This is a genomic window from Chelatococcus reniformis, from assembly GCF_014640075.1.
Taxonomy (GTDB): Bacteria; Pseudomonadota; Alphaproteobacteria; order Rhizobiales; family Beijerinckiaceae; genus Camelimonas; species Camelimonas reniformis.
In genome coordinates this window covers 399264-455725 of sequence record NZ_BMGG01000001.1, presented here as the reverse complement: position 1 = coordinate 455725, position 56462 = coordinate 399264, and the positions used below count along the sequence as shown (strand labels likewise).

Below are 56462 nucleotides of genomic sequence, written 5' to 3'. Positions count from 1 at the left end.
AGCGAGCCGGGCTTCTGGCCGCTTTGCAGCAGGAAGTTGATGGTCTGCATGATGTCGTGGCCCTGCTGCTTGGCGTTGTAGTTGACGAATTTGTCGAACAGGCCCTGCTGGATCATGTCGCAGTCGGAGCGGCTACCTTCGCCCGAGGCGTAGATCTTCACCTTGCCGAGCTTGCCGGCGGCCTTGATGGCCTGGGCGGCGCCGGCCTGCATGATGCCCCAGAAGCCGACGCTGGCGCACAGGTCCGGGTGCTGCTGGATGACCGAGGAGGTGATGTCGAGCGCCTTGTTCGCGTCCCAGCCCGCCGCCTGGTCGGACACCACCTTGATGGTGTCGTCCTTGTTGAGGGCCGCCATCAGGCCGGCCATCTGGTCGAGGCTCGCCGTGGCGGTGAGTTCGCCCTGCACGATCTGCACCTTGCCCGAGGTGCCCGAGCCCTTGCCGCAGGCCTTGATGACCTCCTCGCCGAGCATCTGGCCGATGCGGATGAAGTTGGCGCCGACGAAGGCGTCGGCCCGGTGGTTGGAGGCCATGTTGACCTGCACCACGAAGGCGCCGTTCTCGTTGGCGCGCTTCAGCTCCTTGGCCAGCAGCTGGACGTTGGGGTTCTGCACGACGACGACGTCGACCTTGTCGCCGATCAGCGCGGAGACCGCCTGGAGTTGAGCGGTGGCGTTCCAGCCGGGATCGCGCACCACGAGCTTCATGCCGGCGGCCTCGGCCTCCTGCTTCATCACGGCGGTCCATTCGTCGGCGAGCGGGAAGCCCAGGGTCACCGGCACCCAGGCGATGGTCTTGCCGCGCAGCGCCTCGGCCTTCTGCTGCAGCTCGACGCCCCCCTTGCTCGGCTGCGGCGTCTCGGCCGCGCCGGCGGCGCCCGCCGCGGCGAAGGCGGCGGCGCCGAGGACCACCGCAAGTCTTTGGCTGATCCTGATCGACATTGTTTCCTCCACTGGCATTGTACTGTTGTTTGGCGTCGTTCGACGCTTGTCGTCGCCCCAAGCTGGCCGTTGGCAGGCGGCCTCAGGCTCAGTCGCCCTGCCGGGCCGTCTCCTCGTCGCGCGGGTGCAGCCGGTTGTCGAGGATGATGGCGCCGAGCAGCACCAGCCCGCGGATGATATCCTGGACCTGGCCGTTGACGTTCATGATGGTGAGGCCGTTGAGCAGCACGCCGATGAGCAGCGTGCCCACCAGCACGCTGAGCACGCTGCCGCGCCCGCCCACCAGGCTGACGCCGCCGAGCACCACCACCAGCACGACGTCGAAGATCAGCGTCGAGTTGATGATCTGCATGTTCATGCTGGCGGTGGAGGCGCTCGAGACGATGCCGGCGAGGAAGCCGATGGCGGCGGCCAGCATGTAGGAGACGATGATGTCGCGCCTGACGTCGACGCCGGTGAGCCGGGCCGCCTCGGTGTTGTCGCCGCGGGCATAGATGAAGCGGCCGGCGCGCGTGCGCGACAGGAACAGGTGCACCAGCACGGCGACGGCGGCGAACATGATGATCGGCATGGGGATGCCGAGCGGCCGGCCCTGGCCCAGGTAGAGGAAGGCGGTGGCGGTCGGCGGCGGATAGACGATGACCGTCTTCAGCACGAAGCGGGTGAGCCCGAAGATCAGGAAGGCGGTGGCGAGCGTGGTGAACAGCGCCGGCACCTCGACGAAGGCGATCACCCAGCCGTTGACGAAGCCGATGGCGAGCACCACGGCGAGGCCGATGAGCAAGGCCACCGGCACCGGCAGCCCGGCGTTCAGCGCCTGGATCACCGCGGCGGAGCCGGCGGCCATGGCCGCGATGAGCGAGAGGTCGAGGCCGCGCCCGATCACCACCAGCGCCATGGCGAGGCCGAGGATGCCGAGCACCGAGACGCTGCGGGCGAGGGTGAGCAGATTGCCGACGGTGGCGAAGCCGGGCAGCGTCAGCGCAAAGACCAGCGCGAGCACGATCGCCACGATCAGGATCACGGCTTCCTGCGAGACGAGCAGGCGCGGAAACCGCGCAGGCCGATGCTGACCGACCGAGACCGTTGATCCCACCATCGCTGTTCCTACCCAGACCGGTTCTTCTTGTTGTCGGGCGCGGCCAGCCGCGCCCGTCGCGGGCCGCTGCATCGGCGGCCCGTCGTGCCGGAGTAGGGCATGGGTGCCGGAAAATGTAAAATAGGAGGGTTGGATTGCGTCGATAGGCGACGGTTATCGATCGGCGGGTGGATCCGCGGCGGTTGCAACCACCGCGAACCAGCTCAGGCGGCCTGCACGCCTGGCTCCTCCAGGAAGGCGTGGATGGCGTCGAAGGCCTGCCAGCGGTTCTTCTCCAGGAGCACCATGTGCGTGCCTTCCCCGATCTCCACCCAGCGCCGATAGGGCGCGCCGGCGAGCGTTCCGAAGAAGGCGCGGGCGACGTCGAGCGGCACGTCGGCGTCCCATTCCGCATGTACCAGAAGCACCGGAACGGTGATCGCCTCGGGCCGGTAGAGCGCGCGGCCCACCGACCAGGCCTCGCGGATGTCCTGGAGCGGGCCGTTGACGGCGCGCATGGTGGGCGGCGCCTCCTCGCGGCCCTGCGGATCGCTGGCGAGCGCGGCTGAGGCGAAGGCCTCGAAGCCGCCGGGCGGGATCAGCCCGCCGCGCTTGTCGTCCGGGGCGGCGCCGAGCCAGCGCTGGCGGAAGCCATCGACGGCAACCTTGCGGTAGGCGCCGAGCTGGCCGCCCGGATCGACCGCCATGGGATGCGGATTGACCCAGAGCGGGGCGACGAGGGCGAGCTTGCCGACCCTGTCGCTGTTCTGGCTGGCGAAGGCGCCGGCGACCGAGCCGCCCCACGACATGCCGACCAGATTGAGCCGGGCGAGGCCCTGCCGGTCGAGGATGAAGGCGACGGCGCTGGCGAGGTCGCGCACGCCGGTCTCGGTGCGGACCAGGGGCGGGTGGTCGACCGGCGGTGCCGCCATCTGCGGCGGCCGCGTCGAGCCGCCGTAGCCGCGCACGTCGACGGCATAGACGTCGTAGCCGGCGGCGGCGAGGTGATCCATGAACGAGGTGCCGCCGAGCGGCACGTCGAACAGGCTCTCGGAGGCATAGGTGGCACCGTGCATCAGGAGCACGGTGCGTTCGGCGGGGAAGGCAGACACCGCGGCCAGATGCTTGCGGCGCAGGTGCAGTGCGATGCCGGCGGTGTCGCTGGGGATCATCAGGTCTTCGGCGACGATCGCCGGGGCCGTTACCGTGCGGGCGGGATGGTTGGTCATAACGGACTCCGATGGGGGGGCTCAGAGGAATTGCCAAGCGAAGCGCTCGCCGGCGCGGCGCACGCGCCCGGCCGAGCTTTCAGCGAAGTGGGTGCTGAACACTGTCACGTCCCGGTCCGCCGCGTAGGCGAGGGCCCAGGCGCGCGAGCGCAGCGCGGCCTCGGGGAATTCGCAGAAGCAGGAGTTGAGCTCGGGGGCCGCCACCTGGAGCGGGTGGTGCATGACGTCGCCGGCGAACAGCGCCTCGGCGCCGGCCGAGACCAGGCGGATCGAGGCGTGGTCGATACTGTGGCCGGGGCTCGGCAGGAAGGAGAGGCCGTCCAGCACCTCGCTGCCGTCCACCGGCACGAAGCGGGCGATGCCGCGGTCGATGACCGGCCGCACGCTGTCGTCGTAGACGCCGGCGCTGGGCTCGCGCGCTGCCGGCCCGAGCGCCGGATCGGGGCGGGCTCGACCTTCGGGGGTCCGCCCGTCGGCCAGGCTCTCGTTGTAGGCGCGCTCGCCGGCGGACATGAGGTAGGTGGCGTTGGGGAAGGTCGGCACCCAGCGGCCGCCTTCGTCGAGCCGCGTGTTCCAGCCCACGTGGTCGGCGTGCAGGTGGGTGAGCAGCACGTGGTCGACCTCCTCCGGCTGAACGCCTGCCGCCGCCAGGCGGGCGAGATACGGCTCGTTCAAGTGGTCGAGCGGCGGCGCCTGCGGGCGCGGCTTGTCGTTGCCGGTGGCGGTGTCGATCAGGATCACGTGGTGGGGCGTGCGCACCAGCCAGGTGTGGATGCTCTGCACGAACAGCCCGTTCGCGGCGTCGTAGGAGCCGGGGCCCAGCTCGGCGCCGTGGCGCGCCACGGTGTCGGGGTCGCCCTCCGGAAACAGCGCCTCGAAGGGAAAGGCCTTGAGCGTCAGCTCGTCGATGCGGGTGATCGTGGCGTCGCCCACCCGCCAGGTCCCGGCGGCGCGGGTCATCGGCGCGCCCTCCCGCGGCGGGCGGCGTGCGAAAGGCGGTGGACGGGCATGGCAGCCTCCAGGCTCGTGGATCTGCTCTCGATCTACGAAGCCCGCCCCGCCGCCGGCAGGCCGGCGCCGTCGATGCCACCTATCCACCCCGTCGATGGCGCGTCGGTTGACCGCGGGACCATGACGGGTTGTTTGAGAGGAGACACATCGGCCGGCGCGACAGGGCGTTGACGGCGGCAGCTGGCGCCCCTCTCCCCGCGCGCGGGGAGAGGGTAGGGTGAGGGGCGGTTGGCACGAGCCGCCTCCCGCCCGAGCGCACCGAAGCCCCTCACCCGGCTCCCGCTTCGCGCGATCCGACCTCTCCCCGCAAGCGGGGCGAGGTTCGCGGCTGGACCGGGAGGGGCCAACCGTCGCGACATGGGCGAAATCTGTTGCGGCGAGCGGGAAGGCGGGTGGACACGACATGACGGACGCGAGCCCAACTCAGCGCGGACGGGCGATGGCGCAACTCGATCTCGGCGAGATCGACCTCGGCCTTCTGCTGGCACTCGAGGCGTTGCTCGGCGAGCGCAACGTCACCCATGCCGCCGCGCGCCTCGGCCTCAGCCAGCCGGCGCTGTCGGCGCGGCTCGCCCGGCTGCGCCAGGTGTTTGCCGATCCCTTGTTCGTGCCCGCCTCCAACGGCCGCGGCGTGGTGGCGACCACGCGGGCGACGGAGCTTGCGGGCGAACTCGCCGAGGTGCTCGATACGCTGCGGCACATGGTGGAGGGCCCGGCCGCCTTCGATCCGGCGCGCACGCGGCGCACCTTCACCATCGCCGTGCAGGAGAACCCGGCGGCTATCCTGGCACCGGGTCTGGTGCCGCGCGTGCTGGCGGCAGCGCCGGAGGCGCGGCTGGCCTTCATCCACCCCTCGCCCGACATCGGCGAGCGGCTGGAGCGGGGCGAGGTCGACGTGCTGATCGCCGGCCCCGAGCGGGCGAGCGGCGACCTGATGAGCCGGGCGCTGGCCGAGGACGGCTTCCTCACGGCCCAGCGCAAGGGCCATCCGCGCGGGCCGGGCCCGCTGGACCTCGACACCTTCTGCGCCCTCGACCATCTCCTGATCTCCACCGACGGCGGCGGCTTTTCCGGCCTCATCGACGCCGTGCTGGCGGCACGGGGACGAACCCGGCGGGTCAAGGTATCGATCCAGAACTATGCCCTGGCGCCGATCGTCCTGGCCGGCAGCGATTGCATCTGCACGCTGCCGCAGCGCTTCCTCGCCCGCTTCGCCCACGAGCTCGACCTGACGCCGCCGCCGTTGGACCTCGCCCGGCCCCAGCTCCTGGCGCTCTGGCACCCGCGCAACCGCCGCGACGAGGGGCATCTGTGGCTGCGCCAACGCCTCTACGAGGCGGCCGACGCGGTGTAGCGGGGCGTCTCGTCCATCGTCTCGGCCGGGGCCGCTTCCGCCTCCCGATAGGCGAGCAGGCGCGCCTCCATGCGGCGGGCGAAGGTCTCGTGATTGTCGCGGTCGCGGATGCGCTCTGCACCGGCGCGGCCCATGCGCTCGCGCAGCGCGTCGTCGCGCATCAGGGCGCGCAGGGCATCCGCCAGCGCCGCGACGTTCTCCGGCTCCACCAGCAGGCCCTCGACGCCGTCGGCGACCGTCTCCGGCATGCCGCCGGCGCGGCAGGCGATCACCGCTTTCCCGTATTGCATCGCCTCGTGGTAGGCGAGCCCGAAGGATTCGTAGAGGGCGGGGACGGCGAACAGGTCGCAGCGGCGGTAATGCTCGTGCAGCGCCTCATGCGAGCAATAGCCGTGGAAGGTGACGCGCTCGAGCCACGGCGCGGCGCGGTGCTCGCTGAGGAAGCGGGGCTTGATCGGCGGCTGGTCCTCGTAGGCGAGGGTGTCGTCGCCGACGATGTGGCAGTCCCAGTTCGGGAACTCCGGCAGAACGGCTGGCAGCGCAGCCAGGAGGGTCTGGATGCCCTTGCGCCGTTCCAGCCGACCGACGAACAGCAGCCGGCGCCGTCCCTGGCGCGGCAGCGGCGGCAGCAGTGTCCGCTCGATTCCCAGGGGCAGCACCGCGTGGCCGGACAACTCCCCCGGCGTGATGCCGAGCAGGCTCCGGTAGGCCTCCAGCACCCCGCCCGAGGGCGTGCAGACCATGGCGGCGTGGCGCGCCTGCCAGCGGTCCAGGCTGTTCCAGAGGAAGTTGTCGGCGTTGCGGGCGAACATGCCGAGCTCCATGTTCATCGCCAGCGGCGTCACCAGATAGAGCGCCACCGGCCAGCGGCCAGAGCGGATGACCGCCAGCGCCTCCAGATCCCAGTTGCAGGCGACGATGACGTCGAGTGGCCGGCCGGCCTGCTCCAGCAATTCGATGGCCTGGTGATAGTCGGCGGCGGTCGCCAGCCGCCGGCTCACGCCCGGCACGGCCGGGTCGTAGAAGGCGGGATCCTCCACGGCGAGCGGGCGCGCATGAACGGTGTAGCCGACGCCGCCCGCCTCCAGCGGCCGCTCCGGCCGTGCGAACAGGTGGATCTCGTGGCCGAGGCCGTAGAGGCCCTTGGCCAGGGCGTCGGTGTGCTGGCCCGGCCCGCCGTAGGGGCCGGCGCCGGGCAACGTGCGCGAGATGAGGCCGATGCGCAGCTTGCGGGCCGGGCGGGCGGCGCGGAAATGCAGGCGGGGCGCCGGGGCGGCGGGCGCCCTCCACAGCCGCCGCGGCCCCAGCAGGCCGCGCCCCAGGCCTTCGGCGAAGCCGGCGGCCGACCGGCCGAGGTCGCGCAGCTTGCGCGCCCAGCCGATTGGCGGGGTGCCGCGGCGGATGTCGAGCACGATGTGCTTCCAGCGCGCCGCCCGCGCCGTCATCGCCACCTTGCGGGCGAAGCCGTCGCGGCTGGTCTTGGCGCAGAAATAGGTGTCGGCGCGGAAGATGCTGCGCCACCGCGTGCGCCACGGGCTGGGGGCGGCGGCGTGGCGCACGGCGTTGCCGTCGAGGAAGCCGATGGCGTGGCCTTGCCGGGAGAGGCGGAAGCACAGGTCCGCCTCGTTGAGGTAATCGGCGAGGTTCTCGTCGAAACCGCCGACGGCGCGCACCGCCGCCGTGCGCATCGCGCAATTGCTGCCGGAGACGGCGGGCACCACGCGGCCCCCAGTCGGCGCCTTGAAGTCGCGGCCGTCACGGCCGTCCTGGGGCGACGGCTCGGCGTATTCCGAGCACGCGCCCCGGTAGAACTCGATCGCCCCGCTGGTGGCGTTGACGACGGGGCCGCCGACGGCGGCGCAGCCGCGGTTGGCCGGGTCGGCGAAGAAGCGGCGGTAGGCGGCGAGCCACGAGGCGGCGACCGGCAGCGCATCGTCGTCGATGAACACCAGGATGTCGCCGGTCGCCTGGGCGATGGCCAGGTTGCGGGCCTGGCTGAGGTTCGCGGCCGGGCATCCGACGATCTTCGCCGCCCCCGGCCAGCTTGCCAGGAACGCTGCCGTGCCGTCGCGCGAGGGCCCGTGGACGACGATCAGCTCGAAGTCGTCGTCCTCCAGGTGGCTCAGCGCGGCGAGCAGCATCTTGAGCCGCGGCAGGCGGTCGAGCGTCGTCACGATGAGGCTGACCGACGGCAGCGCCGCCCCGGCCGCGGCCCGGGACGTCGGAGGCGCGGCGGCGCCATCGGCGACGGCCGCCACCGGCGCCCGGCCGATCTTCGTATCGAGGAAGCTCAGGGTGTCGGCGAGGGTGGCGGCGGAGGCAAAGCGCGTGAGGGGGGCGGTGGCGGTCATCGGATCTCGGAGTGCGGGTCGCTTGCCATGCCGCCTTACAATATGTCGGGAGAAAGGCCATATCGGCGGTCGGCGCCCGCCGGAAGCGCCCGCCGCGCGGGATCCGGGGCGGCGATGGACGGGTCGCCCGGCTGTTCCCCGCAGGGCGCCGAATGGGCTATGGTGCGCCGATGCCGGATGCCGATGCGCTTTTCGATGCCTTGCACCGCTCGGCCGCGCCGGCCGCGGCGATCGCGGTCGCCGCGCTGGTGCGCAACGGCTCCGACGCGGCGCTGGCGCGTATCAATGCGCTCGGCTTCGCCGCCGAGCATGGGCTGGACGAGGAACAGGCCATCGCCGCGCTGCTGCACGCGGCGCGGCTGGGGCTGTTCGAGATGTCCTGGAACATCCTGTGCCCGAGCTGCTGCGGCGTCCTCGACGCCAACACGACGCTCAGGAGCGTGCGCCAGCAGGATTACCATTGCGCCTTCTGCGCGCTGACCAGCGAGCCCAACCTCGACGATACGGTGGAGGTCTCCTTCGCAGTGAGCCCGCGCGTGCGTCGCATATCCGGCCACGATCCGGACAGGCTCTCCTTCTGGGATTACCATCGGCAGGTCTTCTTCGGCTCCGGCGTCGTCTTTCCGGAAGGGGAGGCCTTCGACGAGCTGAGCCGCGAGGCGACCCTCGAAGCCCTTGAATTGCAGCCCGGCGAGAAGGCGATCCTCTCGCTTACGGTGCCGGCCTATCCGATCATCATCTTCGATGCTGTGAGCCACGAGGCGCATGTCATCGACATCGCCGGCGCGGCGGCGAACGCGCGCCAGGAGCAGGCGGTGGTCTTCAGCGGCGTGCGCGGCCAGGTCGGCCGCTCGAGCCTGGCCCCCGGACCGCTGCGCCTGTCGCTGGACAACCGCACGGAGCGGCGCATCCTGCCGGGCGTCTTCGTGGCGCGGCCGGAGCTGGAGGGGCTCATCGGGCACCGCCGGCCCTTCCTGACGGCGAAGCGGCTGCTCTCCAACCAGACCTTCCGCGACCTCTACCGCACCGAGACGCTCGACGTGGAGCAGCGGCTCAAGATCCTGAGCCTCACCTTCCTGTTCACCGATCTCAAGGGCTCCACCCAGCTCTATGGCCGGGTGGGCGATCTCGTCGCCTACGACCTGGTCCGCGCCCACTTCCAGATCCTGAGCGAGATCGTGGCGTCGGAGGCCGGCGCCGTGGTCAAGACCATCGGTGACGCCGTCATGGCGACGTTCCCGGCGCCACACCGGGCCGTTGCGGCGGCGCTGCGCATGCGCGCCGCCATGCGCCAGCTCAACCAGCGTCGCGGCGCCCAGGACCTGGTGCTGAAGATCGGCATCCACGAGGGGCCGTGCCTGGCGGTGAACCTCAACGACCGCCAGGACTATTTCGGCCAGACGGTCAACATCGCCTCGCGGGTGCAGGAGCTCGCCACGGGCGACAGCATCATCGCCACCGACACGGTGGTGAACCACGCCGACGCGGCGCGCGTGCTGACCGACCACGGCGTCGCCGCTACGCCGTGGGAGGTGAGCATCCGCGACGTGGAGGGTGTGCGGGTGTTCGCCATGGCCTGAGCGGGCGGCGGCGCTCGGTCTACGTCTTGTGCAGGTTTGGCTGCGGAGAAGGCTAGAGAGCGTTTCCGAGCGAAGCGGACGCCGGTTCGCGTGAAGAAAACGCGATAAATCAAACAGGTAGAGCATTTCGGCGATTCGAAGAAACGCGGAAATGCTCTAGTATTTACAATTTGATGGACGGCCGGTTCAGGTCCGGCCATCCCGTTGCGAGGGAAGGCGTCTACCTCCCCGCCGTCATGGCCGGGCCTGATCCGGCCATCCATCAACGCTCCGGCATCTACAGCTGCACGCCGCGCGTCAGCGCGCCGTCGACCACCAGGTTGGTGCCGGTGATGAAGCTGGCCGCGGGGCTCGCCAGGAACACCGCCGCGCGGGCCATCTCCTCCGGCTTGCCCATGCGGCCGGTGGGGTTGAGGCCGAGCGCGGTCTTGAAGAGGCTCGGGTTGCCGGTCTCGATCTGGTGCCAGACGCCGCCCTCGAAATAGGTGTTGCCGGGCGACACGGTGTTGGCGCGGATGTTCTTGGCGGCGAGCTGGTTGGCCAGCCCCTGCGCGTAGTGGATGAGCGCCGCCTTGAAGGCGCCGTAGGGGCCCGCGGCAAAATCGATCTCGCGGCCGGAGACGCTGGAGATGATGACGATGGCGCCGGCGTCCGACTTCTCCAGGAACGGCATGGCCGCCTCGACGGCGGCGACGGTGCCGAGGATGTCGGTGGCGAAGCCGCTCTTCCAGGCGGCGAGGTCGGCGCCGATGGCGAGGGCGCTGACGTTGGGCACGATGATGTCGAGGCCGCCGAGCTCGGCCGCGGCTTGCCCGATCCACCCCTGCAAGGCCGGCGTGTCGCTGACATCGACGGCCTTGCCGGTGGCGGCGACGCCCTTGGCCCTCAGCGCCGCCACCGCTTCGGCCACCTCGTCCGCCTTGCGGGCGCAGATGGCGACGGCGCAGCCTTCATCGGCCAGGAGCTCGGCGATGGCGCGGCCGATGCCCTTGGTGCCGCCGGTCACCAGGGCGCGCTTGCCGCTCAGACCCAGATCCATGGTTTTCCTCCCTCGCTGACGCATCGGACCGAAGCGGATGCCGGTTTCCGGTGCCAGGATATGCACGGATCGCCGCGCCCTCTCCACCATGCTGCGCATGGTCCCCCTCTGCCGCTGGGGGGGAGGATTTGCGGCGACACTTTCCGCTGCTCTTGATCCTCCCCCGCGCAGCGGGGAAGGGGGACCGCCGCAGGCGGTGGAGGGGGCGTCGGGCCGACATGGCGCGCTTATTCAGATCAGCAGGTGCTCGCGCACCCGGTGGGCGTCCACCTCGCCGCTGCCGAGGCTCGCGGTGATGCGGCCCTTGTCCATCACGTAGCAGCGCTCGGCGATCGCCAGGATGGTGTCGAGGTTCTGCTCGACGAAGACGATGGTGGTGCCGAGCTCGTCGCGGATCGACTTCAGGGCGTCGCAGATCATCTGGACGATAGAGGGTTGCACGCCCTCGGACGGCTCGTCGAGCAGCATCAGGGCGGGGTTGCCGATCAGCGCCCGGCCGATGGCCAGCTGCTGTTGCTCGCCGCCCGACATGGTGCCGGCCATCTGGTCGCGCCGCTCCGCCAGGCGCGGGAAATAGGTGTAGACGAGGTCGGAGAGCTTGCGGCCCTTGGGTCCGCCGATCAGCGTGCCGACGGTGAGATTCTCGGCCACGGTCATGCGCGGGAAGACGTCGCGCCCCTGGGGGATATAGCCGATGCCGAGGCGCGCCCGGCCATCGGCGGCCACCCTGGTGATGTCCTCGCCGAGGAAGCGGATCTCGCCACGCGCCGTCCGCAGCAGGCCGATGAGGCAGCGCATGGTGGTGGTCTTGCCGACGCCGTTGCGGCCGATGATGCCGACGATCTCGCCCTTGCCCACCGCCATGTCGACGCCCTGCAGGATCGGGGTGGCGCCGTAGTTGGCCCAGAGGCCGCAGACCTCGAGCACCGCCTCACGCGTCATGGTCAATGCTCCCGGCCGTGGCCTTTGCCCAGATAGATCTCGATGACGCCGGGATCGTTGACGATCTCGTCGATCGCCCCGCGGGCGAACACCTTGCCCAGGTGCAGCACCGTCACCCGCTGGGCGATCTGGCGGATGAAGGCCATGTCGTGCTCGACCACCAGCACGGTCATGCCCGTGGCGTTGAGGCCCTTGATCAGCTCGCCGGTCTTGAAGGTCTCCTCCGGCGACATGCCGGCCGTCGGCTCGTCGAGCAGCAGGAGCTCGGGGCCGAGCGCCAGGGCCATGCCGATCTCCAGCCATTGCTGCTGCCCGTGCGAGAGCAGGCCGGCCGCCTTGTCGGCATGGGCGGTAAGGTCGAGCAGCGCCAGCAGGCGCTCCTCCTCGTCCACCAGCGCCTGCCTGTGGAACTTCTGCTGGAGCGCGATGTGCAGGTTCTGCCGGGTCCGCAACTCCTTGAACACGCTCGGCGCCTGCATCTTGATGCTCATGCCGCGCTGGACGCGGGCGAAGGGCTTGGCCTGGGTGATGTCGCCGTCGCGGAAGCGGATCTCGCCGCCGCTCGGCGGGTAGGTACCGACGATCAGCTTGAACAGCGTGCTCTTGCCGGCGCCGTTGGGCCCGATGAGGCAGTGGATCTCGCCCGGCTCGATGCTGAGGTCGACGTCGGAGACGGCGGTGAGGCCGCCGAAGCGCTTGCTCACCTGTCTGGTTTCCAGGATCGGCATGTCAGGCCTCCCGCGCCGGCGCGTCGGGCAGCGCCCCGTCCGTCCGCCCCTTGGCCCGCAGGGCGCCGAGCTGCCGCCCGATCAGGCGCGCCAGGCCGATGACGAAGCCCTGCGGCGCCAGCATCACCGTGGCGAGCAGCAGCGCCCCCATCAGCACCAGCGCGAGCTGCTGGCTGTAGATGGTCAGCGTCTGGAAGCCGAACAGCAGCAGGAACGAGCCGACCAGCGTCGCCGTGAGGTCGCTGCGGCCGGAGAAGGCGACCCAGACGATGGGCATCGCCGCCGCCGGCAGGCCGACGCTGGACGGCGTGATGAACTGGCCCCAGGAGGTGTAGAGCACGCCGGAGAGCCCGGCGAGGCCGCTGCCGATGGCGAACGTGGCGAGCTGGTACTTGCGCACGTCGTAGCCGAGCAGCTCGGCCCGCTGCGGATCCTCGCGCACCGCGACCACGACATTGCCGAAGCGCGAGTTCACCAGGATGCGCAGACCGAGATAGACCAGCACGATGAGCGCCACCACCAGGTAGTAGAGCAGCGTGCCCTCGAAGAAGATGTCCTCGTCGCCCCAGGTCAAGGTCAGCGGGTCCATGCCCTTCATGCCGTTGAAGCCGTTGAGGCGGGCGGGGCCGATGCGCCACTCCGGCCCGGCGGTCTGGCCGAGGAAGAAGGCGAGCACCAGGGTCGCCGACAGGGTGACGATGCCGAAGAACACGCCGCCGACGCGGCCCCAGATCATGAAATAGCCGAGCACGATGGCTGCCACCATGGCGATGCCCACGGCCAGCACCAGCGCCAGCCACGTCAGGCTGCCGCCGCCGAAGTTGATGGCCAAGACGCCGTAACTGTAGCCGGCGATGCCGAAGAAGAAGGTCTGGCCGAACGACAGCATGCCGCCGTAGCCCCACATCAGGCTGAGACCCAGCGCCATAAATACCCAGATGAGGAAGTAGCAGAAGTTGCCCACGTCGTAGCTGTCGGCGAAGGCGGGATAGACGAGGGCGGCGGCGAGCACGGCGAGGAAGCAGAGCCAGAAGCCCTTGCCGTTCCCGGTCGTCTGCTGGCCGTTGACCAGTTTCAGCGTTCTCAGCATCGTTCACTCGTTGGGATCATGCTCTCGTAGCTCCGCGCAAGGATGTCTGACTCTCCGAGTGGGATGGATGACCGGGTCAATCCCGGCCATGACGTTGGAGGCAAAGGCATTTCCATCCCAACCGCGTCATGGTCGGGCTTGACCCGGCCATCCATCGACTGAAAAAAGGGCAGCCTCGACGGTGCGAATTCACCGTGCACACCTCCTAGCGGCCCCGGCGGACCAGCAGCCCGGAGATCCCCTCCGGCAGGACGCGGATGATGAGGATGACGGCGACCAGCATGCCGATCTGGCCGATGATCTGGCCGTAGTTGGCGTTGAGCAGCATGCGCACGGTGGCGAGCAGCACGCCGGCCGGCGCCGTGCCGAGCAGCACGTTGGCGCCGCCGACCACCACGGTGACGAAGCTCTCGACGACAAAGGTGGCGCCCATGGTGGGGATCAGGGTCATCGTCGGCGCGTAGAGCGCGCCGCAAAGGCCGGCGAGCGCTGCCCCGAGGCCGAAGCTCGCGGCATAGACGCCCCCGACCTTGACGCCCAGCGCCTGCGCCATGGCGGCGTTCTGCATGGTGGCGCGCGCCATCACGCCGAAACGGGTGCGCATGAAGATGACGTAGATCGCCGCCAGGACGCCGATCGCGCAGGCGAAGAGCACCAGGCGGTAGGTGGAGAAGGTGTAGGGCCCGACGGTGAAGCTGCCCTCCGGCGTGCCGATTCCGGGGATCGAGGACCCCAGCAGGATGAGCAGCCCCTGGGTGACGATCAGGCTGAGGCCCCAGGTGGCGAGCAGGGTGTCGAGGGGGCGCTTGTAGAGCTTGCGCACGATCAGGACCTCGACCACCACGCCGATCAGGCCGGCGGCGATGGTGGCGCAGGCCTGCGCCAGCGGCAGCGGCACGCCGGCGTGGACCAGGCCTACCGTGACGTAGGCGCCGCACATGATGAACTCGCCGTGGGCCATGTTGATGACGCCCATCATGCCGAAGACGATGGCGAGCCCGGCGGCGGACAGGATCAGGAACGCGAATACGTCGGCGAACTGGTAGAAAGTCGAGAACAGTTCAGCGAACACCTAGGGTCTCCACGAAGCGCCCCCTCCGTCATGGCCGGGCTTGACCCGGCCATCCATCGGTCCATCGATGTCAGCCCGGCAGGGCTGGCGGTTGGGTCGCATTCCTCAGTCGATGAATGGCCGGGTCACGCCCGGCCATGACGCGGGGGGTGCCGAGCTTGCATGCGTTGACGGGTGGCGGCACCGCCTGGTCCCGCAAGCAATGCTCGTGCCGCCCGGTGGCATGCGCCCATGCCGCCTTACTTCTTGGGCAGGCTGGTCGGCGTATACTGCTCCTTGTCGTTCTTCTTGGTCAGGTCGCAGCCGATCTCGCCGAGCCAGTACGGCTGGATGACGCCGTAGTCCTTGTCGACGGTGATCTCGTGCTTGGGCCCGACCGACACCAGCCGCATGCGGTGCGACATGTGCTGGCTCTTGGGATCGACGCAGATCTTGCCTTCGGGGGCGTCGACGCAGGCCTGGCCGGTGGCCATGACCTTGCGCAGGTCGTCGAGCTTCAGGGACTTGGCCTGCTCGGCCAGGTTCTTGTAGAGCCATAGCGCGACGTAGGCGTTGTAGCCCATGTCGTTGATGTAGGTCTCGTTCGGGAACTTTGCGCGCCAGCGCTTCTTGAACGCGTCGGCCTCCGGGGTATCGAGCTCCTCGAACCAGTTGGCGGTGGCGTGCATGTTGTTGAGCGCCGGCGGGGCGAAGCGCTTGTGCTCGAAGCCCAGCATGATCTTGATGGACGAGCCCATGGGCAGGTTGAGCTTGGCCGCGGCCGCTTGCTCGAAGAACGAATCCTGGGCGGCGCCGACGTTGATGGTCAGCAGCCAATCGGGCTTGGCTTTCTGGACGTTCTGGATGGTCTGGGCGAACTGGGAAACGCCGAGCGGGATGAACTCCTCGCCGACGACCTCGCCACCCAGATCCTTCATCAGCTTGCGGTTCCACTCGGCCGAGATCTGGCCGAAGTTGTAGTCGGCGGCGATGACATAGACCTTCTTGCCGAACTTCTCGACCATCCACGGGATCAGCGTCGAGAACTGCTGCTCGGGTACCGCGCCGACGCTGATCATGTTGGCGTCGCAAACGCCGCCCTCATATTGGTTGGTATAGAAATAGGGTGTCTTGGTGCGGTCGACGATCGGCCGCACGGCCTCGCGCGAGGCCGATGTGATGCCGCCGATGAGCACGTCCACCTTGTCGCGGTTGAGCAGGCGGCGCGCGAACTCCTGGTAGCGGGCGTTGTCGCCTTGCGGGTCGAGATGGATCAGCTCGAGCGGCCGGCCGAGCACGCCGCCCGCCTTGTTGATCTCCTCGACGGCGAGCTCCGAGCCGTGCAGCTTGGGCAGGCCAATCAGCGCCAGGTCGCCGGAGATGTCCTCCAGCAGGCCGACCTTGATGGGGTCGGCGGCCATGGCGCCGCTCGGCGCCATGGCCGCGACGGCGGCCAGCGCCAGCGCCCCGAGCGGGCCCCTGATCCGATTGAGCATCGACATCCCGTGTCCCCTTTCGTTGCCGGGCATTCGCCCGGTCGCCTCGTTGTGATGCGCTTTGGGCCGGCGGAGCGAGTTAGCCGACTAGATATTTCTTCAGGATTGACGCGCCCATGGTGTATTTGGGGTCGACCATGTTGCCGAGGCGGATGCGGCCGGCCTGGCTCAGCAGCATGTAGGCGTCGATCTCGTCGAAGCCGTAGTCGGCCGCCATCCAGCGGGTGAGTTCGCGGTAGGCGATGCGGGCGGCGTCCTCCAGCGGCCGGGCGCTGCCGATGGTCATGATGAAGTCCTTCGTCTCCAGCCGCGGCCAGGCGAAGCTCCAGCCCTTGATCAGGTCGACGTGCAGGGTCACGGTGGCGCGCTGCTCGACGGCGACGCCGGAGAGCTCGCCGTCACCCTGGGCCGCGTGGCAGTCGCCGACGTAGAGGTAGCCGCCGGGGGTGTGGACCGGCAGGTAGATGATGGCGCCGGGCGCCACGTCCGGCAGGTCCATGTTGCCGCCGTGGTAGTCGGGCTGGAGCGACGACACCGCCTCGATCTCCGGCGAGACGCCGATGGTGCCGATGAACGGCTCGTAAGGCAGGACGATCTTGTCGCTCCAGCGCACGCCGTCCTTGTCCACGTGCATCTTGCGCACGCGCTCGGGCAGCGGCGGGTTGAGCAGCGCCGTTGCGCCCGTGCCGACCAGGCCGCCGAACTCGGGCATGATGCAGGTGGTCCCGGCCGGCTGCGCGCCGCGCGTCTCCACCGCGTGGATGTGCACGGCGAGGCAGTCGCCCTTCTCGGCGCCGTTGACGTAGATCGGCCCGCTTTGCGGATTGAGGAAGGGGAAATTGAGCTTGGCGGTGGGGCTGTCCTGCTCCGATTGAATCACGCCGCCGAAGGCGTCCTCGGTCTCGACCACGACGATATCGCCCGGGTCGATGGTCATCTTCGGGTCGACGTAAGGGCCGTAGACGTAATGGAACTGGCCCTGCGCCTCGACGCTGAGGCTGTGGCGGCTTCCGGGCTTGCCGCCGGCAACGGCGCGGCGGGCCATGATCGAGTTCGTCAGCCAGGCTTCGTGGTCCATCGCCGATCCCTCTCAGAGCGCCGGGTGGCGCTGGTGCCAGTCGGTCATGCGCTGGAAGGCATCGCCGGCCTTGACCAGCAGCGCTTCGTCGAAGTGGCGGCCGACGAACTGGATGCCGACCGGCGCGCCCGCGCTGGTGAAGCCGGCGGGCAGAGTGATCGTCGGGCTGCCGGTCATGTCGAACGGGCAGGTGAATTGCAGCAGGCCGCCGATCAGGCCGGGGTTCTCGCCCAGCGAGCCCATGGTCGTGATGGTGGGCCCGGAGAAGGACTGGGCCGGCACCATCAGCAGGTCGATGTCGGCGAACAGGGCCCGCACGCGGCCGCGGAAATCCTCCCGGCGCAGCACGATCTTCTGGTAGTCCATGGCCGATTGCCCGCGGCCGAGGTCGATCAGTCCGGCGAGGCTCGGGCCATACGCCTCCTTGCGCGCCGGATAGGTCGCCTCGTGGGCGACGGCCGTCTCGATGCCGCACAGAGGGAACCAGTCCTCGACCATGGCGGTGATGTCGGGGAAGGTGATCTCGCGGACCTCGCCTCCCAGCGTCTTGACCACCGCCAGCGCGTCGGCCAGGGCCGTCGTCGCCGCCTCGTCCACGCCCTCGCTGGTCCAGCGCCGGTCGATGCCGATGCGCAGGCCCTTGAGGCTGCCGTCGAGCCCGGCGAGATAGTCGGGCACGGCGAGCGGGACGGCGGTCGGGTCGTTCGGGTCGGCGCCGGCGATGGCGCCGAGCATCGCGCCGCAATCGGCGGCGCTGCGCGCCATCGGGCCGATGTGGTCGAGGGTGGCGGCAAGCTCGAAGACGCCGAAGCGGCTGACGCGCCCCCACGTCGGCTTGAGCCCGGTGATGCCGTTGGCGGCGGAGGGGAAGCGGATCGAGCCGCCGGTGTCGGAGCCCAGCGAGCCGTAGCAGAGCCCCGCCGCAGTGGCGACGCCCGAGCCGCTGGAGGAGGCGCCGGACCAGATCTCGGCGCCCCAGGGGTTGCGGGGCGGGGTGATGTCCGGGTGATGATCGGAATAAGCGCCTTCGGTCAGCTGCAGCTTGCCGAGAATGACGGCGCCGGCCGCCTTCAGGCGCTTCACCACGGTCGCGTCCTCCGCCGGGCGGAAGTCCTGGTGGATGGGCATACCTGCCGCCGTGGGCGCGTCGTCGGTCCAGCACAGGTCCTTGACCGCGATCGGCACGCCGTGGAGCGGCCCGCGTTTGCGCCCGGCGGCGATCTCGGCGTCGGCGGCGGCCGCCTGGGCCAGGGCCGCATCGGCCATGACGTGGGCATAGCTCCTGAGCTTGCCGTCGACGGCCGCTATGCGGCCGAGTTCGGCCTGGGTGACCTCTACCGACGAGAGCTGGCCCGAGTGGATCAGACGCCCGACCTCGATCAGCTCACGGTAGTGCAGTGCGTCCGAGCCGGCGGATGACTGTTGCGGTTGCGAATTGCTCATGATTCGTCTGTTCTCCCATGCGGCCGATACTTATGCGGCCGGCAGAGCCCCGGCTGGAGCTGCCGCAGCGGTGGTGCCGACGAGCGGACGCCCGGCGCGGATACAATCGAGACGGCGGAGACCAATACGTCGGACATGCCGCAAGGTGCTGACGCAAATTCTTGCCTAATATAACTCTCGCGATCTCGGTCCGTCAGAATGCCATGCATCAATCCGTCGGCTGTGACGCGCCAACGCAAAAAGCCACTCAGGGCCAGTCAAGACCCCGAATGGCATCATCGCCGCCGCGTATATTTACAGTGTTCTGATCAGACGTCGGGATACTGATCGCGAGCGATCAACTCAGGCGTCGTCGGCTGAGAAAGTCTATCCCGATACAAGTCTCGATCAACGAACGCCGGTATCCTCGCGCGCTGCCGCCGCGCTTGTCAATTGCCGAGCCGCGGTTTTTTTAGGCTCGGTGCCGCGCTCATCTGCCCCTGTCGCGAGCAGCGCCGCCGAAATCACGGGCAGGCCGCGCTATTGACCGCGCCCGGACTTTCGCCGACGTTCAGATCGTCGACAGTCAAACGTCATGCGCATTTCCAGAAAGCCCTCCGTCTCCATTGGTCTCCTGTTCTCGCAGGCCGGTCCCTATCAGATGATGGGCACCGAGATGCTGAAGAGCGCCATGCTGGCAATCAGTGAGATCAACGAGAGCGATGCCTTCGACTTCACCTTGGTGCCGCATGTGCGGGATCCGAAGGGCGTGGTCGAGAATTACCATGCTGCCTGCGCCGACCTCATCCGCGACCCCGGCGTCGAACACATCATCGGCTGCTATACCTCCGCATCGCGCAAGCAGGTGCTGCCGATCATCGAGCGCACCGATCGGCTGCTCTGGTACCCGGCCCGCTACGAGGGGTTCGAGTGCAGCGACAATGTCATCTATGTCGGTGCCGCGCCCAACCACAACGTGGTGCCGCTGGTGCGCTATATGCTCGAGCATCTGGCCGACAGCGCCTTCTGCGTCGGCTCCAACTACATCTGGACCTGGGAGAGCAACCGCGTCATCCGGGAGATCGTGTCGGCCGCGGGCGGCCAGATCATCGCCGAGCGCATGCTGGACCTCGGCGAGACGAGCGTCGCGCACATCGTCGACGAGATCGTCGCGCGCCGTCCGCCGGTGGTGTTCAACACGCTGGTCGGCCAGTCCAGCTACCTGTTCATGCGCGCCTTCCATGCGGCGGCGACGCGCGCCGGCCTCGCCGTCCCAGTGCTCAGCTGCAGCCTTTGCGAGCCGGAGCTCAAGCTGATCGGCGCCGACGCTTCGGTCGGCTGCATCACCTCGTCCGGCTATTTCGCCAGCATCGACCGGCCGGAGAACCATGCCTTCGTCGCCCGCTGGAAAGCGCGCTACGGCGCCGACAGCAGCCCCTCGGTCGATGGCCAGTACAGCTACGTCGCCGTCATGCTGCTGGCCCGCGCCATCCGCCGCGGCGGCGCCGCCGACGTGGCCTCGGTGCGCAGCGCCGCCGGCAACCTGCGCTACGAGGCGCCGCAAGGCGCCGTGTGGGTCGACCCCGGCAACAATCATTGCGTCGCTACCCCGCGTCTGGCACGCTCCGTGCAAGGTTTTCGGTTCGAGATCTTCTGGGAGGCCGCCCAGCCGGAGCGCGCCGATCCCTACCTCTCCGATCTCGATCTGTCGGCCCTCGACCGTGTGCCGGCCTCGAGCCAGAGGACAGCGACGATGCGGCGACCGAGCTACCTGCGGGTCGTGAAATGAACCGGGGCACTACCGTTCCCACCGTCCGCGGCCGCCACGCGCTGGTGCTGCTGCGGGACGAGCCCGACATCGCCGTGGTGCGCCGGCAACTCGACCGGCTCGGCATGGGCGTCACCGTCCGCCGGCCCGGCGAGGCCGAGGCGGACGGGGCCGGGATCGATCTCGTCTTCCTCGACGTGGACGCGGCGCCGGAGGTCGGGGGGGGCTGGTCCCTCGGCGAGTGCGCGCCGATCGTCGCGGTGGTCGGCACGGAGACGCCAAGCCGGCTCAAGTGGATGCTCGACCGGGAGCCGGCGGCCGTGCTGATCAAGCCGCTGCGCTCGGCCGGCCTCTACACGGCCGTGGTGGTGGCGCTGCACCAGGGCCAGCGGCGGCGCGAGACCGACGCGCGCATCGAGAAGCTGGAGGGGCGGGTGCGTTCGCGCCGCACGGTGTCGTCGGCGATCGTCCGCGTGATGACCCGCTATGGCCTGACCGAGCCTGATGCCTTCGCGCTGGTGCGGCGCGCCGCCATGCAGCGGCGCACCACTCTCGAGCATGTCTGCGCCGAGATCGCAGGCGACGGCGAACTGCCGCTGCGGGCCGGCGTGGGTTGACGCGATCTACAAGACGTTGAGCGCCATCTCCGGCTGGCCTGCGAGCGCGTGGGCCATGAATTCCAGCGCCGAGCGGATCTCGGCACGGCAGGACGGGCCGCCCAGACAGACCCGCACCGCCTCCTGCGGCTGGCCGCCGACGGTGAAGGCATCGCTCGCCACGACGCCGATGCGGGTCGAGCCGAGGTGGCCGACGAAGGCGGAGCGTGTCCACGGCGTGGGCAACTCCACCCACAGGTTGAAGCTCAGCGGGTCGGCGCGGTAGCTGCCGGCCGGCAGTAGCTCCGTGGCCAGCGCCTGGCGGGCCATGGATTCGGTACGGATGAAGCGCAGGATGGTGTCGGCGGTGCCGTCCTCGATCCAGCGGGTGGCGAGCGCCGCCGTCAGCGGCGAGGCCATGACGTTGGTGGCCCTCAGAGCGGCGGCGAAGGGCCAGCCCGAGCGCGCGTCGGGCGCGACCACGTAAGCGGCGCGCAGACCCGCGCCGATGCATTTGGAGAGGCCCGCCACATGCCAGGTGAGATCCGGGGCGATGGCGGCGAAGGGCGGCGGGCCGTGCGCGGGGATGAAACCGTAGGCGTCGTCCTCGACGATGGGGCAGCCAAAGCGGCGCGCGACCGCCGCGATCGCGCTGCGCCGGGCCTCCGGAATGGTCAGAGTCGTCGGGTTCTGCAGCGTCGGGTTGAGGTAGAGCGCCTTGGGCCGGGCCGTGCGGCAGGCGTCGGCGAAGGCATCCGGGTCGATGCCGTCGGCGTCCATCGGCAGCCCGACCAGCTTGAGGCCGAGCTGCGCGGCAATGGCGCGGGCGCCGGGATAGGTGATGCCTTCGCTGAGCACCGTGTCGCCCGGGCGCGCCAGGGTCGAGAGGATGCCGACCAGGGCCGGATGGGCGCCGGGGGTGACGAAGATGCGCTCCTGTGCCGGGACCAGGGCGCGGCGCCCGAGCCAGGCCGAGGCCGCGTCCTTGTCGGCGGGCGAGCCGCCGAAGCCCTGGTAGCGTAGCAGGGACACCAGGTCGGCGCCGACCTCGGCCAGTCCCTCCCGCATGCGCTCGACGAGTGCGGCATCGTCGGGCTCGGGCGGCAGGTTCATCGTGAGGTCGACGGGCAGCAGGCGTCCCGGCTTGGCGCTCACGGGGGCGCGGGCCGGCGCCTTGACGAAGGTGCCCTGGCCCACGTGCGATTCAACCAGGCCGCGCTTCTGCGCCTCCACATAGCCGCGCGCCACGGTGGTGAAGTCCACCGCGAGCCGCTTGGCGAGGGCCCGCTGCGGCGGCAGCCGGTCGCCGACGGCCAGGCGCCCGTTGGCGATGTCCTCGGCGATCAGGTCGGCGATGGCGAGGTAGCGCGGCTTGTTGCTGCGGGCGAGGTCCGGCGTCCAGTCGAGCATGGTGAGGATCGAGGTGCACCGCCCGGGCGGCGGCGATTGACTGTATAATGTTGCGCAGTCGACTTGTCACGCCTGCCGGCATCTGGAGTGCTGTGACGCATCGTCGTCGCCCCGACGCGGATGAAGCGCGCGGATCCAGTCAATGATGCGCGAATCAGGGGCAATTGGCCGGCGCCGGCTTGGGCAACTGGAGTCGTTGTGGGCAGACCGATGGGGAGTGGTCGTGCTCCATTTGAATGCGATATTGATGGCAATCATATACATTCACTGATGTTTGTTCGATTGCGATCAATCTGGCACGCCTGTTGCAATGCCTTGAGCGTGGGACCGACCGTCGTCGGCCAACCAGGTTTCAAGGAGCGCCCCATGCCCGCCGTTACGCTGCCGCCCGTTGAGAAAGGCGACTTCCTCGTCGACTACGAGGACAAGAAGTTCGAGGACGTGAAGGCCGGCCCCGGCGAGAAGGCTCTCGTCACCTTCCACACCGTGGCCTTCGAAGGCTCCATCGGCCTGGTCAACCTGCTGCAGGCGCTGCGGCTCCAGCGCAAGGGCTTCGAGACCTCGGTGCTGCTCTATGGCCCCGGCGTCACGCTCGGCGTGCAGCGCGGCTTTCCCAAGATCGGCGACGAGGCCTTCCCCGGGCACCAGAACTTCAACAACCAGATCCTCAAGTTCATGGACGAGGGAGGCAAGGTCTATGCCTGCCGCTTCGCCCTGCAGGCGCTGTATGGCCACGGCGAGCGATCGCTCATCCCGGGCATCACGCCGATCAGCCCTCTCGACGTGCTCGATCTGATCCTTCTGCACCGGAAGGACGACGCCTTCATGCTCCACACGTGGACGCTCTGAAGCCTCCCATCGCCGAGGCGACCTGCACGCCCTGAGGGAGGCCTGAGATGGCGGAGACGACAATGGTCCGCGTCGCGGCTGTCCAGATCGCGCCCGATCTGGACAGCGGCGCCGGCACGCTGGAGCGCGTTCTTCGGGCGCTCGATGAGGCGGCTGCCAAGGGCGCGAGGCTCGTGGTCTTCCCCGAGACATTCCTGCCTTGGTATCCCTACTTCTCCTTCGTCTCGGCGCCGGTCCTCACCGGCGCCGAGCACCTGCGGCTCTACGAGCACGCCGTCGTGGTGCCGGGGCCGGTGACGGAGGCCGTTGCCGCCGCTGCCCGGCGGCTCGGCACGGTCGTGGTGCTCGGTGTCAACGAGCGCGACCACGGCTCGCTCTACAACGCCCAGCTGGTGTTCGACGCCGATGGCAGCCTGCGGCTCAAGCGACGCAAGCTCACGCCGACCTTCCACGAGCGCATGATCTGGGGGCAGGGCGACGGCGCGGGCCTGCGCGTGGTGCCCACCGCCGTCGGCCGGGTCGGCGCGCTCGCCTGCTGGGAGCACTACAACCCGCTCGCCCGCTATGCCCTCATGGCCCAGCACGAGGAGATCCACGCCGCCCAGTTCCCGGGCTCGCTGGTCGGGCCGATCTTCGCCGACCAGATCGAGGTGACGATCCGTCACCATGCGCTGGAAGCCGGCTGCTTCGTGGTCAACGCCACCGGCTGGCTCACCGAGGAGCAGATCGCCCGCATCGCCCCGCAGGAGGCGCTGCGCAGGGCGCTCACCGGCGGCTGCATGACGGCCATCGTCTCACCCGAGGGCAGCCACGTGGTGCCGCCCCTGACCCAAGGCGAGGGCATCCTCATCGCCGATATCGACCTCGCCGTGATCACCAAGCGCAAGCGGATGATGGACTCGGTCGGCCACTACGCCCGTCCCGAGCTCATGAGCCTTGCGCTCGACAACCGGCCGGCCGCGCCGATGCGCGCCGCCGCCTCTTTCGAAGCCAGTCCCTTCCCTGCCAGCTCCGGGAGTCGTTCCGATGAAGGCGATCAGTCCGCGCACCGATCTCAAGCCGCTGCCGACGGAGACCCTGATCAACGAGTTGCAGTCCTTCGGAGTGCGGCTGGCTGACCCGAAGGCGGGGGCGGCGAGCCGGCGCGGCGGCGCCGGCCCCTCCGACCACAAGGCGATCACCATCGACGGCGTCACGGTGATGGTGCCGGTGCATACGGCGCCGGCGTTCGAGAGCCCCTATCTCGTCGAGGCCCCCGATGCCGGGGGTGTCAGCCGCATCAGCCGCGAGGGGCTGCCCATCGGCCAGGTGAGCTTCCCGGCGCAGCCGAAGTTCTACGGCCTCACCACCGCCGACGGCATTCCCTATGGCAAGATCGCCGTGCTGCACGGGCGGGACGTGCTGGCCACGACGGTGCTGCAGACCTGCATCCGCTACCAGAGCCGCACCAGGACCTGCCAGTTTTGCGCCATCGGCCAGTCGCTGGCGGCCGGCCGCACCGTCGCGCACAAGAGCCCGGCGCAACTCGCCGAGGTGGCCAAGGCGGCGGTCGAGCTCGATGGCGTCAAGCACATGGTGATGACGACGGGCACGCCGCCCGGCGCCGATCGCGGCGCGGCAGTGCTCGCCGACAGCGCCGCCGCGGTGAAGGCGGCCGTCGATCTGCCGATCCAGGTGCAGTGCGAGCCCCCCGACGACGATGCCTGGTTCGGACGCCTGAAAGCGGCCGGGGTCGACGCGATCGGCATGCACCTGGAGGCGGTCGGCGAGGCGCTGCGGGGCCGCATCATGCCGGGCAAGGCGCAGGTGCCGGTCGAGCGCTACTTCCAGGCGTTCGAGGCGGCCGTGCCGGTGTTCGGCCGCGGCCAGGTCTCCACCTACATCCTGGCCGGCCTCGGCGACACCGCCGACGAGATTCTGGCCGTCTGCCGGCAGCTGACGGCGATCGGCGTCTACCCCTTCGTGGTGCCGTTCGTGCCGATCTCCGGCACGCCGCTGGAGAGCCACCCCACGCCGCCGCCCGCTTTCATGCACGCGATCCTGGGGCCGCTGTCGCGGCTCCTGGTCGAGAGCGGCCTCAGGGCGGCGGACGTCAAGGCCGGCTGCGCCAAATGCGGCGCCTGCTCGGCGCTCTCCGCCTACGAGCGGAGGGCCTGCGCATGATCTTCGAGCCGTTCGAACGCTTCCTCGCCGCCGAGTTCCAGGTGAAGTACGCCACCGAAGCCTGGGAACGGCGGGCCGCCGCGCGCCTGCGCCGCCAGGTCTTCTGCATCGAACAGCGCATCTTCTCGGGTGACGATCGCGACGCTGTCGACGATGTGGCGATCCCCCTGGTGGCGCTGTCGCTCATGGGCGTGGCTGCCAACGACGTGGTGGGAACCGTGCGTATCCACGAGGCGGAAGCAGGCGTGTGGTGGGGCTCGCGCCTCGCCGTCGACAGCGACTACCGCCGCGTCGGCGCGCTCGGGGCGACCTTGATCCGCCTGGCCGTGTGCTCGGCGCACGCGCGGGGCTGCCGGCGCTTCCTGGCCCACGTCCAGAGCCGGAACGAAGCGCTGTTTCACCGTCTCGCCTGGCGCACCCTCGGGCACGTCGACCTGCATGGCCATAGGCACGCCCACATGGAGGCCGATCTCGCCCACTACCCACCGTTCAGCGCGGTCGAGACCGGCCTTCACACGCTCGCGAGGCGGGCGGCATGATGATCGGCGCCTCCTCCTTCCCAGCCATCGCTGCCGCCGTGCGGGCCGGCCGCGGCTTGGCGGCCAAGGCTGATATCGGCGCTGCCGCTGCCGCCCTCGGGCTCTCCGGCGCCGGCGCCGTGCCGGTTGGCGACGACTGCGCGGCGATCCCCGACGGCGACGGCTTCCTGCTGTTCGCCATCGAAGGCTTCATGAACGAGTTCGTCGCTGCCGACCCGTGGTTCGCCGGCTGGTGCGGGGTGATGGTGAACCTGTCGGACATCGCCGCAATGGGTGGCCGCCCGGTCGCCGTCGTCGATGCGCTCTGGGCCAACGGCGCCGATGAGGCCACGCCCGTGTTGCAGGGCCTGCGGGCCGCAGCGGAGCGCTACGGCGTGCCGATCGTCGGCGGCCACACCAACGTGCGCGCCGACCGGCGCCAGCTCTCGGTCGCCGTGCTTGGCCGGGCCAGGCGCCTGCTCACCAGCTTCGCGGCCCGGCCGGGCGAACGGCTGATCGCGGCCGTCGACCTGCGCGGCCGCTATCGCGAGCCCTTCGCCAACTGGGAGGCCGCGACCGATGCGCCGGGCGAGCGCCTGCGCGCCGATCTGGCGCTGCTGCCGGAGATCGCCGAGGCGGGCCTTGCCCGCGCCGGCAAGGACATCAGCCAGGCGGGCCTCGTCGGCACGGCGGCGATGCTGGCCGAATGCTCGGGCGTCGGCGTCGCCATCGATCTTGCCGCGGTGCCGGCGCCGGCCGGCGTCGACCCGGCCCGCTGGCTGATGAGCTTCCCGAGTTACGGCTACCTGTTGGCCGCGGCGCCGGCGGACGTGCCGGAGATCCTCGGTCGCTTCACGGCGCGGGGCATCGTGGCCGGGGATATCGGCACCATCGATGCGAGCGGGCTCGTCGCCGTCGTCCACGACGGCGCCTGTGAGACGATCTGGAACGTTAAAGCCGAGCCCCTGCTCGGCTGTCACCCGCGGCGGGAGGCGGCCTGATGCGTGCTCTGCGGATCGCCATCCTCGCCCATTCCGCCAACCCGCGCGGCGGCGTCGTGCACGCTCTCGAGCTGGCCGAGGCGCTCGTCCGCCTCGGCCACGAGCCCGTCGTGCATGCGCCCGATGCCCGCCACGCCGGCTTCTTCCGCCCCACCGTGGCCGCGACGGTGTGCGTGCCGGCCTCGCCCGTCGCCAGCGACATGACCGCCATGGTGGAGACGCGAGCGGGCGACTACGTCAGGCACTTCGGCGATCCGGCGCACCGGCGCTTCGATGTCTTTCACGCCCAGGACGGCATCTCCGGCAACGCGCTGGCGACGCTGAAGGAGCGGGGGCTGATCCGCCGGTTCGCCCGCACCGTGCACCACATCGACAGCTTCGCCGACCCGCGCCTCGCCGCGCTGCAGACGCGCTCGATCCTGGCGGCCGATCGCCACCTGGTGGTCAGCCGCCTGTGGCGCGAGACCCTGGCGCAGCGCTTCGGGCTCGAAGCGGTCGTCGTCGGCAACGGCGTCGACCTCGACCGTTTTCGTCCGGACACCGACGGCCGCGAGGCGGCGCTGGGCGCCACCCTCCACCCGGGGCCCGGGCCGGTCATCCTGGCGGTCGGCGGCGTCGAGCCGCGCAAGAACACGGTGCGCATCCTGGAGGCCTTCGCCCAGCTCAGGGCCGTGCGGCCGGAGGCGGTGCTCGTCATCGCCGGCGGCGTCTCGCTGCTCGACCATGGCGCCTACCGGCAGCGCTTTGCCGAAGCCCTCGCCGGGAGCGGCCTGCCGCCCGCTGCGGTGGTGGAAGCCGGCGCCATCGCCGATGCGGACATGCCGGCGCTCTACCGCCTCGCCGACGTGCTGGCCTTCCCCTCGCTCAACGAGGGCTTCGGCCTCGTGGCGCTCGAGGCCATGGCGAGCGGCGTGCCGGTCGTGGTGCCGCGGACCGCGCCGTTCACCGAGCATTTCACCGACGACGAGCCGGTCTGGTGCGATCCGGCGAGCGCAGGCTCGATCGCCAACGCCCTGCTCAGCGCGCTGCGCGATCCGCTGCGGGGCCACGTCGTGGCCCGCGGCCTCGCCGCCGCCCGGCGCTTCGACTGGGCTGCCGTCGCCCACGCACACCTGCCCGTCTACGCCAGCCTGCGGGAGCCTGCCTATGCCTGAGATGCTCTTCCACCTGCGCTGGCCCGACGGCCGCGGCGAGGCCTGCTATTCGCCCTCGCTCGTCATCAAGGACTTTTTCGCTCCCGGCGAAGCCTATCCGGTCGCCGACTTCCTGGAGCGCAGCCGCACGGCGCTCGCGATCGCCAGCGATCGCGTCCAGGCCCGCTACGGCATGCCGTGTGCGCGTGCCAGGGCGCAGCTCGCCCGCATCGAGGCGGCTTCCACGCCCTTCCTCGATCACCCCGACGCCCGCGTCACCGTCGTTGCGTTCGACGAATAAGCCTGGAGAACTCGCCATGCCCAACCGTGCGAAGCCCCATGTCCCGGTCGCGGTGATCGGTGGCGGCCAGGCCGGCCTGTCGATGAGCTATTTCCTGAAGCAGGCGGGGATCGACCACGCCGTCTTCGAGCGGCGCACCGCCATGCACGCCTGGGCGAGCCAGCGGTGGGACAGCTTCTGCCTGGTGACGCCGAACTGGCAGTGCCAGCTGCCGGGCCTGCCCTACGATGGCGCCGATCCGCACGGCTTCATGAAACGCGACGAGATCCTGGCCTATCTCGCCCGCTTCAAGGCCGCCGTCGATGCGCCCCTGCACGAGGGCGTCGCGGTCGAGCGCGTGACGCCGCGCGAGGCGGGCGGCTATTGCCTCACCACCTCGGCGGGCGACTACAGCGCCGGCCAGGTGGTCGTCGCCGCCGGCGGCTACCAGACGCCGATCATCCCGCGCGCCGCCGAGCGGCTACCGCCCGGTATCACACAGGTTCACTCCGAGCAGTTTCGCAACGCGGACGCACTGCCTCCCGGAGCGGTGCTGGTGGTCGGCTCCGGGCAGTCGGGCGCGCAGATCGCCGAAGACCTGCACCTCGCCGGCCGGCAGGTGCACCTGGCGGTGGGCGACGCGCCCCGCTGCGCCCGTTTCTACCGCGGCCGCGACGTCGTCGCCTGGCTCGCCGACATGGGCTATTACGACATGCCGGTGACCGCCCATCCGCTGCGCGAGGGCGTCCGCGACAACACCAATCACTACGTGACCGGCCGCGACGGCGGCCGCGACATCGACCTGCGGCGCTTCGCGCTGGAGGGCATGCGCCTCTACGGCCTGCTCGACGACATCGACGGCACACGTGTCAGCTTCCGCCCGACGCTCGCCGCGGCGCTCGATCAGGCCGACAAGACCTATAACGGGATCAACGCGGCGATCGACAAATACATCGCCGACAACGCCATCGCCGCCCCGCCGGCGAGCGTCTACGAGCCGGTGTGGCAGCCGGGCGGCGAGCCGGCGACACTCGACCTCGCCGCGGCCGGCATTACCACGATCATCTGGTGCATCGGCTTCATGCCGGATTTCCGCTGGCTGGACGCGCCGGTGTTCAACGGACAGGGCCATCCCAAGCACGTGCGCGGCGTGACCGCCCAGGACGGCCTGTATTTCCTCGGCCTGCCCTGGCTGCACACCTGGGGCTCCGGCCGCTTCTCCGGCATCGCCCGCGACGCCGAGCATCTCGCACGCCGCATCGAGGCGCGGGCGGGGCAGGCTGGTGGGGCGCGGGCGCTGCGGCTGGCGGTATGAGGCGATCGAATTGTCGGATGCTTGCGACAATCGTCGCCTGCCGGACAACGCCATCAGAAGCGCCGCCATCTGTCCACCGCCGCGCACGACGACATCGCCCGCCGCATCCTGCCGGCCGACCGCAAAGAGCCCATGCTACGTCTGGCCGATGAGGAAAAAAGTCGTTCGGCCCATCACGGGCAAAGCCGCACGCGGGGAGTTTGCGTGCGCGGGCCTAATCCATACGCTGGGGCGAGCGGTCGAAGGCGTAGTGAAGGCGGACGCAGCCCTGGCCGAGCGCGCTGGCCTGAAGCAAGCGTAGACCCGCTCGAAAGCCCGCAGGGGGAAAGAGCGGTCTTCCGCCGCCGATGAGCTCCGGCATCACATAGATCTCGATTTCGTCCAGCGCGCATCGCTCGATGAAGGCCATCTGCAGTTTCCCTCCACCGAGAAGCCAGACATCTCCATCGCTGAGGCCTCGCAACTCCGTGACGAGATCGTCGACGTCGCTGCGCGTCTCCAGGCGTCCCTTTGGTGTCGGAATTGGCCTCGAGGTGACAACCAAAACGCGCTGTTCGTCGTAGGTCCAAGGAGAGTCGTCTTTTGCGAGGAAGTCATAGGTTCCTCGCCCCATGACGACCGTCCTGATGCGCTTGATGAACTTGCGGTAGTCGTGCTCGCCGAGATCGAGATCGTTGTACGCGAACAGCCAATCCAGGCTGTCCTCTCCGGTGGCGATGAAGCCATCGAGGCTGGTTGCGATATACCCGTGAATCGTGGCCATGCGCTTCGGTGCCGTTGTTTATAAACGAATGATCGTTTATAAATGCTGTCATGGGTCGAAGCAAGACGATTTCGGATGACGCTGTCCTCGGCAGACTGTTGGCCGTTCTGGAGATGACGGGGCCGGAGGGGCTGACTTTTTCCCAGGCTTCGAAGGCGGCGGGGTTGTCCGCCGCAACGCTCGTACAACGGTTCGGCACGCGCGAGGCACTGATCGAGGCGGTTCTCCTGCACGCCTGGGATCGCCTCGACGCGGATACTGCCGCCGCCGACGCGGACGCTCCATCCAGCCCGGCGGGGGCCATCTCGATGCTGATGCGGCTCATGCCCGGCGACGCGGCCGCGTACGGCCTCGCCGACGGGCTGCTCCTATTGCGGGAGGATCTGCGAAATCCGGTGCTTCGGGCGCGCGGATCGGCCTGGGGCACCTATCTCGCTAAGTCCCTGGGCCGGCGGCTGACGAACCAAGCCGAACTTGCCGAGCGGCTTGGATGGCAGATGGCCAGCGTGTGGCAGGGAGCCCTCATCTGGTGGGCGTTCAAACGCGACCGTGATCCGGAGGCCTCGGTCGAGACTGCACTTGCAGACTGGTGCCGAAGCATCGGCGCCATGTGACCGGGCAACGTGAATCGCTCCTTCCACCGTTCGGCCGAGCCCTACCGCACATCATGGCCGCAACAAGCGCCAGCCTTATGCCGGCGTCATGACGCGCCAAGCCACAATATCCCCGTCACCTTGCCCGCGCCGGGCGTATCCAACGAGCATCAGCGCGGACCGAGGATCTCCATCCGCATGATCTTGACGCCGCCGTCGGCGAGTTCGGGCAGCTTGGCGAACCAGTCCCTCACGTAGGGCATCGTGTTGTGAGCCTCAAAATCAATCCGATCGGCAAATATTTCATAGAATATGAAGTGTCCGGGGCTGTCGCGATTCTCCTGAAGGAAGTAGACGAGGTTTTTCGGGTCACTGCGGACGAGCGCGACGAGCGGCAGTGTGGCGGCACGCAGTTCGGCTTCCTTGCCGGGCTTAGCCCGCACCTCGGCGACGACCGAATAGGTGCCCTGCTGCACGCGTGAATAGCCACTCCCAGGTCCATCCTGAGCCATCGGTGAGCCTGCACCTGCGATGCATGCAATGCCCGCAAGCATGAAACGCCAGGCAAGCTCGCACCTCGCCTTCGCCATGAGTGATCACTCCTCAAGTTCTCGGGGACGCACGAGCGTTCACCGGCCGGTGCACGTCGGGACGTGTTGCAAAATAAGACTTGGCGGTTCCTCGACAGATCGTAATTGACGGAAAGGTCCGAGTAAGACGAAGACCTGGCTTACCCTTGGCCTCCTGCCCGCCGGCCGCCGGCCCGCGCGTCGTCAGCCCCCGCTCGCTGCCACGAGACGCCGACGGGCTTCGATGGCATCCTCGAACGTCTTCTTTACGGGCCCGAGCGCCTGAACGAACTCGAGTTGCTCGCCCTCCGGCCCCTTGCAGTAGATGAGCGACCAGCCGTTCGATTGGCCCTCGGTGATCTTGTTGGTATTGGCGTCGATCGGCGCGGCTTGCCGCTCCCTCTCGGACGTCACTGTGATCACGCGGTTGGCTTTCACTTGTGTCATGCCGCGCCGCGCCGATTCCACCTCAAGGTCGTGGATGAACTTGTTGAAGTCCACATCGTCGCGAATGTAGAAGCAGATGTGCATCGACCGCGGATACGCCGGGCTCATATGGTCTCGCGGCTCGGCAAAGCTGTCGCCGCTCCCCATGGGCTGCCGGGCATCGCGATATTGCAGAAGTTCGATCACGACATTGTCGAACTGCACGAAGCGCACGTCGAGGCGCTGCCCCCCGCCCTTCAGGTCCGGCACGCCGATCGTTCGCGGATTGACCTTCCGCTCGCGCGCGAGGATCTCCTGATCGGTCAGCAACGTGTTGTGGATTTTCTCGCCATGAAAGTCGCCATCGCGCATCACCTCGTTGCCGCCGAGCACTTCGGTGTAAAATGCGAACGCCCGGTCCATGTTCTGGACCGTCAGGCCGAAATGCTGGACCCCTTGGAGCCGGGCGCCGAGCGGCGCATTGTTGCGGGCTCCCAAGGCGTTGCTCGGGCTCGGCGCAGGCTGGGCGGCGGCGGGACGAGGCATTGCCGGGGCCGTGACGGCTACGCCGCCGATGGCTGCGGCGCCCGCGGCCCGCAGGATCGCCCGGCGATCAGGCCTTGCCGGAACGGCATCCTCTTCCCTGGAATCATCATCCCGATTCAAGACTTTGTCTTGAGAATGATCTTGCCGATGCAGCGGTGCACACTCTTTGGGGTCATGCAACGGATCATCGGCATCGCTCCGCTCGTCGGACATGTCATCTCCCGCGTTCCGCGGCGCCGCCGCTGGTTCAGGCACGTCCAAGCTTAGTTAGGTCGGGGCCCCGCCGCTCGTTAATGGCGGTAAAATTCGGTGAATCGGCCCTGGGCCGGCCGTCGCCAGCTTTGCGCAATTCGTCGAGGAGCGCGCGCGCCCTCAGCACATCGCGGGTCCCAAATCCTTCCTCGAAGCGGACATATGTCGACGACAGCAGGTTTCGCGCTTGCTCGCTCGCGCCCGATCGATGCCAGAGCTCGGCGAGGCTGATGGCCCCGCGTAGCTCCCACGACAGCGCACCTTGACGGCGCGCCCATTCGAGGGCCTGCAGGTACTGATCCGCCGCGGCCCGGGTCGTTCGCGTGCCGTCCTCCAAATACAGAATATTGCCTTTGATGCGCAGCAATTCTGCCATGCACCAGACTTCACCGCTGTCCGCCGACAGGGCGATGGCGTCATCGATTGCGGCGTGTGCGGCGCCGACGTCGCCGTGAGCGGCGAGCCCTTCGGCCAAAGCACCGAGGTGGGCGGGATAGCGCATGCGAAATCCCGTCTGGCAGAGCTGGTCGAGCGCACGGCGAAGCGCGGCCAGTCCGGCCGCGTCGCCGGATTTGAGGAGCCACTCGCCGCGCAGGCACAGTCCCATGGCGCTCCAAACGGTCATGGCATGCTTGGCCACATGGCTCTCGATCATTGCCAGAAGCCGTTCCGCGTCGCTCAGATCGCCAACCAGGAGTGCGATGGGACATGCGGCGTGCACGAGCGCATTGCACAGTGCCAAAGCATGGTCCGCGGCTCGCGCCTCCTCCAGTTGCCGCCGTGCCATCGCGATCGCCTGATCGGGATGGCCTTGGAGCCATAGAACGTTGGCCAGGGTGCCCCGGGCCGCCGACCGCGGGTCGAGCTGGAACCGAGCGATGTCCGACCGCGCGACCGGCGGAACATATCGACTGATCATGCGCTCCAGGCTTCGGCGCGCATCGGCCGTTTCCCCCAGATAGCGCAGGGCGGTTCCCGTCTGCCTCTCGACATTGGTGCTGGCGGCCAAATCCTTCCGCTCGTTCGCGATGGCGCGGATCCTATGCGCGATCGTCAGCGCCGATTGGTGGGCGCCGGTCCAAGTATGGTAGTCGCAGAGCCCCCAGAGGCACCGCAGCTGATACGCGTGGTCGCCGAGCTGCTCCGCGAGCCGGAGCGCCGTCGTCCAGGCGTCCTTTACGTCGGGCAGCGGACCTCGCGTATGTAAGAGCGTGGTGCCGAGCGCCGTGAGAAGTTTCATCCGATCGCGATTGTGCCGCGATCCACCCGGGATGGATGCGAGCGCGCGTTCAACGCTCGTGCGACACTCGTCGACGAGCGACAAATGCTCCCAGAACGGAATGGCAGCCACGGTTAGCGCGACGCCGACGGAGATGCTGCAGGATCCGAAGGCCCAATTCAGTGCGCTGCGAATGTCGTCGACGTCGCGCCCGTAGAGGGCAAGCCACTCCGCGGTCGGTCGTGTCTCCCACTCCGCTTCGGCCCGCTCGGCCCGGTCGCGAAGGTGCTCCGCGTAACGTTGGCGAATGGCGTCGAGCTCGCCACTTTCCGACAGCTTTCGCCGAGCGTAGCCGCGGGTCGTGTCGAGCAGACGATAGCGGGTTGCGACAGGCACGGTGTCAGCCGCCACGAGCGATTTGGCTACGAGATTTGCCACGTCCGCAACCGGCGCGACACGTGATCCGTCGTCGACAGCAGACACGGCACAGGCGGATTCAAGACTGAAAGGGCCTGCGAATACCGACAGTCGCCGCAGGATGGTCTTCTCGCTGTCGGGCAGGAGATTGTAGCTCCAGTCCAGTGTGGCGGTCAGAGTTTGATGGCGTTCCGGGGCAGTGCGCCACCCCCTCAAGAGACGAAATCGGTCGTCGAGCAAGTCCAGCAGCTCGCGAACCCGAAAAGTATCGAGACGTGTAGCCGCAAGTTCGATGGCGAGCGCCATTCCATCGAGCCGACCGCAGATCTCGGCGACGACCGGTGCATCCGTGTCGGTCAATGTGAAGCCGCCCGCGCTCGCGGCGGCACGCTCGACGAACAGCTCGATCGCCGGGAAGGCCATGGCGTCGGCTGCCGTGAGGCCCGGAGCGTTCGGCGGCGTCGCAAGAGGCGAGAGGCGAAAGATTCTTTCCCCTCTCGCCCGGAGCGGCTCGCGGCTCGTCGCGAGGACACGCACCCGCGCCGCGTCAGCAAGTATCCTTTCGACGGATACAGCCACTGCGGCGACGAGGTGCTCGCAATTGTCGAGGACGAGCATGAGCTCTCGCTCGCGCAGAAAGGCGCGCAGTGCGGTATGCACCTCTGCTGAATGCACCGTGAGCCCGATGGTGCCCGCGATCGTGGCCGGCACGAGCATCGGATCGCCCACGGAGGCGAGATCGACGAACCAGACGCCGTGTTCGAAAGACACGATTGCACGCTCGGCGAGCGCGAGCGCAACCGTGGTCTTGCCGATGCCGCCGTCACCGACGATCGTCAGCAGTCGAGTTTCCTCCAGCTGGCGGTCGATGATGTCGACCGTGTCGTCTCGTCCGATGATCCGCGTCGCTGGCGCCGGTAGATTGTGGGTGCGTGGCGGTGGGCGAACGATGTCACGCAATGGAGCGCGTTGACCCGAGGCTCGGACAGGGGCGACGAACCGATAGCCCCTGCCGCTCACCGTCGCGATGTAGCGCGCACCGGCCGATCCCTCCCCGAGGGTTCGCCGAAGCGCGGCGACATTGACCTTCAAGTTGCTTTCGTCGACGACGGTGGCGGGCCAGACGCGGGACAGCAGATCGTCCTTGCTCACCAGCTCTCCCGCCTGCTCGACCAAGGTCGTCAGAATGTCCAGCGCGCGGCCTCCGATGCGAACTGCCGTCCCATTCTGCAAAAGGAGTTGCTGCTCGGGAACGACGACAAACGCGCCGAAGGCGTACGACCGTGCAGTCGAGATGACAGAACGATCTTTCATGTTCGATCCAGCTTCATTCCCGTCATAGGAATTGCCGCTCAACACTTGGAGCACTGCGCGAAAGCGATGCTTTACCCTATCATCCCGGTCAAGCTCGTACGAGCCCTTGCGCGGCCGGGCGCGGATGGCAAAGACAGCCCGTTCCCGGTGTCGCGCTTGGCGTCACGGTCGCGGACATTGGCCGAGGGCAGTTCAGGCCTTGGCTTAATATCGGCAAACACTTCCAACAGATTTGCGTCCGGATCGCGGAAGTACAGCGTGCGATGGCCAAAGGCTCGGTCGGCGGGCGGCGTAACCAACTCGACGCCGTGGCGGACAAGCTCGGCGGCACATTGATCGACCTGAGGCGCGGCGACCTTGAATGCCAGCTGAAGGGAGGCGCTGCCCAGGGGCGCCTGCGTGTCCGCCGCGGTGAGGCTTGGCTTGGCCAACGCCAGGTGTTGCCTCGTACTCGATAATCGATCCAGCCGGTGAGAGCTCTCGTATGATCGAAAAGCCGATGGTGTCCTCGTAGAAGCGGCGCATCGCCGCCATGTCGCGGGTGAAAATGACCGTATAGTCGATCGCCTGGATGGCGCAAAACGCCGATTCGAGGCGCGGATCCTGCTTGCTTGCCTGCGTCGTCATCGAAGGTCGTGGCATTGCTGGGCGGGAGGCGACCATGGCACGGCCAGGGCTGGCCCAGCAAACGGTCCGCCGTCTGGCCGCTTGTCTGGCTCGATGCTTAGAGCATTTCTGAGTTTCTTCGAATCTTCGAAATGCTCTATGTGTTTAATTTATAGCGTCTTCATCACGCGAACCGGCGGCCACTTCGCTCGAAAACGCTCTAATCCCGCGTCACCACCACGGAGGCATTCTGGCCGCCGAAGCCGAAAGAGTTGGCCTGCAACGTCCTCACTTTGGTGGCCCGCGGCGCGCGGATGACGATGTCGAAGCGCGCTTCGCGGTCGGGCTCGTCGGTGTTGCCGGTGTAGACGAAGCGGCCCTCGTCCATGCCGATGAGGCCGGTGATCAGGCCCATGCAGCCCGAGGAGGCGCCGCTGTGGCCGAGGTGGCCCTTGATCGAGGCCACCGGCAGCGGCTGCTTGCGGTCGCCGTGCACCTTGTTGATGGCGAGGATCTCCGCTTCGTCGCCCTTCGGCGTGCCGGTGGCGTGGGCGATCAGCGCATCGACGTCCTCAGCGGGGATGCCGGCGTCGGCGAGCGCCAGTTCCATGGCCCGCGCCTCCCAGATGCCGCTCGGATCGGGCGAGGAGGGGTGGTAGGCGTCGGCGAGCGAGCCGTAGCCGCGCACGTAGCCCAGGATGGGGGCGCCGCGGGCACGGGCGTGTTCGCCGCGTTCCAGCACCAGCATGGCCGACCCTTCGCCGACGACGATGCCCTTGCGCTTGAGGTCGAACGGCATCATCGCGAGCCGCGGCTCGTCGCGCGGCGCCACCATGCCGTAGAGCGTGCTGGTGTAGTAGAGCGCCGGCACGAACCCGTTCTCCGGCCGGCCGTCGGCGCCGGCGAGGCCGCCTTCGGTGCCGCCGGCGATGATCACGTCGGCGCGGCCGCTCGAGATCATGTGCGCGGCCGTGCCGATGGCGTCGAGGGAGGAGGCGCATGCGGTGGTCACCGTCAGGCTCGGCCCGTGCAGGCCGTAGGCCATGGCGATCTGCGACGCCGCCATGTTGGGGTAGATCTGGATCTCGGTCTTGCGCGGCACCGCCTGCGGCCCTTCGGTGTCGAGGGCGTATTGCGCCTTCATAAGGGCGCGGGCCCCGCCGATGCTGGTGCCGTGCACCACGCCGGTGCGCAGCGGATCGAGCGCGCCGAGGCCCGCTTCATCCATGGCCTGCTTGGCGGCGGCGAGGGCGAACTGGGCGAACAGGTCAGTGCCGTCCACGACCCGGTCGCTCATCCAGTCGGACGGGCGGAAGTCGCGCACGATTGCCCACCACGACGGCTCGCGGCTCTCCTTCCTGTGCCAGGGCGCCTCGCGGATGGCGCTGGCGCCGGCCATGAGCTGGTTGTGGAAGGTGCGGGAGCCGACGCCGAGGGCGGAGACGACACCGGTTCCGGTGATGGCGACGTCGTGCATGTCAGGGTCTCCTTCGTACGGGCTCAGATACCGAGGTAGGCGCGGCGCACGTCCGCGTGCGCCATCACCGCGGCCGGCGGCCCGGCCTGGGTGATGCGGCCGTTCTCCATGACGAGCAGGTGCTCGGCGATGGCGGTCGCGAACGAGGCGTTCTGCTCGGCGATCAGGATGGTGAGGCCCGCGGCGTGAAGGTCGCGCAGCACCGCGGCCACGCGGCGGATCATGATCGGCGCCAGCCCCAGGCAAGGCTCGTCGATGAGCAGGATGCGCGGCTCCGCCATCAGCGCGCGGGCGATGGCCACGAGCTGCTGCTCGCCGCCGCTCAGGGTGCCGGCGGCCTGCTCGGCCCGTTCGGCGAGCAGCGGAAAGCGCGCCATCAATTCGTCGAGCCGCCGCCGCTTGTCCGCCGCCGAGCGCAGGAAGGCCCCGAGCTCCAGGTTCTCGCGCACGCTCATCAGCGGAAACAGCTGGCGGCCCTGCGCCACCTGTACGACGCCGTGGCGCACGATGGCGTCGGTCGCCAGCCCATCGAAGCGGATGTCCCCCTCGGCGATCTTGCCGCGGCAGCGCACCAGCCCGGTGAGCGCGTTGAGCGTGCTGCTCTTGCCCGCGCCGTTGGCTCCGATCAGCGCCGCGATCTGCCCCGCCGGGACAGCGAAGGAGACGCCGCGGACGGCTTCGACGCGCCCGTAGGCGACCTTCAGGTTCTCAACCGTCAGCAAGGTCGGCGGCTCCCAGATAGGCTTCGACGACGCGGGGATCGGCGGTAACCGCCTCGGGCGGGCCGTCGGCGATCAGCATGCCGGAATCGAGGACGATGGCGCGGGTCACCAGCCCCATGAGGAAGTGCAGGTTATGATCGACGACCACGATCGTCGTGCCGGCCTGGTGCAACTGCCGGATCACCTCCTGGAGATGCTCCATCTCCTCGCCGCTCAGCCCGGCGGCGGGCTCGTCCAGCAACAGCACGTGGGCGCCGGTCGACAACGCCATGGCGATACCCAGCACGCGCATCAATCCACTCGGCAGCGAGCCCGCTTCCTCGCCCGCGTGGGCGTCGAGGTCGAACAGCTGCTGCGCCGTGGCAATGACCCGCGCGGCGGCATCGCCCTGACGGCCCTTCACCGGACGGCGGGCGATCGCGAGGCTCTCTTTCACCGTGAGATTGGGGAAGACCCGCGCGCCCTGGAAGGTGCGCACCAACCCGAGCGCCGCCAGCACGTTGGGCTTCCAGCCGGTGACGTCCCGGCCTTCGAAGAAGACCCGGCCGGTGGCCGGCCGCACGAAGCCGCTGATGATGTTGAACAGGGTGGTCTTGCCCGCGCCGTTGGGCCCGATCAGGCCGACGAGTTCGCCGGCAGCGACCGAGGTGTCGATCCGGCGCAGCACCTCCAGGCCGCCGAAGCGATGGCCGATGCCCTCCAGCCGCAGCATCAGCGAGCCCCCCCGCGTTTGGGCCTGATGAGCCGGTCGATGACGCCGGCGACACCCTTGGGGGCGAACAGGACGACGGCGATGATGATGAGCCCGAGGATCACCAGCCGGTAGAGCTTGGCGACGCGCAGCAGCTCCGGCAGGCCCATGAAGATCAAGGTGCCGAAGATCGGGCCCGCCAGCGTGCCGAGACCGCCGACGATGAGCATGCCGACGACGGAAATGGAGTCGGAGGCGCTCATCATCTCCGGCGAGATGAAGCCGACGAAGGGTCCGTAGATGGTGCCGGCGAGTGCCGCGAGCACGGAGGTGATGACGAAGGCCGCCATCTTGTTGGCCGTGACGTTGATGCCGAGCGAGGAGGCCAGCACCTCGTCCTCGCGGATGGCCACCAGGGAGCGGCCGAAGCGGCTGAAGCGGATGGCGGCGGCGATGGCGAGCGAGATCACCAGCAGCCCCGCCGCCAGCGCGTAGATGCCGCGGGTCGAACCGAAGTCGATGCCGAGCAGCGGCTCGGGACTGAAGCCGAGCTGCATGCCCTGCGGGCCGCCGGTGAGATCGTGCCAGTTCGCCGTGACCAGGCGGATGAGCTCGCCGAAGGCGAAGGTGATCAGGGCGAAGTGGATGCCGCCGGTGAAGCGCAGGGAGGGATAGCCGATGGCTGCCGCGAGCAGGGCTGCGGCGGCGGCCGTGGGCGGCAGTGAGGCCCAGAAGCTCAGGTCGAAGTCGCGGATGAGGATCGCCGAGGTATAGGCGCCGAGCCCGTAGAATGCGGCATGGGCCAGGGCGAACTGGCCGGCGAAGCCCATGATGATATTGAGCGAAACGGCCAGCACGCCATGCAGCGCGAGCAGCGTGCCGAGGTAGACGATGTAGCGTGAGCTCGCCGTGGCCGGCACCGCGAGCAGCACAGCCAACGCGGCGATGCCGAGCACGGCGAGAAGGGTGCGGCGGCCGGCGAGGCTGCCGAGCCAGCCTCGCCAGGCGGTGGGCGCCTTGGCCGGCGGAACGGACGCGGTGGCGAGGTCGGGCATGTCGGTCATACGCGCGCCTTGCCGGCGCCGAACAGCCCCGTGGGCAGGAACAGGAGCGCCAGGATGAGCAGGATGAAGCCGTAGCCGTCACGGAACGAGGCCGAGAGGTAGCGGGAGCCGAAGCTCTCGGCGATGCCGAGCAGGAAGCCCGCGGCGATGGCGCCCGGCACGCTGCCGAGACCGCCCAGCGCCGCCAGGATGAAGCCCTTGGTCAGCGGCGTGTTGCCCATGTAGGGGGTGACGGCGAAGAGACTGGCATAGAGGGCGCCGGCCGCGCCTGCGAGTGCGCTGCCGATGGTGAAGATGGTGCGGCTGACCAGCGAGACGCGCACGCCCACCAGCGCGGCGCCTTGGCGGTTCTGCGCCATGGCGCGGATCGCCTTGCCGAGCGTTGCCCGCTGCAGGAACAGGTAGAAGCCGCCGATGAGTGCGGTGGAGATGGCGAGTACCAGGAGCCGCTGGGAGGACAGCTGCAAAGGCCCCACCATGATGCTTCCCGATACCGGCGGATCGACGAAGCGCGGATCGGGCGAGAAGGTCGCCGCCGCCAGGTTCTCGATCACCATGATCAGCCCGAGCGAAACGGCGAGGCCCGCCATGTGGTCGCCCAACGTGCGTCGGAAGACCAACTGCTCCAGGATGGCCCCGAACGCGGCCATGGCGAGCACCGCCAGTGCCGCGCTCAGCCAGAAGCCGAGTCCGGCCTGGACGCCGAAGAACGTCACATAGGCGCCGAGCATGACGCTCTGGCCATGGGCGAAGTTCAGGATGCCGACCAGCCCGAAGACGAGCGTGATGCCGAGGGCGACGGTGGCGTAGAGGCCGCCGACCATCAGCCCGTCGATCAAAGTCTGAGCGATGTCCAGTCCCATGGCGCGGTCCCCTCAGAGGATCTTCTGCGGAATGGAATAGACCTTGCCGCCCTTGAGCACGCCGATGTCGATATCGGTGATGGCCCGGCCCTCGCCGTTGTAGCTCATGCGCCGCACGCCGTCGTAGGCCATGCCCTTGAGCTTGGCGGCGACGGCCGCCGGATCGGTGACGGTGCCGGCCTCCTGCATCGCCTTCACCAGCATGAAGACGGTGTCGTAGAAGGTGAGCGCCCAATACGTCTGCGGCGTGACCTCCTTCTTGGTGAAGGCCTTGTAGCGGAGGATCCAGTCCTTGACCTTGTCGTCGCTGGGGTTGGCGAGATCGCGTGTCAGGATCTGCCAGAGGAAGCCGTCGATCTTGTCGGCGTATTTCGCCGCCGGCTGGCTGGAGCCCCCGCGATAGACGAACTTCGTGGGGAGCCCGCCGATCTCGAGGCTCTGGCGGATGATGGCCTCGGCGTCCGGATCGGAATAGCCGATGAAGAGGCCGTCGAGGCCCTGGTTCTGGAACTTGCGCAGGACCGGCGCGAAATCCGTGGTGCCCGGCTGGAACAGCTCGACCAGGCCGACTTCGATGCCATTCTGCTTGAACAACGGCTCGTAGATCTTGACGATCGACTTGCTGACGTCGTCGTTGGGCAGCAGCATGCCGACGCGCTTCAGCCCGAGTTCCTTGGCTGCTGCGGGCACGAAGCCTTTGGCCGCGGTCTCATCGGTATCGAGGGCGCGGAGCAGCAGCTCCTTGCCCTTGGTGCCGACCAGCCCGTCCATGGCGGTGAAGCCGCCGACGTAGAGGACCTTGGCGCGCGCCATCTGGTTGGCCACCGGCACACCGGGCGTGCTCGTCAGCACGCCCATGACGAAGCGGATGTCTTCATCGCTCAGCAGTTTCTGCGCCGCCGTGGCGGCGATGTCGGGCTTGGACTGGGTGTCCTCCTGCACCACGGAGAACTTGTAGGTCTTGTCGCCGACCTTGAAGCCGCCGGCGGCATTGATCTCGCTCACCGCCATCTGGACGCCGTCGCTTGCCGGCACGTCCCAGCCGGAGTGCGGGCCGGTGAGGCTGCCGATGACGCCGAGCTTGACCGTGTCGGTCTGTGCGAGGGCCCCTGGAGCCCACAGCGCCAGGGATGCCGAGGCGATGATCGAAAGTAATCGACCGATATTCATTGTATCCTCCCGAAGTTTTTCTTTGGTTGATAGACGGCCGGAACAAGTCCGGCCATGACGCTTGCAGGGTTCACTCTTCGCCATGGCCGGGCTTGAGCGGGCCATCCATCCGCCTTCGACCTCTTACGCCGCCGTGGTCCGCGGCTCGCCGGCATAGCGCTGGCGCAGCTCGCGGCGCAGCACCTTGCCCATGGCATTGCGGGGCAGCGCCTCGAGAAAGATCACCGAGCGTGGATGCTTGTAGCGGGCGAGCCGGCCGTTGCAGAACGACTGGATGTCATGGGCGTTCGCCTCTTCGCCCGGGTGCAGCACGACGCAGGCGCGCGGCGACTCGCCCCACTTTTCGTCCGGCACGCCGACGACCGTGACCTCCATGATCCCGGGGTGCTGGGCCAGCACCCGCTCGATCTCGGCGGGGTAGATGTTTTCTCCGCCGCTGATGATCATGTCGTTCTTGCGGTCGACGAGGCAGAGGTAGCCGTCCTCGTCCATGAAGCCGAGGTCGCCGCCGCTCTCCCACTTGCCTTTGCGGGCGGCTTTCGTGGCCTCGGGATTGTTGTGGTAGCCGAGGAAGCCGACGGGGTTGGCGGCATGGATCTCGCCCACTTCGCCGGGGCCGAGCTCCTTGCCGTCGGGGCCCAGGATGGCGACCTCGCAGCCGAAGCCCGGGCGGCCGACCGAGCGCTTGCCGCGGGCAAGATCGGCGTGGCGGCAGATCGTCAGCCAGCCGGTCTCGGTCCAGCCGTAGGCGTCGGCGAGGCGCACGTGCGGCAGCTTGGCGAGGATGGTGTCGAGCAGCGGCTGGGGCAGCGGCGAGCCCGAGCTCAGGAGGCCGCGCAGGGACCGGCCTGCGCCAGGCGGCAGTGCCTCCGTCAGGAGCTCGATCATCTTGGGCACCAGGAAGCTCCAGGTGATCCCGTGGCCCTCGATCAGCTCCACCGCGCCCGCCGCGTCGAAGTCGCGCGCGAGGATGACGGTGCCGCCGACGGCGAGCGTGGTCAGGGCGATGCCGGAGAACGAGCCGTGGAAGACCGGGCCTGGAACGAGGACGACGTCCTCGCGATTGAGCCCGAACTCCCAGCCCCACGACGACAGGCGCGTCAGCATGTTGAGGTGGCTCATCGTGGCGCCCTTGGGGAAGCCCGTCGTGCCCGAGGTGTAGAAGATGACGGCCGGCGCGAGCGGCGGCAGCGGCGCGGCCTCCGCGAGCGGGGTGCTGCGCGCCAGCAGCTCCTCATAGCGCAGGCGCCCTCCGGCAGCCTCGCCGATGGCGACGATGGCGTCGCCGGACAGGCCGGGCAGCTCGGCCAGGAGCCCCTCGACGGCCTCCGAATACTGGTCTTCGACGATGAGACCGCGCGCCTCGCAGTTGCCCAGGACGTACTGCACCTCGGCCGGCGCCAGGCGGAAGTTCACCGGCACCGCCACCAGGCCGGCGAGCTGCAAGCCGATGTAGGCCTCGAGGTATTCGGGCCGGTTCGTGGAGAGGATCCCCACCGCGTCGCCCGGTTTCAGCCCGAGCGCGGGCAGGCCGGCGGCGAGCCGGCGCGCGCGCTCCATCAGCTCGCCATAGGTCCACGTGCGCCCGTCGCAGACGAGCGCGGCGGCCTGCGGGGCCGCACGCGCGGCGATCCGGATCAGATCGGCGAAGCGCGACACGTTCGGCCGAAGCGATTCCCCCTGCTCCATCGGTTCCTCCCTGATTGGACTTGATGTCGGGCGGCCCGGCCGGTCAGGCAGCGGCGCTGTCAGTGATGGCGTTGAGGATGAGCCAGTCCGCGACCATGGCCGGCTGGCTCCGGTCCTTGATCTCGACGGTGATGAGGTAGCGGAACAGCCAGTTGCCGGGAGACCGCTCGCTCAGCTCCGCCAGCGTGCAGCGGGCGCGGATGGCGGACCCGGAGGGGACCGGCGCCAGGAAGCGGATGCGGTCGAAGCCGTAATTGACGCCCATGGTCTGGCCGGCGATGCGTGGGAACATGTGCCCCATCTCGCCCATCAGCGACAGCGTCAGCAGGCCGTGGGCGATGGTGCCGCCGAACGGCGTCTGGGCGGCACGCACCGGGTCCACGTGGATGAACTGGTGGTCGCCGCTGACGGCGGCGAAGGCGTCGATGCGGGCCTGATCGACCACGATCCAGCGTGACACACCGAGCTCACGCCCGACCTGCTCCTTGAGCTCGTTCAGCGTGAGCTCGGCCCCGGATGTGGCGGCGTCGGCAGCGGCTGCCCCCATGATGTCTGTCTCCCTTGCGCTTATTCGCTTCTCAGTCGGACACTAACATAATTTATGTTACGCCACTCGGCGGCGCACCGGCCGTCTCGCAACGCCGTACAAGGCGTCAGTTGCGGGTCACCACGATCGACGCGTTCTGGCCGCCGAAGCCGAAGGCATTCACCTGGAGCGTCCCGTAGGCGAGTCGCCTCGGCTCCTTGATCACCACGTCGAACTCGGCCGCCGGATCGGGCTCGTCGGTGTTGGCGGTGAACAGGAAGCGGTCCTCCCGCATGCCGAGCAGGCCGGTGACGACGGCCATCCCGCCCGACGAGGCGCCGCTGTGGCCGACGTGGCCCTTGACGGAGGCGACCGGCAGCGGCGTCGGCCGCCGCCCGTGAACGGCGTTGATCGCCAGGATCTCGGCCGTGTCGCCCTTCGGGGTGCCGGTCGCATGGGCGATCAGGGCATCGACCTGCCCGGCTTCCATGCCGGCATCGGCCAGCGCCAACTGCATGGCCCGCGCCTCCCAGCGGCCGCTCGGCTCGGGCGAGGAGGGGTGATAGGCGTCGGCGAGCGAGCCGTAGCCGCGCACATAGCCCAGGATGTCGGCGCCGCGGGCCCGCGCCCGGTCGCCGCGCTCCAGCACGAACATGGCCGAGCCTTCGCCGACGACGATGCCGCTTCGCTTCACGTCGAACGGCATCATCGCGCGCCTGGGATCGTTCGACGGGGCGACCATGCCGTAGAGCGTGCTGGAATAGTAGAGCGCCGGCACGAAACCCTTCTCCGCCGTGCCGCCGGGCTGGGCGAGACCGCCGTCGGTGCCGCCGGCGATGATCACGTCGGCCCGGCCGCTGGCGATCATGTGGGCGGCGGTGCCGATGGCATCGAGCGAGGAGGCACAGGCGGTGGTCACCGTCAGGCTCGGGCCGTGGATGCCGTATTCCATCGCGATCTGCGACGCCGCCATGTTGGGATAGATCTGGATCTCGGTCTTGCGCGGGATCGCCGTCGGGCCCCGCGCGTCGAGCAGGTGCTGCGCTCGCATGAGGGCCCGCGTGCCGCCCATGCTGGTGCCGTGCACGACACCGGTGCGCTCCGATTCGATCTGGCCCAGCCCGGCCTGGTCGATCGCCTGGCGCGAGGCCGCCAGGGCGAACTGCGCGAACATGTCGGTGCCGCTCTCGACCTTGTCGTCCATCCAGTCGCGGGGCTCGAAGTCGCGGATGATGGCCCACCAGCTCGGCCGGTCGGCCTGGCCGTCCGCCCACGGCGCCTGCCGGATCGCCGTCTCCCCCGCCATCAGGTTCTGGTGGTAGGTGCGCGTGTTGCAGCCCACGGCGGAGACGATTCCCGTGCCTGTGATCGCGACGTCGAGCATGTGGGCCTCCTGCGGATCGAGTTAATGGGGGGCGGCGCCAAGCAGGCGGGCAGCTGTCCCCGAATGGTTGGCGAGCTCCGACGGATGCCCCTCGTCGACGACCTCGCCGCCGCGCAGCGCGATGAAGCGGTCGCCGAGGGCGGCGGCGAAGCGGACGTTCTGCTCGGCGATGATCAGCGCCATGCCGAAGGTGCGCAGGCGATTCACCGCCGCGACGATTTCGTCGAGCACCACCGGCGCCAGCCCTTGGGAGGGCTCGTCGAGCAGGAGCACCGTGGGCCGCCGTGCGATAGCGAGCGCCAGGGCCAGCATCTGCTGCTCGCCGCCGCTCAGCATCGCCGCGGCCTGCCGGCCGCGCTCGGCCAGCACCGGGAACAGCCGGTTGAGGTCGGCGCGCATGCCGGCCCGCTCGTCGGACCTGAGGTGGCGCAGGCCGAGGTCGAGATTCTCGTCCACGGTCAGCGGGCCAAACAGGTTGCCGCGTCCCTCGGGCACCAGCGCGAGGCCCGCGTGGGCGCGCCGCTGCGGGCTCACGCCGTCGATGCGGCGGCCGCCGACGGTGACTGTCCCGGCCGACGCGACGATGCCGGCGAGCGCGCCGAGCAGGCTGCTCTTGCCCGCGCCGTTGGCGCCGAGCAGGATCAGGAATTCGCCCGGAGCCACCTCGAACGAGATGTCGCGGCAGACCTCGATGCGGCCGTAGCGGGCGCTGAGGCCGGCGGCGGCCAGCGCGGCGGGCCCCGTGGCGCGGGCCGAGACGGCTGGCGCGGAGGCTGTCTGGACGAGCGTCATGCGGCAGCTTCCGTTGCGGCGAGGTCGCCGATGGCGCCGAGATAGGAGCGCATCACCCGTTCGTCGCGCACCACCGCCTCCGGCGTGCCCGCACAGAGCACGCGGCCGGTCTCAAGCGCGGTCGCGGTGTCGCAAAGGCTGCGCACCAGCCCGATGTTGTGCTCGACGATCAGTACGCCGACGCCGCTGGCGGCGACGGCGCGAACCTGCTCCGCCAATCGCTCCTGCTCGGCCGCCGTCAGTCCCGCGGCCGGCTCGTCCAGCAGCACGAAGCGGGCGCCCGAGGCGAGGCAACGCGCCACCTCGACCAGCCGGATCAGCCCCATGGACAACTGGCCAACCTCGCGGCCGCGCAACTCGGCCAGCCCCAGCCGCTCCAGGATGGGCTCGGCCCGCCGGTGCAGGCGCTGCTCCTCGCGCCATGCGCCGGGCACACCGAGCAGCGAGCCGACGAAGGAGGCGCCGACGCGGCTGTAGAAGCCGCATAGCACGGCCGACAGCACGGTGGCGCGCGGGTCGACGCGCGGCGTTTGGAAGGTACGGGCGATGCCGTGCTTCACCACCCGGTCCGGCGGCAGGCTGGTGACGTCGACGCCGTCGACGGTGGTGCGGCCGGCGGTCGGCCGCACGAAGCCGGTGATGCAGTTGAACAGCGTCGTCTTGCCCGAGCCGTTGCGGCCGATGAGTCCGGCGACTTTGCCGGGCTCGACCGCAACGTCGACGCCCCTGAGGGCGTGCACGCCGCCGAAGGCCACCTCGATGCCGGTGGCGGTGAGCCCGCGGCTCATGGCAGCGACTCCTGCGGGCTCAGGTTGGCGGCGCGCGGCGCCGGCGTGGCGTCCGGCCGGCGCAAGCGGCGGGCGAGACCGGCCAGCAGGCCCAGGATGCCGGTGCGGGCGGCGAGCAGGATGATGATGAGGGCGGCACCATAGAAGAAGCCCTGCAGCTCCGCCGCCGGCATCAGCCGCGTCAGGCCGTCGAACAGCAGCGTGCCGACGATCGGGCCGAGGATGTAGCCGGCGCCGCCGATGACGGCCATCAAGAGGGCGGAGATCGAAATGTGAGTGTCGAGCGATTCCGGGCTCAGGAAGCTGATGTAATGGGCGTAGAGCCAGCCGGCGGCGCCCGCCACCGCGGCCGAGACGGCAAAGCCCGCACTCATCAGGGCCGGCACGTCGATGCCGTCGGCGCGGGCCCGCGCCTGGTCGACCCGCAGCACGTTGAGGGCGCGCCCGTAGGCCGAGCACATCAGGTTCTCGTAGAGGAAGACGGTGACGACGATCATGCCCCACGCCAGGCAGGCGTAGCCGGCCGGCGTGTTGATGGCGCCGACGGAGGGAATGCCGGCGAGCCCGATATAGCCGCCGGTGAGCGCGTCGGCGTTGCGGATGAGGATCTCGATCACCGAGCCCAGCGCGAGCGTGGCGAGCGCCGTCGCCAGCGGCGACAGCCGCGTCACCAGACGCGCGACGCCGTAGGCGAGCGCGGCCGGCAGCGCCATCGCGACGAGAAGGTCGGCGTAAGGCGGCCAGCCAAAGCGCGTGGTCAGGATGGCCGCGGCATAGCCGCCGATGGCGGCGAAGGCCCCCTGCGACATGGTGAGGATCCCGGCCTGGCCGTAGCTGATGCCGACCGAGAGGCCGAGCAGCGCATAGACGCCGAGCACGACGGCGCTGTCGGTCCACACCGGGCGCGTCAGCACCACCGGCAGGGCGACGAGCACGCAGACGGCGATGATCAGCGTGTTGGGGCGCGGGCCCAGATAGCGCTGGCCGGGGAAGCTCATGGCCGCCCTCCCGCCAGCGCCTCTTCGCCGAAGCGGCTGGTGGTCAACACCAGGAGCACGAACAGGAACGGCACCATGCCAGCCACCATGGCCGAGGCGTAGCCGGCTGCCAGCGCCTGGGCGATGCCCATGGCCAGGCCGCCGAAGAAGCCACGCAGCGGGCTGCCGATGCCGAAGATGATGGCGGCGCCGAAACCGCTCAGGGTCAGACCGAGCGGGGCGGTGAAGTCGAGGCCCGCCGAATACAGCACCAGGAGGCCGGCGAGGCCGCCGAGCAGGCCGCCGGCCAGGTAGGTGCCCACCTGGATGCCCTGGACGGGGATCGACGCCAGGGCCGCGCCGGTCTGGTTGGCGGCGGCGGCCCGCATCATGCGGCCGAGGCTGGTGTGCTGGATCAGCAGGTGGAGCGCGCCTACCAGCAGCAGGATCAGCGCGAAGTTGATCACGCCCTGTGGCGCCAGGCGGATGCCGCCCACCGACCAGGGATCGGAGAAGGCGTCGCGCACGAAGGCCTGGGTGCCCCACCACCACAGCACCAGCGAGGCGAGCGCCGTGGCGAGCCCGAAGCTCGCCAGGGCGTAGATGATGTGGTCCTCGCAGCCCAGCCGCTTCAAAGCGAGGAAGATGATCGCCATGAAAGCGGCGCAGGCCATCGCCGCACCGAGGCCCGCGGCGAGGCCGAGCGCGCCGCCGACGCTCCAGCACACCGCGGCGGCGATCAGCGCATAGGCGCCGACGGCGAAGTCGATCGTCCGCACGGTGACGAACATGAGGCTCATCGGCACGGCGAGGAGGGCGTAGATGGCGCCCGAGAGGGCGCCGCGCACGACGTATTCGGCGATCGCCAGCACGGCGCCCTCGTCAGTCCAGGGTCTTGAGCTGCTTGTTACGCAGCTCGGTGATGACCAGCGCGTCCTCGCCCCAGCCGTCGTGCTTGTCCTTGGCGAAGCAGGCCTTGCCGCGCGCGTAGGCCTTGAAGTTGCAGAGCGTCTCGAGCGTGTCGCGCATGCTTTCGCCGGTGATCTCCTTGCCCTTCTGCGCGTCGATGGCGGCGACGGCGGCCATCAGCGCATTGGTGCCGACGAGCTCGCCCCAGCCCTGGGGCACCTTGCCCTCGGCTTGCAGCATCTTGGCGAGTTCCACTTCACCGCCGACCGGGTCGAAGGGGATGTTGCCGATGCTGAGCACCCGCAGGCCTTCCGCCTCCGGCCCGGTGTTCTCGGCGAACGAACGCTGGGCGAGGCCCGCATTGGCGTAGATCGGGACGTCGAGCCCCACCTGCCGCGCCGCCTTGAGGAAGGAGCTGCCCAGCGCCGAGATCGACACCTGCAGGAAGACGGCTTCGACGCCGGCGTTGCGCAGCTTGGTGGCCTGTGCCGTCAGGTCGGTCGCCGTATAAGGGGCGCTCACCGTATCGACCACATTGAGCCCGATCGTCGGTCCGAAGATCTTGGCCTCGTCGACGCCGGTCTTCCCATAGGCATCCTCCTGATAGAAGATGCCGACCTTCTTGGTCTTGCTCTTGGCCATGTCGCGCAGGATCACGCGGATATCGACGATGTCGCTGGGAGCGACACGAAACACCCAGGGATAGAACTCGTTCTTGGGATCGGTGATGGCGAGCGTGCCCGCGGGGCCGAGCAGCGGCACCTTGAGGCGCTGGGCGATCGGCCCGGCGGCCAGGATGCCCGATCCGGTGCTCGGACCGATGATCGCCACCACCTGGTCGTTGTTGATGACCTGCGAGACGGCGCGGGCAGCCTCGGTCGGGTTGCTCTTGTCGTCCACCAGCACGAGATCGATGCGGCGCCCGTCCGGCGTGGTGGAGTGCATCTGCTTGAGCACCGCCTGGATCGCATCGCGCTCGGGAATGCCGAACACCGCGGCCGGCCCGCTGAGGCTCAGCACCGCCCCCAGTTTGACCGGCCCTCGGTCAGCCCCTTGCGCCAGGGCCGGAGCCGCCAGCCCGGCCACTGCGGCGGCGAGCACCACACGTCGTGTGATCGACTTGATCATCAGCCTCATCCTCCCCTCTGTGTTTGGCCTTCGCCCCGATCTGCGTCAGGGTCCGGCCCGTCTAGACGCGGGCTTCAGGCGTCGCCGCGGACCGGCTGGCGGGCCTGGGCTTGCGATTCCGTTTGGGCGCGGGCGCGGGCGCGGGCGCGCAGGTCGCCCTTGACGAGCTTGCCCAGCGCATTGCGCGGCAGCTCCTCGACGAATTCGATGCGGTCCGGGCATTTGATGCGGGACAGCCGGTCGCGGCAGAAGGCGATGAGCTCCGCCGCATCCGCCGCAGCACCCTCGCGCAGCGCGACGAAGGCATGGACGCGCTCGCCCCACTCCGGATCGGGCCGCGACACCACCGCCGCCTCGCGCACCGCGTCGTGCCAGCAGAGGACCTCTTCCACCTCCTTGCTCGCCACGTTGAAGCCGCCGGAGATGATGATGTCGTTCTTGCGGTCGACGATGTAGATGAAGCCGTCCTCGTCGAGCTCCGCAAGATCGCCCGAGTGCAGCCACCCGTCCACGATGGTCTGGGCCGTGCGTTCGGGGTCCTTGAAGTAGGCCGGCGCGATGTAGGGGCCGCGGAAGATGATCTCGCCGAGTTCGCCCGGCTTCACATCGTGGCCGTCCTCGCCGACGACGCGCAGCTCGCAGCCGAACACCGGGCGCCCGCACGAGGCGAGCCGGCGTCCGTCACCCGCCAGCGCACGGCGATGCTCGGCCTTGTCGAGCGCCGCCGCGATCGACGACGTCTCGGTCATGCCGTAGCCCTGCACCAGGATGTTGCCGAAGGTGGCGCTGAGCTCCTCGACGCGGTGCTTGGGCATCGGCGCCGAGCCATAGCCGACGGTCTGGAGCGACGAGACGTCGAACTGGCCCACGGCGCCGCTGTCCAGCACGCGGATCAGCATGGTCGGCACCAGGTGGCAGTGGGTGATGCGCTCCCTCTCCACCTGGCCGAGCCAGCGCTCGGCCGAGAAGCCGCGGGCGTCCGCCAGCACCACCGTCGCCCCCTGCATCCAGGCCGGGATGTAGTACATGTTCATCGACGCGATGGAGTTGTGCGGATAGACCATCAGCAGCCGGCTATCCTCGCGGATGTCGTACACCAGCGCGGGTACCGGGGCATGCGCGACGCAGTGCTTCTGTTTGAAGAAGGCACCCTTGGCCGAGCCGGTGGTGCCGCTGGTGTAGACGATGAGGAGGTCGTCCTCGCCGGTTACGTCCACGGGCGGCTCGGCATCAGGCTGACCTGCGAGCCAGGCCTCATGCTCGGATCCGCCCTGGTCGCGCGGGTCGTGCCGGATGATCCGCTTGAGATCGGGGCAGGGCCCGATACCGTCGAGCAGTCCGGCGAACTCCTGCTCGGCCAGGACGATGCGGGCGCCGCTGTGCGTGAGGATCTGCTCGACCTCGCGGGGCGACAGTCGGAAGTTGATCGGCACGTGCACCAGGCCGGCCTTGGCAGCCGCGCCCAGCGCCTCCACCGCCTCGCTCGTGTTGTTGGCGATCACGGCGACGCGGTCGCCACGCACGAGGCCCTCGGCCAGGAGGCCGTTGGCCTGGCGGTTCACGCGCTCGTTGAATTCGCCATAGGTGTAACGGCGGTCGCCGGAGACGAGGGCGAGCTTGTCCCGACGCCAGTGGGCGTTGCGCCTGATCCAGGCGGCGACGGTCATCGGCCGCCACTCCGCGTGCACCCCATCCCCCGGCCGGCCAGCGATCGAACGTCGCCGTTGTTCATCCTTGCGCTCCTGCCCTTTGTCGCCGCCCCTCGAGGCGGTAAGATCGGCGCGCTCTTGTGACTGAGCGCTTGCTTAGTTCAGCGTGAGTTCCCGCAGCCGCCGTGTCAAGCCTGGACCAACGAACTTTGCGACAGCGAACACCCGCCCGGCGCGCCAGCGCCGCAGACATCGTCGACGGCCCGTTGCCTGCGGCGAACGCGCGCAGCCTGGCGCTCGCCGCGCCGCCCGTCCCCGGCGTCAAGCTGAGCCGCATCTCCGGCGAGGACATCATGTCCTTCACCGAGTCGATCAACCAGGGGTTCTCGTCGGAGTTCCCGGGCGAGCAAAAGCGCAATTCGGTAAAGAAGCTGCTCGTTTCCGCCATCGAAAGCTTCGCCGCCAAGGGCTACCACGGCACGACCACCCGCGACATCGCCAAATCGGCCGAGATGTCGCCCGCCGCCCTCTACGTTCACTTCGCCAGCAAGCGGGATCTTCTCTATAAGCTGACCGTGGTCATGGCGACGGCCATGCTGGAGGATCTGCGGCGCGCCCAGGCGCGCGAGGCCGACCCCTTGCGGCAGCTCCACGCGCTGGTCTCCAGCTACGCTCGGTGCAATGCACGCATGCACACGGCGGTGCATGTCGCCACCTTCGAGTTCGATGTGCTGAGCCCGGAGCAGCGGGCCAGCATCGTGACGCTCCGCCACCAGGTGAACGAGGTGTTCGTGAGCTGTCTGCTGAGCGGCCGGGCCGCCGGCCAGTTCACCTTCGAGAACGTGCAGCTCATCCGCCTGACCATCATGTCGCTGTGCATTTCGGTGGCGACCTGGTTCTCGGCCAGCGGGCCGATGAGTCCGGAACAGCTCGGCGACCACTATGGCGACCTGATCCTGCGCATGGTGGTGCCGGGGGAACAAACGCCCGATAGCGGGGTCCTCCCGACGCTCGTCCGCTCCAGTCGTCCTGGCCGGGCTTGACCGGGCCATCCATCGGTTTGACAAACTCTGGCCCGAGAGGACGGGCTACGCGCGGCGTTCCAGGTAGATGGGATGGCCAGGTCGGGCCCGGCCATGACGCGTGGGGCCGGCTAAGCCCGCGCACCCTTCTCATGGCAAGATGAGCGATGCCTTCGATTCGCGACCGCCGGACCCAGATCGCCCGCGCCTTCACCGAGCCCAGGCTGGCGATCATGCTGGCGCTGGGCTTCAGCTCCGGCCTGCCGTTCCTGCTGGTGTTCGGCACGCTGTCGGCGTGGCTGCGCGAGGCGGGCGTGTCGCGTACCGAGATCGGCATGCTGAGCTGGGTGGCGCTCGCCTATTCGCTCAAGTTCATCTGGGCTCCCGCCATCGACCGGATCGACCTTCCCGTGCTGGCGCGGCTGCTCGGCCGCCGGCGTGCCTGGATGCTGGCGGCGCAGCTCCTGGTGGCAGTCGGCCTTGCCGGTCTCGCCATCGCCGATCCCGCTCACTTTCTGCTCGGCACGGTGGCGATGGCGTTGCTGGTGGCCTTCGCCGGGGCGACGCAGGACGTGGCCATCGACGGCTGGCGCATCGACGCGGCGCCGACGGAAGAGCAGGGCATGCTGTCGGCCGTCTATCAGCTCGGCTACCGGCTGGCGCTGATCTGTTCAGGCGCCGGCGCTCTCTATCTGGCCGAGTTCGTCGACTGGCGCACGGCCTATTTCGCCATGGCGGCGATGACCCTCGTCGGCATCATCGCCACGCTGCTCGCCCCGGTGGCCCGTCCGGCCGATAGGGCAGGCGCGCCCGCGCCCGCGGTCAGGCCCGGCTTCTCCTTCGCCTCCGCCGTGCTGGAGCCGTTCACCGAGCTCGTCCGGCGCAAGGGCACGCTGGTGGTGCTGATCCTGGCGATGATCTCCATCTACCGCCTGCCGGATTTCGTTTCCGGCATCATGGCCAACCCGCTCTACATCGACCTCGGCTTCTCCAAGTCCGAGATCGCCAGCGTCTCCAAGCTCTACGGCGTGTGGATCGGCATCCTCGGCGCCTTCGCGGGCGGCATCGCCATCGCCCGTGCCGGCCTCATGCCGTGCCTCGTCGTCGGCGGCATCGCCGGCGCGGCGTCCAATTTGATGTTCGCCTGGCTCGCCACCGCCGGCCACCGCCTCGATCTGCTGACCCTGTCGATCAGCCTCGACAACTTCGCCAGCGGCTTCGCCGGCACGGCCCTGATCGCCTACATGTCGGGGCTGACGTCGCCGGCCATGGCGGCGACGCAATACGCGCTGCTGAGCTCGCTCTATGCGCTGCCCGGCAAGTTCGTGGGGGGGCTCTCCGGCGTCATGGTCGACCAGTTCGGCTACCCGACGTTCTTCGTGCTGACCGCGCTGGTCGGCGTGCCCGTTGCCGTCCTGTCGCTGCTCATCTGGCGCTTCGATCGCGAGTCGGCGCAGACGGGCAGGAGGCCGGTCGAAGCTGAGGAGACGGAGCCGTTGAAGGAGCGTTCCGCACCGGCCTGAGGCGGTTACGCCGGCGGCTCGACGTCGTAGCGGTAGGTCCAGGTCTCCGATACCGCTTCGTGGCCCATCCGGATGTAGGCGCGCAGATCGACGTCCTGCTCGGTCGGCAGGTCCACGTCGAACGAGGCGCGGACGCCGTCGATGGCACGGTTGCGGACCAGGGTCGCGCCCGAGATGGCGCCGGCCGATGACGTCGCCACGAGTGCCAGGCTCGCCAGGTTGACGCGGCTGGAGCCGAGCCGGCCGCCAGCGAAGTCGATGACGAAGCGCCTCAGCCCCGACGGCTCGCTGCTGGTGGCGGCGCCGGCGTGCGTCTCGAAGGTCGCGACGGCCCGGCCGCCCCCATGCAAGGGCGGGGTAGCCGAGCGGATGGCGTAGGCGATGCTGAGCTCCTCGCCCGCCCGGGGCGCCCGGTCCGGCATCCAGCACGCGACGATGTTGTCCTCCGCCTCCTTGGTGGCCGTCAGCTCGGTCAGGGCGACAGAGCCGGCGCCGCCCAGGGCCTTCGGCTCGATCCAATAGCTTGGCCGGAGGTGGTACTGCGCCTCCAGATCCTGATAGCTGCGGAAATGGCGGTCGCGCTGGATCAGCCCGAAGGCCGACGGGGCCGCGTCCAGAAACGCCGACGTGGCCGGCTTGGCCGGGTTGCGGAGCGGCCGCCAGATCCACTCCCCGGCGGTGCTGCGGATGGCCAGCCCGTCGGAATCGTGCACCTCGGGCCGGAAGTCGGCGGGCTTGCCGACGGTATTCTCGCCGAACAGGAACATCGAGGTGAGCGGGGCAAGCCCCAGGCCCCGCAGTTCCCGGCGCGGGAACAGGGTCGCCTCGACCTGGACGTCTGCGTCGGCCTGCGGGGCGAACACGAAGCGATAGGCTCCCGCCACCGATCGGCTGTCCAGCAGGGCGTGCACCGTGATGCTCGGCACGAGCGGGCGCGGCGCCTCGATCCAGAATGCGACGAAATCGGGGAACTCCTCGTGCGGGCTGCCTGATCCCAAGGCCAGACCGCGCGCCGACAGGCCGTAGTGCTGGCCGGGGCCGAGCACCCGGAAATAGCTCGCGCCGAGGAAGGAGACGAGCTCATCCAGCTTGTCGGGCCGATTGAGCGGAAACAGCAGGCGAAAGCCGGCAAAACCGAGATCGGCGCGCAGCCCGCCCGGTGCGCCCGCCGCACCGAAGTCGAACAGGCCCGGCCCATAGGTGAGCTCGGTGGCCGTGCCCTGGTCCACCACGTGCACGCGGACCTTGTTCCTGAAGATGCCGCCGCGGTGGAACAGCTGGAGCCCGAAATGCGATCCGGGGCTGCGCAGCAGCGTGCTGTCGCGGCGGAAATTGATGCGGCGGAGATCGTCGTAGCTGAGGCGCTCGAGCGCGCCGGGCAGGGATCTGTCGGGCGCCACGTAGTCCCGGGCGGCGCGTTCCCGTGCGGCCTCCACGACGGTCGCGGGGCTGAAGGCGGCAGGGTCTGCCCGGGCGATCCGGGGCTCCACCACACCGGCTGCCAAGGCCGCTGCCGCCAGGCGCAGCGTTCCGCGTCTCGTCACCTGCATCCGCTGGTCGCTCTCCATCGCGTCCCGACGCCCCCGGGACGGCCGGCTGAATCGGGGTGGGCGTGCGGCACCATGCCATTTTCCCCCCGCCGGCGCGACCCGGCTCGCATCCGGCTGCCTCCGAGCCCACCGCCACGGGGCGGGCCCGGCCGTATGCGTGGTGCGGCCTGTCAGGCCACCTTCACCAGCAGCTTGCCGAGGTTGGCTCCTTTGAGCAGGCCGATGAAGGCTTCCGGCGCCTTGTCCAGCCCCTCCACGATGTCCTCGCGGTGCTTGATCTTGCCCTCGCGGATCCACTGGCTGACGTCGCGCTCGAACGCCGGCCCGTCGGAGGCGAAGTCGGAGACGATGAACCCGCGCAGCGCCAGCCGCTTGGTCAGCGCTTGGCGCATGAAGCCCGGCAGGCGGTC

At 69.2% G+C, this 56462-nt stretch carries 51 protein-coding genes and 1 pseudogene (2 of these 52 cut by a window edge); 15 read left to right on the top strand and 37 right to left on the bottom strand.

Annotation, left to right across the window (positions count from 1 at the left end):
• From IEW34_RS02030 to IEW34_RS02015, 4 genes are all read right to left on the bottom strand, one after another.
• A protein-coding gene (locus IEW34_RS02030) for a sugar ABC transporter substrate-binding protein (protein WP_188607445.1) crosses the window boundary here: on the bottom strand, positions 1–941 show its 5' portion. The gene continues 82 nt to the left of window position 1, outside the view; the window shows 941 of its 1023 coding nt (coding positions 1–941); its start codon is at positions 939–941; the stop codon falls past the left edge of the window.
• 88 nt (positions 942–1029) lie between these two features.
• Positions 1030–2040, bottom strand: a complete 1011-nt coding sequence (locus tag IEW34_RS02025) for an ABC transporter permease (RefSeq protein ID WP_188607444.1) — start codon at positions 2038–2040, stop codon at positions 1030–1032.
• Between the two features lie 203 nt (positions 2041–2243).
• The gene (locus IEW34_RS02020; protein ID WP_188607443.1) at positions 2244–3248 is read right to left on the bottom strand and encodes an alpha/beta hydrolase; all 1005 of its coding nucleotides are present in this window, start codon (positions 3246–3248) and stop codon (positions 2244–2246) included.
• A gap of 21 nt (positions 3249–3269) precedes the next feature.
• Positions 3270–4208 carry an MBL fold metallo-hydrolase gene (locus IEW34_RS02015; protein ID WP_188607442.1) on the bottom strand — a complete coding sequence of 313 codons (939 nt, stop codon included), beginning with the start codon at positions 4206–4208 and terminating at the stop codon, positions 3270–3272.
• 454 nt (positions 4209–4662) lie between these two features.
• Here IEW34_RS02015 and IEW34_RS02010 point away from each other — a divergent pair, with 454 nt between their 5' ends.
• A complete protein-coding gene (locus IEW34_RS02010; protein ID WP_244641687.1) occupies positions 4663–5613 on the top strand; it encodes a LysR family transcriptional regulator in 951 nt (316 codons plus the stop codon).
• Here the strand turns inward: IEW34_RS02010 and IEW34_RS02005 are convergent.
• Entirely contained in the window at positions 5589–7964 is a 2376-nt protein-coding gene (locus IEW34_RS02005; protein WP_188607441.1) for a glycosyltransferase, read from the bottom strand. The two genes, IEW34_RS02010 and IEW34_RS02005, sit on opposite strands and share 25 nt — an antisense overlap.
• Before the next feature lie 170 nt (positions 7965–8134).
• Between IEW34_RS02005 and IEW34_RS02000 the strand changes: the two genes are divergently transcribed.
• A complete protein-coding gene (locus tag IEW34_RS02000) occupies positions 8135–9544 on the top strand; it encodes an adenylate/guanylate cyclase domain-containing protein (protein ID WP_188607440.1) in 1410 nt (469 codons plus the stop codon).
• Between the two features lie 277 nt (positions 9545–9821).
• Here IEW34_RS02000 and IEW34_RS01995 read toward each other — a convergent pair whose 3' ends face one another.
• The 8 genes from IEW34_RS01995 to IEW34_RS01960 all read right to left on the bottom strand — a co-directional run bounded on the left by IEW34_RS01995 (position 9822) and on the right by IEW34_RS01960 (position 18411).
• The gene (locus IEW34_RS01995) at positions 9822–10583 is read right to left on the bottom strand and encodes an SDR family NAD(P)-dependent oxidoreductase (RefSeq protein ID WP_188607439.1); all 762 of its coding nucleotides are present in this window, start codon (positions 10581–10583) and stop codon (positions 9822–9824) included.
• Positions 10584–10814: 231 nt separating this feature from the next.
• Positions 10815–11525 carry an ABC transporter ATP-binding protein gene (locus tag IEW34_RS01990; RefSeq protein ID WP_188607438.1) on the bottom strand — a complete coding sequence of 237 codons (711 nt, stop codon included), beginning with the start codon at positions 11523–11525 and terminating at the stop codon, positions 10815–10817.
• Between the two features lie 2 nt (positions 11526–11527).
• Positions 11528–12253 (bottom strand): ABC transporter ATP-binding protein, encoded by a 726-nt coding sequence (locus IEW34_RS01985; RefSeq protein WP_188607437.1) that lies wholly within the window; start codon positions 12251–12253, stop codon positions 11528–11530.
• Position 12254: 1 nt separating this feature from the next.
• The gene (locus tag IEW34_RS01980) at positions 12255–13343 is read right to left on the bottom strand and encodes a branched-chain amino acid ABC transporter permease (RefSeq protein ID WP_188607436.1); all 1089 of its coding nucleotides are present in this window, start codon (positions 13341–13343) and stop codon (positions 12255–12257) included.
• 205 nt (positions 13344–13548) lie between these two features.
• Entirely contained in the window at positions 13549–14415 is an 867-nt protein-coding gene (locus IEW34_RS01975) for an ABC transporter permease subunit (RefSeq protein WP_188607435.1), read from the bottom strand.
• Between the two features lie 239 nt (positions 14416–14654).
• Positions 14655–15896 carry an urea ABC transporter substrate-binding protein gene (locus tag IEW34_RS01970; protein ID WP_373288177.1) on the bottom strand — a complete coding sequence of 414 codons (1242 nt, stop codon included), beginning with the start codon at positions 15894–15896 and terminating at the stop codon, positions 14655–14657.
• A gap of 73 nt (positions 15897–15969) precedes the next feature.
• Positions 15970–16968, bottom strand: a complete 999-nt coding sequence (locus tag IEW34_RS01965) for an acetamidase/formamidase family protein (RefSeq protein ID WP_188607434.1) — start codon at positions 16966–16968, stop codon at positions 15970–15972.
• 12 nt (positions 16969–16980) lie between these two features.
• Positions 16981–18411, bottom strand: coding sequence for an amidase (locus tag IEW34_RS01960; protein WP_188607433.1), 1431 nt, complete (start codon positions 18409–18411; stop codon positions 16981–16983).
• 574 nt (positions 18412–18985) lie between these two features.
• Here IEW34_RS01960 and IEW34_RS01955 point away from each other — a divergent pair.
• Both IEW34_RS01955 and IEW34_RS01950 read left to right on the top strand, forming a co-directional pair.
• Entirely contained in the window at positions 18986–20179 is a 1194-nt protein-coding gene (locus IEW34_RS01955; protein WP_188607432.1) for a transporter substrate-binding domain-containing protein, read from the top strand.
• Positions 20176–20775, top strand: a complete 600-nt coding sequence (locus tag IEW34_RS01950; protein ID WP_188607431.1) for an ANTAR domain-containing response regulator — start codon at positions 20176–20178, stop codon at positions 20773–20775. The genes IEW34_RS01955 and IEW34_RS01950 overlap by 4 nt, the downstream gene beginning before the upstream one ends.
• Before the next feature lie 6 nt (positions 20776–20781).
• Here the strand turns inward: IEW34_RS01950 and IEW34_RS01945 are convergent, their stop codons facing one another.
• Complete coding sequence (locus tag IEW34_RS01945) at positions 20782–22164, bottom strand: aminotransferase-like domain-containing protein (protein ID WP_188607430.1); 1383 nt, start codon at positions 22162–22164, stop codon at positions 20782–20784.
• 366 nt (positions 22165–22530) lie between these two features.
• Here IEW34_RS01945 and IEW34_RS01940 point away from each other — a divergent pair, with 366 nt between their 5' ends.
• The 8 genes from IEW34_RS01940 to IEW34_RS01905 are packed head-to-tail and all read left to right on the top strand — an operon-like array spanning position 22531 to position 29423.
• The gene (locus tag IEW34_RS01940; protein WP_188607429.1) at positions 22531–23013 is read left to right on the top strand and encodes an MSMEG_0572/Sll0783 family nitrogen starvation response protein; all 483 of its coding nucleotides are present in this window, start codon (positions 22531–22533) and stop codon (positions 23011–23013) included.
• A 47-nt stretch (positions 23014–23060) separates the two neighbouring features.
• Complete coding sequence (locus IEW34_RS01935) at positions 23061–24131, top strand: Nit6803 family nitrilase (protein ID WP_188607428.1); 1071 nt, start codon at positions 23061–23063, stop codon at positions 24129–24131.
• On the top strand, positions 24040–25176 hold the full coding sequence (locus tag IEW34_RS01930; RefSeq protein WP_188607427.1) for an MSMEG_0568 family radical SAM protein: 1137 nt from the start codon (positions 24040–24042) through the stop codon (positions 25174–25176). Before IEW34_RS01935 ends, IEW34_RS01930 begins: the two co-directional genes overlap by 92 nt.
• Positions 25173–25715 carry an MSMEG_0567/Sll0786 family nitrogen starvation N-acetyltransferase gene (locus IEW34_RS01925; protein ID WP_188607426.1) on the top strand — a complete coding sequence of 181 codons (543 nt, stop codon included), beginning with the start codon at positions 25173–25175 and terminating at the stop codon, positions 25713–25715. The genes IEW34_RS01930 and IEW34_RS01925 overlap by 4 nt, the downstream gene beginning before the upstream one ends.
• Entirely contained in the window at positions 25712–26695 is a 984-nt protein-coding gene (locus tag IEW34_RS01920; RefSeq protein ID WP_373288176.1) for a sll0787 family AIR synthase-like protein, read from the top strand. The genes IEW34_RS01925 and IEW34_RS01920 overlap by 4 nt, the downstream gene beginning before the upstream one ends.
• Positions 26695–27849, top strand: a complete 1155-nt coding sequence (locus IEW34_RS01915; protein ID WP_188607425.1) for an MSMEG_0565 family glycosyltransferase — start codon at positions 26695–26697, stop codon at positions 27847–27849. The genes IEW34_RS01920 and IEW34_RS01915 overlap by 1 nt, the downstream gene beginning before the upstream one ends.
• Positions 27842–28129 (top strand): MSMEG_0570 family nitrogen starvation response protein, encoded by a 288-nt coding sequence (locus tag IEW34_RS01910; protein WP_188607424.1) that lies wholly within the window; start codon positions 27842–27844, stop codon positions 28127–28129. Before IEW34_RS01915 ends, IEW34_RS01910 begins: the two co-directional genes overlap by 8 nt.
• Positions 28130–28145: 16 nt before the next feature.
• Positions 28146–29423 (top strand): MSMEG_0569 family flavin-dependent oxidoreductase, encoded by a 1278-nt coding sequence (locus tag IEW34_RS01905; protein ID WP_188607423.1) that lies wholly within the window; start codon positions 28146–28148, stop codon positions 29421–29423.
• 214 nt (positions 29424–29637) lie between these two features.
• Here IEW34_RS01905 and IEW34_RS01900 read toward each other — a convergent pair whose 3' ends face one another.
• On the bottom strand, positions 29638–30186 hold the full coding sequence (locus tag IEW34_RS01900; protein ID WP_188607422.1) for a dihydrofolate reductase family protein: 549 nt from the start codon (positions 30184–30186) through the stop codon (positions 29638–29640).
• 50 nt (positions 30187–30236) lie between these two features.
• Between IEW34_RS01900 and IEW34_RS01895 the strand changes: the two genes are divergently transcribed.
• The gene (locus IEW34_RS01895; protein WP_188607421.1) at positions 30237–30800 is read left to right on the top strand and encodes a TetR/AcrR family transcriptional regulator; all 564 of its coding nucleotides are present in this window, start codon (positions 30237–30239) and stop codon (positions 30798–30800) included.
• A gap of 149 nt (positions 30801–30949) precedes the next feature.
• Here IEW34_RS01895 and IEW34_RS01890 read toward each other — a convergent pair whose 3' ends face one another.
• From IEW34_RS01890 to IEW34_RS01800, 20 genes and pseudogenes are all read right to left on the bottom strand, one after another.
• Positions 30950–31291 carry a putative quinol monooxygenase gene (locus IEW34_RS01890; protein ID WP_373288181.1) on the bottom strand — a complete coding sequence of 114 codons (342 nt, stop codon included), beginning with the start codon at positions 31289–31291 and terminating at the stop codon, positions 30950–30952.
• A 261-nt stretch (positions 31292–31552) separates the two neighbouring features.
• Positions 31553–32533 carry a VOC family protein gene (locus IEW34_RS01885; protein ID WP_188607419.1) on the bottom strand — a complete coding sequence of 327 codons (981 nt, stop codon included), beginning with the start codon at positions 32531–32533 and terminating at the stop codon, positions 31553–31555.
• Between the two features lie 34 nt (positions 32534–32567).
• Positions 32568–35522: an ATP-binding protein gene (locus tag IEW34_RS01880; protein WP_188607418.1), complete on the bottom strand. Its 2955-nt coding sequence runs from the start codon at positions 35520–35522 to the stop codon at positions 32568–32570.
• 71 nt (positions 35523–35593) lie between these two features.
• Complete coding sequence (locus tag IEW34_RS01875) at positions 35594–35953, bottom strand: VOC family protein (RefSeq protein WP_244641686.1); 360 nt, start codon at positions 35951–35953, stop codon at positions 35594–35596.
• A gap of 49 nt (positions 35954–36002) precedes the next feature.
• Positions 36003–36047 (bottom strand): annotated as a pseudogene (locus IEW34_RS31085) (hypothetical protein); the annotation flags it as partial.
• Positions 36048–36348: 301 nt separating this feature from the next.
• A complete protein-coding gene (locus IEW34_RS01870) occupies positions 36349–37605 on the bottom strand; it encodes a beta-ketoacyl-[acyl-carrier-protein] synthase family protein (protein ID WP_188607417.1) in 1257 nt (418 codons plus the stop codon).
• A 23-nt stretch (positions 37606–37628) separates the two neighbouring features.
• Positions 37629–38327 (bottom strand): ABC transporter ATP-binding protein, encoded by a 699-nt coding sequence (locus IEW34_RS01865; protein WP_188607416.1) that lies wholly within the window; start codon positions 38325–38327, stop codon positions 37629–37631.
• Positions 38314–39039 carry an ABC transporter ATP-binding protein gene (locus IEW34_RS01860; protein WP_188607938.1) on the bottom strand — a complete coding sequence of 242 codons (726 nt, stop codon included), beginning with the start codon at positions 39037–39039 and terminating at the stop codon, positions 38314–38316. The genes IEW34_RS01865 and IEW34_RS01860 overlap by 14 nt, the downstream gene beginning before the upstream one ends.
• Entirely contained in the window at positions 39039–40082 is a 1044-nt protein-coding gene (locus IEW34_RS01855; RefSeq protein WP_188607415.1) for a branched-chain amino acid ABC transporter permease, read from the bottom strand. Before IEW34_RS01855 ends, IEW34_RS01860 begins: the two co-directional genes overlap by 1 nt.
• Positions 40079–40945, bottom strand: a complete 867-nt coding sequence (locus IEW34_RS01850; protein WP_188607414.1) for a branched-chain amino acid ABC transporter permease — start codon at positions 40943–40945, stop codon at positions 40079–40081. The genes IEW34_RS01855 and IEW34_RS01850 overlap by 4 nt, the downstream gene beginning before the upstream one ends.
• 12 nt (positions 40946–40957) lie before the next feature.
• A complete protein-coding gene (locus IEW34_RS01845) occupies positions 40958–42115 on the bottom strand; it encodes an ABC transporter substrate-binding protein (RefSeq protein ID WP_188607413.1) in 1158 nt (385 codons plus the stop codon).
• 123 nt (positions 42116–42238) lie between these two features.
• Entirely contained in the window at positions 42239–43804 is a 1566-nt protein-coding gene (locus IEW34_RS01840; protein ID WP_188607412.1) for a class I adenylate-forming enzyme family protein, read from the bottom strand.
• A gap of 43 nt (positions 43805–43847) precedes the next feature.
• Positions 43848–44351 (bottom strand): MaoC family dehydratase, encoded by a 504-nt coding sequence (locus IEW34_RS01835; protein WP_188607411.1) that lies wholly within the window; start codon positions 44349–44351, stop codon positions 43848–43850.
• A 106-nt stretch (positions 44352–44457) separates the two neighbouring features.
• On the bottom strand, positions 44458–45714 hold the full coding sequence (locus tag IEW34_RS01830) for a beta-ketoacyl-[acyl-carrier-protein] synthase family protein (RefSeq protein WP_188607410.1): 1257 nt from the start codon (positions 45712–45714) through the stop codon (positions 44458–44460).
• A gap of 21 nt (positions 45715–45735) precedes the next feature.
• Entirely contained in the window at positions 45736–46506 is a 771-nt protein-coding gene (locus tag IEW34_RS01825; protein WP_188607409.1) for an ABC transporter ATP-binding protein, read from the bottom strand.
• Complete coding sequence (locus tag IEW34_RS01820) at positions 46503–47294, bottom strand: ABC transporter ATP-binding protein (protein WP_188607937.1); 792 nt, start codon at positions 47292–47294, stop codon at positions 46503–46505. The genes IEW34_RS01825 and IEW34_RS01820 overlap by 4 nt, the downstream gene beginning before the upstream one ends.
• Positions 47291–48292, bottom strand: a complete 1002-nt coding sequence (locus IEW34_RS01815; protein ID WP_188607408.1) for a branched-chain amino acid ABC transporter permease — start codon at positions 48290–48292, stop codon at positions 47291–47293. Before IEW34_RS01815 ends, IEW34_RS01820 begins: the two co-directional genes overlap by 4 nt.
• Positions 48289–49143, bottom strand: a complete 855-nt coding sequence (locus IEW34_RS01810; protein WP_188607407.1) for an ABC transporter permease subunit — start codon at positions 49141–49143, stop codon at positions 48289–48291. The genes IEW34_RS01815 and IEW34_RS01810 overlap by 4 nt, the downstream gene beginning before the upstream one ends.
• A 10-nt stretch (positions 49144–49153) precedes the next feature.
• The gene (locus IEW34_RS01805; protein ID WP_188607406.1) at positions 49154–50308 is read right to left on the bottom strand and encodes an ABC transporter substrate-binding protein; all 1155 of its coding nucleotides are present in this window, start codon (positions 50306–50308) and stop codon (positions 49154–49156) included.
• A gap of 74 nt (positions 50309–50382) precedes the next feature.
• Entirely contained in the window at positions 50383–51975 is a 1593-nt protein-coding gene (locus IEW34_RS01800; RefSeq protein WP_188607405.1) for a class I adenylate-forming enzyme family protein, read from the bottom strand.
• 191 nt (positions 51976–52166) lie between these two features.
• Between IEW34_RS01800 and IEW34_RS01795 the strand changes: the two genes are divergently transcribed.
• Positions 52167–53000 carry a TetR/AcrR family transcriptional regulator gene (locus IEW34_RS01795; RefSeq protein ID WP_188607404.1) on the top strand — a complete coding sequence of 278 codons (834 nt, stop codon included), beginning with the start codon at positions 52167–52169 and terminating at the stop codon, positions 52998–53000.
• Between the two features lie 146 nt (positions 53001–53146).
• Entirely contained in the window at positions 53147–54502 is a 1356-nt protein-coding gene (locus tag IEW34_RS01790; protein WP_244641684.1) for an AmpG family muropeptide MFS transporter, read from the top strand.
• A 5-nt stretch (positions 54503–54507) separates the two neighbouring features.
• Here the strand turns inward: IEW34_RS01790 and IEW34_RS01785 are convergent, their stop codons facing one another.
• Together IEW34_RS01785 and curA are read right to left on the bottom strand one after the other, a co-directional pair.
• The gene (locus IEW34_RS01785; RefSeq protein WP_188607403.1) at positions 54508–56052 is read right to left on the bottom strand and encodes an OpgD/OpgG family glucan biosynthesis protein; all 1545 of its coding nucleotides are present in this window, start codon (positions 56050–56052) and stop codon (positions 54508–54510) included.
• 170 nt (positions 56053–56222) lie between these two features.
• Positions 56223–56462, bottom strand: the final stretch of a protein-coding gene (gene curA, locus IEW34_RS01780) for an NADPH-dependent curcumin/dihydrocurcumin reductase (RefSeq protein WP_188607402.1). The gene runs 774 nt beyond the window's last position; 240 of the gene's 1014 nt are visible here — the last part of the coding sequence; its start codon lies off the right edge, out of view; its stop codon occupies positions 56223–56225.

Bases quoted from the DNA above. Each gene is read 5' to 3' on its own strand.
- IEW34_RS02025 (WP_188607444.1), bottom strand. From the start codon at position 2,040: ATGGTGGGATCAACGGTCTCGGTCGGTCAGCATCGGCCTGCGCGGTTT.
- IEW34_RS02020 (WP_188607443.1), bottom strand. From the start codon at position 3,248: ATGACCAACCATCCCGCCCGCACGGTAACGGCCCCGGCGATCGTCGCC.
- IEW34_RS02015 (WP_188607442.1), bottom strand. From the start codon at position 4,208: ATGACCCGCGCCGCCGGGACCTGGCGGGTGGGCGACGCCACGATCACC.
- IEW34_RS02010 (WP_244641687.1), top strand. From the start codon at position 4,663: ATGACGGACGCGAGCCCAACTCAGCGCGGACGGGCGATGGCGCAACTC.
- IEW34_RS02005 (WP_188607441.1), bottom strand. From the start codon at position 7,964: ATGACCGCCACCGCCCCCCTCACGCGCTTTGCCTCCGCCGCCACCCTC.
- IEW34_RS02000 (WP_188607440.1), top strand. From the start codon at position 8,135: ATGCCGGATGCCGATGCGCTTTTCGATGCCTTGCACCGCTCGGCCGCG.
- IEW34_RS01995 (WP_188607439.1), bottom strand. From the start codon at position 10,583: ATGGATCTGGGTCTGAGCGGCAAGCGCGCCCTGGTGACCGGCGGCACC.
- IEW34_RS01990 (WP_188607438.1), bottom strand. From the start codon at position 11,525: ATGACGCGTGAGGCGGTGCTCGAGGTCTGCGGCCTCTGGGCCAACTAC.
- IEW34_RS01985 (WP_188607437.1), bottom strand. From the start codon at position 12,253: ATGCCGATCCTGGAAACCAGACAGGTGAGCAAGCGCTTCGGCGGCCTC.
- IEW34_RS01980 (WP_188607436.1), bottom strand. From the start codon at position 13,343: ATGCTGAGAACGCTGAAACTGGTCAACGGCCAGCAGACGACCGGGAAC.
- IEW34_RS01970 (WP_373288177.1), bottom strand. From the start codon at position 15,896: ATGTCGATGCTCAATCGGATCAGGGGCCCGCTCGGGGCGCTGGCGCTG.
- IEW34_RS01965 (WP_188607434.1), bottom strand. From the start codon at position 16,968: ATGGACCACGAAGCCTGGCTGACGAACTCGATCATGGCCCGCCGCGCC.
- IEW34_RS01960 (WP_188607433.1), bottom strand. From the start codon at position 18,411: ATGAGCAATTCGCAACCGCAACAGTCATCCGCCGGCTCGGACGCACTG.
- IEW34_RS01955 (WP_188607432.1), top strand. From the start codon at position 18,986: ATGCGCATTTCCAGAAAGCCCTCCGTCTCCATTGGTCTCCTGTTCTCG.
- IEW34_RS01950 (WP_188607431.1), top strand. From the start codon at position 20,176: ATGAACCGGGGCACTACCGTTCCCACCGTCCGCGGCCGCCACGCGCTG.
- IEW34_RS01945 (WP_188607430.1), bottom strand. From the start codon at position 22,164: ATGCTCGACTGGACGCCGGACCTCGCCCGCAGCAACAAGCCGCGCTAC.
- IEW34_RS01940 (WP_188607429.1), top strand. From the start codon at position 22,531: ATGCCCGCCGTTACGCTGCCGCCCGTTGAGAAAGGCGACTTCCTCGTC.
- IEW34_RS01935 (WP_188607428.1), top strand. From the start codon at position 23,061: ATGGCGGAGACGACAATGGTCCGCGTCGCGGCTGTCCAGATCGCGCCC.
- IEW34_RS01930 (WP_188607427.1), top strand. From the start codon at position 24,040: ATGAAGGCGATCAGTCCGCGCACCGATCTCAAGCCGCTGCCGACGGAG.
- IEW34_RS01925 (WP_188607426.1), top strand. From the start codon at position 25,173: ATGATCTTCGAGCCGTTCGAACGCTTCCTCGCCGCCGAGTTCCAGGTG.
- IEW34_RS01920 (WP_373288176.1), top strand. From the start codon at position 25,712: ATGATGATCGGCGCCTCCTCCTTCCCAGCCATCGCTGCCGCCGTGCGG.
- IEW34_RS01915 (WP_188607425.1), top strand. From the start codon at position 26,695: ATGCGTGCTCTGCGGATCGCCATCCTCGCCCATTCCGCCAACCCGCGC.
- IEW34_RS01910 (WP_188607424.1), top strand. From the start codon at position 27,842: ATGCCTGAGATGCTCTTCCACCTGCGCTGGCCCGACGGCCGCGGCGAG.
- IEW34_RS01905 (WP_188607423.1), top strand. From the start codon at position 28,146: ATGCCCAACCGTGCGAAGCCCCATGTCCCGGTCGCGGTGATCGGTGGC.
- IEW34_RS01900 (WP_188607422.1), bottom strand. From the start codon at position 30,186: ATGGCCACGATTCACGGGTATATCGCAACCAGCCTCGATGGCTTCATC.
- IEW34_RS01895 (WP_188607421.1), top strand. From the start codon at position 30,237: ATGGGTCGAAGCAAGACGATTTCGGATGACGCTGTCCTCGGCAGACTG.
- IEW34_RS01890 (WP_373288181.1), bottom strand. From the start codon at position 31,291: ATGGCTCAGGATGGACCTGGGAGTGGCTATTCACGCGTGCAGCAGGGC.
- IEW34_RS01885 (WP_188607419.1), bottom strand. From the start codon at position 32,533: ATGTCCGACGAGCGGAGCGATGCCGATGATCCGTTGCATGACCCCAAA.
- IEW34_RS01880 (WP_188607418.1), bottom strand. From the start codon at position 35,522: ATGAAAGATCGTTCTGTCATCTCGACTGCACGGTCGTACGCCTTCGGC.
- IEW34_RS01870 (WP_188607417.1), bottom strand. From the start codon at position 37,605: ATGCACGACGTCGCCATCACCGGAACCGGTGTCGTCTCCGCCCTCGGC.
- IEW34_RS01860 (WP_188607938.1), bottom strand. From the start codon at position 39,039: ATGCTGCGGCTGGAGGGCATCGGCCATCGCTTCGGCGGCCTGGAGGTG.
- IEW34_RS01855 (WP_188607415.1), bottom strand. From the start codon at position 40,082: ATGACCGACATGCCCGACCTCGCCACCGCGTCCGTTCCGCCGGCCAAG.
- IEW34_RS01850 (WP_188607414.1), bottom strand. From the start codon at position 40,945: ATGGGACTGGACATCGCTCAGACTTTGATCGACGGGCTGATGGTCGGC.
- IEW34_RS01845 (WP_188607413.1), bottom strand. From the start codon at position 42,115: ATGAATATCGGTCGATTACTTTCGATCATCGCCTCGGCATCCCTGGCG.
- IEW34_RS01840 (WP_188607412.1), bottom strand. From the start codon at position 43,804: ATGGAGCAGGGGGAATCGCTTCGGCCGAACGTGTCGCGCTTCGCCGAT.
- IEW34_RS01835 (WP_188607411.1), bottom strand. From the start codon at position 44,351: ATGGGGGCAGCCGCTGCCGACGCCGCCACATCCGGGGCCGAGCTCACG.
- IEW34_RS01830 (WP_188607410.1), bottom strand. From the start codon at position 45,714: ATGCTCGACGTCGCGATCACAGGCACGGGAATCGTCTCCGCCGTGGGC.
- IEW34_RS01825 (WP_188607409.1), bottom strand. From the start codon at position 46,506: ATGACGCTCGTCCAGACAGCCTCCGCGCCAGCCGTCTCGGCCCGCGCC.
- IEW34_RS01820 (WP_188607937.1), bottom strand. From the start codon at position 47,294: ATGAGCCGCGGGCTCACCGCCACCGGCATCGAGGTGGCCTTCGGCGGC.
- IEW34_RS01815 (WP_188607408.1), bottom strand. From the start codon at position 48,292: ATGAGCTTCCCCGGCCAGCGCTATCTGGGCCCGCGCCCCAACACGCTG.
- IEW34_RS01805 (WP_188607406.1), bottom strand. From the start codon at position 50,308: ATGATCAAGTCGATCACACGACGTGTGGTGCTCGCCGCCGCAGTGGCC.
- IEW34_RS01800 (WP_188607405.1), bottom strand. From the start codon at position 51,975: ATGACCGTCGCCGCCTGGATCAGGCGCAACGCCCACTGGCGTCGGGAC.
- IEW34_RS01790 (WP_244641684.1), top strand. From the start codon at position 53,147: ATGCCTTCGATTCGCGACCGCCGGACCCAGATCGCCCGCGCCTTCACC.
- IEW34_RS01785 (WP_188607403.1), bottom strand. From the start codon at position 56,052: ATGCAGGTGACGAGACGCGGAACGCTGCGCCTGGCGGCAGCGGCCTTG.